60 protein-coding genes and 4 pseudogenes (2 of these 64 cut by a window edge) are annotated in these 56732 nt (G+C 47.0%); 16 read left to right on the plus strand and 48 right to left on the minus strand.

The features are described 5' to 3' along the window. Positions 1-682, minus strand: partial view of an HD domain-containing phosphohydrolase gene (locus ACO0K2_RS17300; RefSeq protein ID WP_423021126.1) — the 5' portion only. Its footprint begins 428 nt before the window's first position; the window shows 682 of its 1110 coding nt (coding positions 1-682); its start codon is at positions 680-682; its stop codon lies off the left edge, out of view. A gap of 474 nt (positions 683-1156) precedes the next feature. Here ACO0K2_RS17300 and ACO0K2_RS17305 point away from each other — a divergent pair. Next, a pseudogene (locus ACO0K2_RS17305) lies at positions 1157-1252 on the plus strand (IS6 family transposase); the annotation flags it as partial. An 863-nt stretch (positions 1253-2115) separates the two neighbouring features. Here the strand turns inward: ACO0K2_RS17305 and ACO0K2_RS17310 are convergent. The 6 genes from ACO0K2_RS17310 to ACO0K2_RS17335 form a co-directional block, all read right to left on the minus strand. After that, positions 2116-2448 (minus strand): hypothetical protein, encoded by a 333-nt coding sequence (locus tag ACO0K2_RS17310; protein ID WP_423021128.1) that lies wholly within the window; start codon positions 2446-2448, stop codon positions 2116-2118. 253 nt (positions 2449-2701) lie between these two features. Beyond that, entirely contained in the window at positions 2702-3151 is a 450-nt protein-coding gene (locus tag ACO0K2_RS17315; RefSeq protein ID WP_423021130.1) for a hypothetical protein, read from the minus strand. A 516-nt stretch (positions 3152-3667) separates the two neighbouring features. Further along, on the minus strand, positions 3668-3919 hold the full coding sequence (locus tag ACO0K2_RS17320) for a hypothetical protein (protein WP_423021132.1): 252 nt from the start codon (positions 3917-3919) through the stop codon (positions 3668-3670). Positions 3920-4196: 277 nt separating this feature from the next. After that, the gene (locus ACO0K2_RS17325; RefSeq protein WP_423021134.1) at positions 4197-4652 is read right to left on the minus strand and encodes a hypothetical protein; all 456 of its coding nucleotides are present in this window, start codon (positions 4650-4652) and stop codon (positions 4197-4199) included. Between the two features lie 281 nt (positions 4653-4933). After that, a complete protein-coding gene (locus ACO0K2_RS17330) occupies positions 4934-5263 on the minus strand; it encodes a M35 family metallo-endopeptidase (protein ID WP_423021136.1) in 330 nt (109 codons plus the stop codon). A 201-nt stretch (positions 5264-5464) separates the two neighbouring features. Next, positions 5465-6025 (minus strand): ankyrin repeat domain-containing protein, encoded by a 561-nt coding sequence (locus tag ACO0K2_RS17335; RefSeq protein ID WP_423021138.1) that lies wholly within the window; start codon positions 6023-6025, stop codon positions 5465-5467. 256 nt (positions 6026-6281) lie between these two features. On the opposite strand from ACO0K2_RS17335, the pseudogene ACO0K2_RS17340 reads away from it, so the two are divergent. After that, positions 6282-6552: pseudogene (locus ACO0K2_RS17340) on the plus strand (Tn3 family transposase); the annotation flags it as partial. Positions 6553-6596: 44 nt separating this feature from the next. On the opposite strand, the gene ACO0K2_RS17345 reads toward ACO0K2_RS17340, so the two are convergent. From ACO0K2_RS17345 to ACO0K2_RS17375, 7 genes and pseudogenes are all read right to left on the minus strand, one after another. After that, complete coding sequence (locus ACO0K2_RS17345; protein ID WP_423021140.1) at positions 6597-7097, minus strand: hypothetical protein; 501 nt, start codon at positions 7095-7097, stop codon at positions 6597-6599. Positions 7098-7478: 381 nt separating this feature from the next. Next, the gene (locus ACO0K2_RS17350; protein ID WP_423021142.1) at positions 7479-7814 is read right to left on the minus strand and encodes a hypothetical protein; all 336 of its coding nucleotides are present in this window, start codon (positions 7812-7814) and stop codon (positions 7479-7481) included. A gap of 231 nt (positions 7815-8045) precedes the next feature. Next, on the minus strand, positions 8046-8384 hold the full coding sequence (locus ACO0K2_RS17355) for a hypothetical protein (RefSeq protein ID WP_423021144.1): 339 nt from the start codon (positions 8382-8384) through the stop codon (positions 8046-8048). A 61-nt stretch (positions 8385-8445) separates the two neighbouring features. Then, on the minus strand, positions 8446-8856 hold the full coding sequence (locus ACO0K2_RS17360; RefSeq protein ID WP_423021146.1) for a M23 family metallopeptidase: 411 nt from the start codon (positions 8854-8856) through the stop codon (positions 8446-8448). A 191-nt stretch (positions 8857-9047) separates the two neighbouring features. Further along, positions 9048-9959, minus strand: a complete 912-nt coding sequence (locus ACO0K2_RS17365) for an ankyrin repeat domain-containing protein (RefSeq protein WP_423021148.1) — start codon at positions 9957-9959, stop codon at positions 9048-9050. Then, the gene (locus ACO0K2_RS17370) at positions 9956-10249 is read right to left on the minus strand and encodes a hypothetical protein (protein WP_423021150.1); all 294 of its coding nucleotides are present in this window, start codon (positions 10247-10249) and stop codon (positions 9956-9958) included. The genes ACO0K2_RS17365 and ACO0K2_RS17370 overlap by 4 nt, the downstream gene beginning before the upstream one ends. A gap of 308 nt (positions 10250-10557) precedes the next feature. Further along, a pseudogene (locus ACO0K2_RS17375) lies at positions 10558-10806 on the minus strand (transposase); the annotation flags it as partial. A 92-nt stretch (positions 10807-10898) separates the two neighbouring features. On the opposite strand from ACO0K2_RS17375, the pseudogene ACO0K2_RS17380 reads away from it, so the two are divergent. After that, positions 10899-11231, plus strand: a pseudogene (locus ACO0K2_RS17380) (transposase); the annotation flags it as partial. 128 nt (positions 11232-11359) lie between these two features. On the opposite strand, the gene ACO0K2_RS17385 reads toward ACO0K2_RS17380, so the two are convergent. Continuing rightward, on the minus strand, positions 11360-11629 hold the full coding sequence (locus ACO0K2_RS17385; RefSeq protein WP_423021152.1) for a MafI family immunity protein: 270 nt from the start codon (positions 11627-11629) through the stop codon (positions 11360-11362). Positions 11630-12183: 554 nt separating this feature from the next. Between ACO0K2_RS17385 and ACO0K2_RS17390 the strand changes: the two genes are divergently transcribed. Beyond that, positions 12184-12999: a hypothetical protein gene (locus tag ACO0K2_RS17390; RefSeq protein ID WP_423021154.1), complete on the plus strand. Its 816-nt coding sequence runs from the start codon at positions 12184-12186 to the stop codon at positions 12997-12999. A gap of 201 nt (positions 13000-13200) precedes the next feature. Here ACO0K2_RS17390 and ACO0K2_RS17395 read toward each other — a convergent pair whose 3' ends face one another. The 21 genes from ACO0K2_RS17395 to ACO0K2_RS17495 all read right to left on the minus strand — a co-directional run bounded on the left by ACO0K2_RS17395 (position 13201) and on the right by ACO0K2_RS17495 (position 28812). Next, entirely contained in the window at positions 13201-13881 is a 681-nt protein-coding gene (locus tag ACO0K2_RS17395) for a hypothetical protein (RefSeq protein ID WP_423021156.1), read from the minus strand. Between the two features lie 315 nt (positions 13882-14196). Continuing rightward, positions 14197-14592, minus strand: coding sequence for a hypothetical protein (locus ACO0K2_RS17400; protein ID WP_423021158.1), 396 nt, complete (start codon positions 14590-14592; stop codon positions 14197-14199). Next, positions 14579-17149: an RHS repeat-associated core domain-containing protein gene (locus ACO0K2_RS17405; RefSeq protein ID WP_423021160.1), complete on the minus strand. Its 2571-nt coding sequence runs from the start codon at positions 17147-17149 to the stop codon at positions 14579-14581. Before ACO0K2_RS17405 ends, ACO0K2_RS17400 begins: the two co-directional genes overlap by 14 nt. A 125-nt stretch (positions 17150-17274) precedes the next feature. Further along, on the minus strand, positions 17275-17532 hold the full coding sequence (locus ACO0K2_RS17410) for a hypothetical protein (protein WP_423021162.1): 258 nt from the start codon (positions 17530-17532) through the stop codon (positions 17275-17277). 345 nt (positions 17533-17877) lie between these two features. Beyond that, entirely contained in the window at positions 17878-18441 is a 564-nt protein-coding gene (locus ACO0K2_RS17415) for a hypothetical protein (RefSeq protein WP_423021164.1), read from the minus strand. Between the two features lie 39 nt (positions 18442-18480). Beyond that, positions 18481-18777 carry a hypothetical protein gene (locus tag ACO0K2_RS17420; protein WP_423021166.1) on the minus strand — a complete coding sequence of 99 codons (297 nt, stop codon included), beginning with the start codon at positions 18775-18777 and terminating at the stop codon, positions 18481-18483. A 19-nt stretch (positions 18778-18796) separates the two neighbouring features. Then, a complete protein-coding gene (locus ACO0K2_RS17425; RefSeq protein ID WP_423021168.1) occupies positions 18797-19192 on the minus strand; it encodes a hypothetical protein in 396 nt (131 codons plus the stop codon). A gap of 254 nt (positions 19193-19446) precedes the next feature. Then, positions 19447-19896 carry a hypothetical protein gene (locus ACO0K2_RS17430; protein WP_423021170.1) on the minus strand — a complete coding sequence of 150 codons (450 nt, stop codon included), beginning with the start codon at positions 19894-19896 and terminating at the stop codon, positions 19447-19449. Between the two features lie 6 nt (positions 19897-19902). After that, positions 19903-20331, minus strand: a complete 429-nt coding sequence (locus ACO0K2_RS17435; RefSeq protein WP_423021172.1) for a lysozyme — start codon at positions 20329-20331, stop codon at positions 19903-19905. 112 nt (positions 20332-20443) lie between these two features. Next, a complete protein-coding gene (locus ACO0K2_RS17440) occupies positions 20444-20866 on the minus strand; it encodes a hypothetical protein (RefSeq protein ID WP_423021174.1) in 423 nt (140 codons plus the stop codon). 268 nt (positions 20867-21134) lie between these two features. Further along, entirely contained in the window at positions 21135-21539 is a 405-nt protein-coding gene (locus tag ACO0K2_RS17445; RefSeq protein WP_423021176.1) for a hypothetical protein, read from the minus strand. Further along, on the minus strand, positions 21523-22077 hold the full coding sequence (locus tag ACO0K2_RS17450; RefSeq protein ID WP_423021178.1) for a hypothetical protein: 555 nt from the start codon (positions 22075-22077) through the stop codon (positions 21523-21525). Before ACO0K2_RS17450 ends, ACO0K2_RS17445 begins: the two co-directional genes overlap by 17 nt. Before the next feature lie 544 nt (positions 22078-22621). After that, the gene (locus tag ACO0K2_RS17455; RefSeq protein WP_423021180.1) at positions 22622-23062 is read right to left on the minus strand and encodes a hypothetical protein; all 441 of its coding nucleotides are present in this window, start codon (positions 23060-23062) and stop codon (positions 22622-22624) included. Between the two features lie 298 nt (positions 23063-23360). Next, on the minus strand, positions 23361-24245 hold the full coding sequence (locus tag ACO0K2_RS17460; protein ID WP_423021182.1) for a hypothetical protein: 885 nt from the start codon (positions 24243-24245) through the stop codon (positions 23361-23363). A 467-nt stretch (positions 24246-24712) separates the two neighbouring features. After that, complete coding sequence (locus ACO0K2_RS17465; RefSeq protein WP_423021184.1) at positions 24713-24958, minus strand: RHS repeat-associated core domain-containing protein; 246 nt, start codon at positions 24956-24958, stop codon at positions 24713-24715. A 118-nt stretch (positions 24959-25076) separates the two neighbouring features. Next, positions 25077-25274: a hypothetical protein gene (locus ACO0K2_RS17470; protein WP_423021186.1), complete on the minus strand. Its 198-nt coding sequence runs from the start codon at positions 25272-25274 to the stop codon at positions 25077-25079. 170 nt (positions 25275-25444) lie between these two features. Further along, entirely contained in the window at positions 25445-25816 is a 372-nt protein-coding gene (locus ACO0K2_RS17475) for a hypothetical protein (protein ID WP_423021188.1), read from the minus strand. Beyond that, positions 25813-26625, minus strand: a complete 813-nt coding sequence (locus tag ACO0K2_RS17480) for an ankyrin repeat domain-containing protein (protein ID WP_423021190.1) — start codon at positions 26623-26625, stop codon at positions 25813-25815. The genes ACO0K2_RS17475 and ACO0K2_RS17480 overlap by 4 nt, the downstream gene beginning before the upstream one ends. A 182-nt stretch (positions 26626-26807) precedes the next feature. Further along, positions 26808-27176: a hypothetical protein gene (locus ACO0K2_RS17485; RefSeq protein WP_423021192.1), complete on the minus strand. Its 369-nt coding sequence runs from the start codon at positions 27174-27176 to the stop codon at positions 26808-26810. Positions 27177-27663: 487 nt separating this feature from the next. Next, a complete protein-coding gene (locus tag ACO0K2_RS17490; protein WP_423021194.1) occupies positions 27664-28053 on the minus strand; it encodes a hypothetical protein in 390 nt (129 codons plus the stop codon). A 597-nt stretch (positions 28054-28650) separates the two neighbouring features. Further along, the gene (locus ACO0K2_RS17495; RefSeq protein ID WP_423021196.1) at positions 28651-28812 is read right to left on the minus strand and encodes a hypothetical protein; all 162 of its coding nucleotides are present in this window, start codon (positions 28810-28812) and stop codon (positions 28651-28653) included. Between the two features lie 198 nt (positions 28813-29010). Here ACO0K2_RS17495 and ACO0K2_RS17500 point away from each other — a divergent pair, with 198 nt between their 5' ends. Continuing rightward, the gene (locus ACO0K2_RS17500; protein ID WP_423021198.1) at positions 29011-29211 is read left to right on the plus strand and encodes a hypothetical protein; all 201 of its coding nucleotides are present in this window, start codon (positions 29011-29013) and stop codon (positions 29209-29211) included. A gap of 57 nt (positions 29212-29268) precedes the next feature. Here the strand turns inward: ACO0K2_RS17500 and ACO0K2_RS17505 are convergent, their stop codons facing one another. From ACO0K2_RS17505 to aceE, 4 genes are all read right to left on the minus strand, one after another. Next, on the minus strand, positions 29269-30513 hold the full coding sequence (locus ACO0K2_RS17505; RefSeq protein ID WP_423021200.1) for an SGNH/GDSL hydrolase family protein: 1245 nt from the start codon (positions 30511-30513) through the stop codon (positions 29269-29271). A 152-nt stretch (positions 30514-30665) separates the two neighbouring features. Continuing rightward, positions 30666-32801, minus strand: coding sequence for a dihydrolipoyl dehydrogenase (gene lpdA / locus ACO0K2_RS17510; protein WP_423021202.1), 2136 nt, complete (start codon positions 32799-32801; stop codon positions 30666-30668). Positions 32802-32815: 14 nt separating this feature from the next. Next, entirely contained in the window at positions 32816-34150 is a 1335-nt protein-coding gene (gene aceF / locus ACO0K2_RS17515) for a dihydrolipoyllysine-residue acetyltransferase (RefSeq protein ID WP_423021204.1), read from the minus strand. 101 nt (positions 34151-34251) lie between these two features. After that, positions 34252-36948, minus strand: coding sequence for a pyruvate dehydrogenase (acetyl-transferring), homodimeric type (aceE, locus tag ACO0K2_RS17520; RefSeq protein WP_423021206.1), 2697 nt, complete (start codon positions 36946-36948; stop codon positions 34252-34254). A gap of 415 nt (positions 36949-37363) precedes the next feature. Between aceE and folD the strand changes: the two genes are divergently transcribed. From folD to ACO0K2_RS17550, 6 genes are all read left to right on the plus strand, one after another. Further along, a complete protein-coding gene (gene folD / locus ACO0K2_RS17525; RefSeq protein ID WP_423021208.1) occupies positions 37364-38209 on the plus strand; it encodes a bifunctional methylenetetrahydrofolate dehydrogenase/methenyltetrahydrofolate cyclohydrolase FolD in 846 nt (281 codons plus the stop codon). 1 nt (position 38210) lies between these two features. After that, positions 38211-40274 carry a M3 family metallopeptidase gene (locus tag ACO0K2_RS17530; RefSeq protein ID WP_423021210.1) on the plus strand — a complete coding sequence of 688 codons (2064 nt, stop codon included), beginning with the start codon at positions 38211-38213 and terminating at the stop codon, positions 40272-40274. Positions 40275-40285: 11 nt separating this feature from the next. Further along, positions 40286-40894, plus strand: coding sequence for a glutaredoxin family protein (locus tag ACO0K2_RS17535; RefSeq protein ID WP_423021212.1), 609 nt, complete (start codon positions 40286-40288; stop codon positions 40892-40894). Then, positions 40878-41315 (plus strand): DNA polymerase III subunit chi, encoded by a 438-nt coding sequence (locus ACO0K2_RS17540; protein ID WP_423021214.1) that lies wholly within the window; start codon positions 40878-40880, stop codon positions 41313-41315. The genes ACO0K2_RS17535 and ACO0K2_RS17540 overlap by 17 nt, the downstream gene beginning before the upstream one ends. Before the next feature lies 1 nt (position 41316). Then, on the plus strand, positions 41317-41700 hold the full coding sequence (locus ACO0K2_RS17545; protein WP_423021216.1) for a hypothetical protein: 384 nt from the start codon (positions 41317-41319) through the stop codon (positions 41698-41700). A gap of 178 nt (positions 41701-41878) precedes the next feature. Further along, entirely contained in the window at positions 41879-43186 is a 1308-nt protein-coding gene (locus ACO0K2_RS17550; protein ID WP_423021218.1) for a D-amino acid dehydrogenase, read from the plus strand. A gap of 124 nt (positions 43187-43310) precedes the next feature. Here ACO0K2_RS17550 and ACO0K2_RS17555 read toward each other — a convergent pair whose 3' ends face one another. After that, on the minus strand, positions 43311-43820 hold the full coding sequence (locus ACO0K2_RS17555) for an Lrp/AsnC family transcriptional regulator (protein WP_423021220.1): 510 nt from the start codon (positions 43818-43820) through the stop codon (positions 43311-43313). A gap of 147 nt (positions 43821-43967) precedes the next feature. On the opposite strand from ACO0K2_RS17555, the gene ACO0K2_RS17560 reads away from it, so the two are divergent. Further along, a complete protein-coding gene (locus ACO0K2_RS17560; RefSeq protein WP_423021222.1) occupies positions 43968-45116 on the plus strand; it encodes a branched-chain amino acid ABC transporter substrate-binding protein in 1149 nt (382 codons plus the stop codon). Between the two features lie 137 nt (positions 45117-45253). Here the strand turns inward: ACO0K2_RS17560 and ACO0K2_RS17565 are convergent, their stop codons facing one another. Continuing rightward, positions 45254-45562: a c-type cytochrome gene (locus tag ACO0K2_RS17565; protein WP_423021225.1), complete on the minus strand. Its 309-nt coding sequence runs from the start codon at positions 45560-45562 to the stop codon at positions 45254-45256. 126 nt (positions 45563-45688) lie between these two features. On the opposite strand from ACO0K2_RS17565, the gene ACO0K2_RS17570 reads away from it, so the two are divergent. The 4 genes from ACO0K2_RS17570 (at position 45689) to ACO0K2_RS17585 (ending at position 50245) form a co-directional block, all read left to right on the plus strand. Beyond that, the gene (locus ACO0K2_RS17570; RefSeq protein WP_423021227.1) at positions 45689-45910 is read left to right on the plus strand and encodes a TIGR04438 family Trp-rich protein; all 222 of its coding nucleotides are present in this window, start codon (positions 45689-45691) and stop codon (positions 45908-45910) included. 217 nt (positions 45911-46127) lie between these two features. Then, on the plus strand, positions 46128-47039 hold the full coding sequence (locus ACO0K2_RS17575) for a LysR family transcriptional regulator (RefSeq protein ID WP_423021229.1): 912 nt from the start codon (positions 46128-46130) through the stop codon (positions 47037-47039). Beyond that, positions 47033-47842: a prolipoprotein diacylglyceryl transferase gene (gene lgt / locus ACO0K2_RS17580; RefSeq protein ID WP_423021231.1), complete on the plus strand. Its 810-nt coding sequence runs from the start codon at positions 47033-47035 to the stop codon at positions 47840-47842. Before ACO0K2_RS17575 ends, lgt begins: the two co-directional genes overlap by 7 nt. A 315-nt stretch (positions 47843-48157) precedes the next feature. Beyond that, positions 48158-50245 (plus strand): M13 family metallopeptidase, encoded by a 2088-nt coding sequence (locus ACO0K2_RS17585; RefSeq protein WP_423021233.1) that lies wholly within the window; start codon positions 48158-48160, stop codon positions 50243-50245. 109 nt (positions 50246-50354) lie between these two features. Here the strand turns inward: ACO0K2_RS17585 and lnt are convergent, their stop codons facing one another. From lnt to miaB, 6 genes are all read right to left on the minus strand, one after another. Next, positions 50355-51959, minus strand: a complete 1605-nt coding sequence (lnt, locus tag ACO0K2_RS17590; RefSeq protein WP_423021235.1) for an apolipoprotein N-acyltransferase — start codon at positions 51957-51959, stop codon at positions 50355-50357. Next, entirely contained in the window at positions 51946-52830 is an 885-nt protein-coding gene (locus ACO0K2_RS17595; protein WP_423021237.1) for an HlyC/CorC family transporter, read from the minus strand. Before ACO0K2_RS17595 ends, lnt begins: the two co-directional genes overlap by 14 nt. A gap of 269 nt (positions 52831-53099) precedes the next feature. Then, entirely contained in the window at positions 53100-53978 is an 879-nt protein-coding gene (locus ACO0K2_RS17600; RefSeq protein ID WP_423021239.1) for an ion channel, read from the minus strand. A gap of 73 nt (positions 53979-54051) precedes the next feature. Next, the gene (ybeY, locus tag ACO0K2_RS17605) at positions 54052-54516 is read right to left on the minus strand and encodes an rRNA maturation RNase YbeY (protein ID WP_423021241.1); all 465 of its coding nucleotides are present in this window, start codon (positions 54514-54516) and stop codon (positions 54052-54054) included. Beyond that, positions 54500-55657 (minus strand): PhoH family protein, encoded by a 1158-nt coding sequence (locus ACO0K2_RS17610; protein ID WP_423021243.1) that lies wholly within the window; start codon positions 55655-55657, stop codon positions 54500-54502. Before ACO0K2_RS17610 ends, ybeY begins: the two co-directional genes overlap by 17 nt. Then, positions 55657-56732: the 3' portion of a tRNA (N6-isopentenyl adenosine(37)-C2)-methylthiotransferase MiaB gene (miaB, locus tag ACO0K2_RS17615; protein ID WP_423021245.1), read on the minus strand. Its footprint extends 265 nt past the window's final position; only the last 1076 of its 1341 coding nucleotides appear in the window; its start codon lies beyond the right edge, outside the window; its stop codon occupies positions 55657-55659. Before miaB ends, ACO0K2_RS17610 begins: the two co-directional genes overlap by 1 nt.

Here is a 56732-nt window from a genome sequence, read left to right on the forward strand (position 1 = left end):
CCAATTGTTGAGGATCTGCAGGGTTTCCTAACGCCGTATTCAACGCGCGCACTAATTCTAAGGTTTGCTCACTCCGATTTTTACGGAAAATACTCAATTTATCCAAGTGCGCAGCCATCTCTCGCATAAAGGAAATATCGTCCGGAACTTCAAGGACTACTTTCATTCCTTTGTGGGCTGGTGCTTTTTCAAAAACACGTCCACCAAGACTTTCAATCGCAGCCGTAAGTGCCTGCGAAGTTAATCCATTGAGCGTGTTTTTCTGTAGCTCTTCACAAACGTCGGATAAACGTTTTCTTTTAATTTCGTCAGCCTGCCCTTGATTGATTAACTCTGAAAGGAGTACCTCAATTTCGTCCGTTGCCAACAGCAAGAATTCGCCCAGTTCTGGAAGATATTGCTCCGGGTGCGCCCGGACTTTAGAGAATACTTCTTCAATACGATGCATTAAGGCATTCAACGGGGCCAGCCCTACCATCTGGCAATTACCCTTCAGTGAATGCATGGAGCGGAACATGCGGTGAATATATTCGGGACCACCCTGAGAATTCAGCGCCCTCACACAGACTTCAACCTCAGCACAGCATTCCCGTGTGCAATCGACAAAGTCGTCAATAATGGTGCGTTCCATCGCCAGAAATTCAGGACAACTAAATTTTTCTGCGGTGCTCGGTGTGTTCATGCTGATGCTCCCGTTGAATTGCGTGGCGAAAAGGCAAAAACGAAGGACGGCGATACAGAAAAAGTGAGCGGAATCAAGACGCAGGTTGGACGGGGAAACACCGCAATCTGACGCACAACACCCTACTTGAAAAGCATAACCGATTCATTGCTACTGTACATGCCTTTTTTGTTTTTATGCATCAATTGCGTGAAAGAAATCTTGAATTATTCTTAAATTTGCCGTATGGACATGGCATTACAGGGGGTATTCTTGCGGTGCACAATATAAAAATCGCCGCCTCAGTCCGCTAAGTTTAATTTTTTGAGTATTTATTGAGTGTGGCGCAGTAATGTAGAACAAGCACGCTCAGTGACAATCCCTCGCAAAATTAAAATCTCAGGCTGTGTCGCAATAAGCGAATTTCGTAAAGTTTGGCATGGACGCCTTGGGTAAAAGCCTCATCAAAGTACCCTCCGCAAAGTTCTTCAACGACTGCATTATTCGTTGGAAGTCATGATGTTTTGTGTACGCTGGTTCGTAGCGTATCTACTGAGTTTTCGTCACATCGAAGAAATAATGGAAGAACGCGATTTGGCTGGATCGATCACGAATGTACTTCCTTATTGCGACACATCCAATTAATGCGCCCAGAGCGCCGTACTGCACAACCCCACACACGGCGATTGCGAAGGCTTGCAGCAAGACAGGCCATCCTACTGAGCCAAGCCAAAAAAATAGAAGATCAGCTGGGAGTGAAATGTACCCCAGCTACATAATTTGCTCGACTGGACGAATGACAAACCAGACCACCAGCGCAATAGCTGCGGCCAGGTAGATCAAAGATCCACCAACTACAAAAGCGAGAACCTTACTCATCTGATTTTATATGGCAAGAACAACTGCCAAAATACTCTGTTCCTCTACTCGGTTTCCTAATGATTCACAAACGGCAAATGGTACCTGCCTCCAAAGGTCAGCCTTTATCCAAAGCTGAACAGTTTTACAGTTTAGCTTTTTAATTTTCCGGACCCTCGCCGCATTTTTTGTCCGTTCTACCTTATTGCGACACAACCCACTATGGCGACATCCAGATTGGCACTGGTGGATTCACTTTTTTTGGGTTAACTTCCTGAGCCTAGCTCAATAGATATATTGCCTTCAATGCGAAATCTTACATTGGACAAAAGCTTACTCCTGAGCTCTTCCGCACGAGAACGCCAGTCGCTCCCAGGAAGGCCCGGCCTGTCAGTGTTGTCAATCAATGAAAAAACAAGCTCAACAGCCCGGCTTTTACTCAAAAGAAAGTAATAGCGAAGCTTCTCATTAGAATTACCACCAACGCCTATACTCTCTTGAATGCAAGGCACTCCATTCAGCACTGTTATCATAGGTTCCATCCGAACTTCTCTGCTTACAGAAGTATCTCCTCTTGAGAAATTATTTGCCCGGGCTTATTTTTCCCTTAACGTAACGACTAAATCGGCCAAACTATTCCAGTCTGGAGCCCCAGGCTTATTGCGAAGCAAATCGACATCAAGACCAACTTGCCCAAAAACACCCTGCCAAAAATGCCCTGTGAAATTGAAATTAATACTTAGAGGCGGCTTAAATTGATCATTAACATTCACCGCACCATCATGCGTCCAGTCTACGATTTCGTCCGGCTCAGGATAAGACAGTGTCAACACAGCTTCATGGTCACCTCCATGAAACGTTATCGAACGATTTTTAAAAATTTTATCGTCAGGCCCTTGAGGATGAACTGGGTTAGCATTGCTTAACATGGCGACTCCGCAGAGTAAAATTCAACACAATATTCGAATGTATATGTACTTAGTCGTCATTATTTGACCGGCGGATAGGTGTGTAGTCTCAGTTCAGGACCAGTGAACTCATACACATGATACGCAAAGGACTATTGAACTCGGCAGAGTGTGAGAACATGTTATTTGTAGACCAGTTTTATGCATTGGTAGGCTTAGTCCGTCCAGCGATAATATAAAAAGTCGTAACGGCTTAAACTCGCCTTTTTAAAAGTTAATGTGACAAAACCGATTTTGAAATCCTTTCATTCATTTCCGCAACCCAAACATCGAGTCGCGTCATTTGAATGTTAGTGATATTTGGATAAAATTGAATATTTTTACCAAATGGACCTTTAAATTTAAAATAAACAATTATCCAATCTAATCCGTCCTTTCCATCTCGAATTTCCACTTTCTCCATCTCTGAAAAATTAACCGTAATTTCCTCTTGATCTAGCTTAAGCCTCAAAAAATCCTTGCAATCATAAACCTCTAAACAAAAGTTCGATTTACGCCTTAACATAAAAAACGAAGCAAAAAAAGAAATACCAGAAAATGCGATTAAATCCACGAAATATTTCTGGGTAACAATAGCAGTGATTAAAAATAATCCGGAAAAAACTCTGACAATCCTAACTTGCCATAAAAATGAACCATGGGAAATATTGTCTGAAATCTTCATTTTTCTCTCATAACTCCAGCGCAATAACTGTAGATGTCTCGCATCAATGATTACTGGTTCAACGTCAGCGAGTCCTTGGCGGCAGTGCTACCGTCAACGAGTATATGATGAACGTATTCGAAAGGCTACCATTGCATCCATGCAGCCGCATCGGTGAACTACTTCCTCATAACTGGAAGCCTGTTCAATAAATCCGATCATCAATCTCAGGATAGGTCAACCTGTGTTTACTCGTTGCATACTCAGGTTTGGAGAGTGCATGAATTTTGAGATATCTTTTTCGCCCCCCATAATTAATTGAGTACGTAACAGGCGGGCTGCCATAAAAAACAAAGAGGCCAGCTATCCAGGCAAAGTCAACTAATTCGCCTGGCTGTATCGTAAAGTAAGCCTTTAGCAGATTTACGAGGGGTCTTTTTTTTGAAAAAAAACATGATTATTTCCAAAAAATCTTATTTAACCAAATAGCCCAATTATTGACCTTCGCTTCACGTTGTATGCATTCACGCGATATTTTTAGTATGTTTCTATCCACGAGCCTTGCCGCTTTGTCCGTTTCGAAACCACCTCGATAGCCTTCATTGAGCCCTCTTTAAATAAAATACCGACATCCGGACGCGACCCACTTTTTTTGAACATCATTTCTTGCGCCCACTCCATCAATCGTCTGCATCCCGAATCCAGTGTGACTCTTGCGACTTTGGGATTTAATGCATAAAAATAGGCGAGACCGTCGGAAACCAGCGCATGCCCTAAAGTCCCCGTCACTTATGAAGATCCAATGACTTTTGAGCCAGCATCAGTTAGGCCAAGTCTGCCCCCCGATACTATTTCGCCACCAGCCAACTTAAATGTGGTCTCCGTCGCGGTATCTGGGGTCCGTAGCACTGAGAATCCCAGGTCTACCCGCGTCAACGGATCCTGGATAAAACTAAAGTTATTACCCTGTTCTGCCCAGTGCATTGACGATTCGTCGCTAACCCTAATGAAAGGCAAATAACTGCCCCAGGTTCGGCTTTCTTTCTTGCCTTCTTTGTTTGTCGCTTCAATTATTGATTGCGATGATCCGCCATTGATATGTTCCGTCCTGCTTATTTACATTAAGCCATAGCTCTCCGCGTCCAACTACCACTCCTCTCGACAAATACGAAAGTTTTTCCTTTCTAGACACAAGTTTAGAAACAAATTCTCCCGTAAAAATTTTGTCTGATCTACGTCTAAATTCTGCCTCGTCTGAAATTTTCATTTTCACCCCATCCACTTCCACATAAATTGGATACAAAATCAATGCGAAAATATGATCAAAGTGACGTTGTTCGATTGATTCCATTAGCCGCAAATAAAACTCATCAAACTCATTTTTTTCATTATGTTTTGATTTTTCCAAGACAATTCTAAATTTCTCATCGCCAATTTTTGACACGGCAATGGTATCTTCACAGCAGGCGATGTCCACGAATAGAATACATAAAATAAATGTAGCAAATTTAGCGATTCTCACAGGTACCCCTCAAAAATAATTTCGATTCACCGGCCCGCTGTTCTTCGTTTTTATTTTTGAAGAACCATCTATTCATGAAATCTGAAAAATTTCTAGAATTTAAATCCAAATCAACAATTCGTTGATCAGCCAAACACTGTGCTATTGCAAAACTTCCAGTTATTTCCACTCGCTGTTCATTACTAAATTCAACGAGTGGAACTCCAGAACTCGGTGCTCCAATGTGACTGCCTTTTACTTCGTTGGAATCTTCGATATTATTTGCCGAATCAAAATTCTATTTACCGTAGGCTGCTTTTCTCAAACAACGGATCGTCAGCTGCGAATACATAACTTGCAGGAAAGATAAGCTTAAGTTTTAATCGCAAAACTCGTTTATTGTTATTCATAATACTCAAATCAGAATTGTTAAACCCACCGTTGTACTCAGGAAATCCATCTTTTGTGGCACCAACGTCCTTCCAGTGCGACATTTCGGGCATTAAAGTCCCGGCTTTCGAGTCAATTCCAGTCATTGGCGCACTCCAAAATAGTTCACCTACGTAGATCAAGTGATTAGCATCGTTCGGCTTTACATATGTTATGCGTAATGGCGCAAGGCTACCGCGCATAACTGTCCTTATGTTAAACCCAACGGGAATTACCCCCAGACTGCCCTAAATCATTCGCCCGGTCAGTAATGGGCGGGCGAATGATTCTAGACAATTAAATAATTATGCGACTGCCAATATTAATTTAAGGGGCAATTTCACCCCCTAGTCTTCCTTGCCAGTAGATCATTCAAATGCAGAAACGAACGACAAGGTCAGGACTTATCTGGAAGACAATATCTTTAAAATCAACTTATTATTCGTCACATCTCTAGCAGATCGACCATGTTTTAGAAATATCTCAGAACCTCCTGCTTGCACTTCATAAATAACCTCCCTTCGAAATTTATCTGCACCGTGCTCAACAAGAAATTTCACAATTTGCACGTTATCATTGGATGCAGCCCATATCAATGCGGAAGAATTTTTGAATTTATAGTGCATATCTCTTTGATAACTAAAACTTTGGTTAACATCTGCCCCATGGGAAATCAAATAGGAAACAGTTGAAAGATGATTGCATCGCGCAGCCCAAGCCAAAGGCGTCATAAGCTCTTCATCGCTAAAATTAACATTGCCTCCTAGTCTTAATGCAGTGCCAATTTTATCGACGTCTCCTTCCGCTGCAGCTGAGATTAGTAAAAAATCGTTGCCGCCACCACTTTTAGCAGCAAAATCAGCGGTTATTTGGCAGTCCAGATCATTAACATTTCTTGCCATTACGCTTGCTTGTGAAATGGGCAATAACAGAAATGCCAGCGAAAACAATCTAATTTGGGTCATGATGTGTGTAGTGCGCCTTTAATGTTTCAATCGTGGCCGCTGGCTGTTTGTAATGACCATCCGGGAATGAGGCCCATTCACCCGTTAAAAATGGCAATGCCTTTAGCCACCCACCATTATTAAGATAACTGGTTTTTCCAGCGGCCTCACCGATTTCCGGAAATTCAATCCCAATATTAATTCGCGCTTTTCAAAACCCTTACAAAAGCCGTAACGGCTTAAACTCGTCTTTTTAAAAGTTAATGCGATGGAACCCCTCAACCTAGTGACGGCAGCTGTCGTTTTGTGGAACACGTTCCACTTGAAGCGTTCAGCGCATGCCTTGCGTGGCAGCGGTCATGTCGTCGATGAGGCGCTGTTGCAGTACATGTCGCCTTTGGGCTGGGAACGCATCAACCTATCGGCGATTACCCCTGGCGCAGCAGGCCAAGGCAGGTGCAGGCAAGTTCAGACCGCACGTCCATCCTCAGTGTCTTAGCGTACGATTTTTCCGTATTCTGAGACGCCCCCCCCCTTACGGCCTTTAGCGCCATCGCACGCTACTGATTACACCTTGCCGAGCTGTTTCGAGTTATCCAAGTTTAGTTTCACTTATCAAGAAATGATAGATGGATGGAAAGGACACTTCAAAATCTTCAATATCTCGTTCAGAACCTTCAATTATAAAAATTTGGTCCTCTCCCATCAATTGAACAATATCCCAATCCTCACTATGTCCAATTGAAATAAATCCTTGGGCGTATTCCGAGAGGCGAATCTCTGAAATTGCTAACAGACAAGCGCCATTTATAGTTGAAACGCTAGGATACTGAGTAAAGAATTGTTGAGTTAATGGACCCAGCTTAGAAAAAAAACTAGAAGAAGTATTTTCACCATAAGCTACAATCAATCTTCCACTATCGACCATTTCAGCAATTTGAAATTTACTATCCTCAATCGCAAGTCCATCAATTTTAAATTTTGAACTCAATTTAACTGGTAACTTTTTTACCGCACAATTATGCTCCCGCATCGAATAAAAAGTATATGACGCAAGAATCGCAAGCATGCCTAGGATACTATACCAAACCATCAGACTCTCCCCTCAAAATCTGCATTCCCAAAAAATCATTGGTTAACCTAGTCTCTACCCGCACGAATATTTGTTGTCCCTGGATTTACGATTGATTGCCATGTTCGCTCCAAAGATTTCATCCAACGATGCTCGGCCGTGTGGCTCCCATTTGTAGCAAACCATTTTAGATTCCAACTTCCACTATTCAACCAAGCAGGAAGACTCCCTGTCGGAAACATAGTGCCGTTTCCACCTTGATTACTCCATGCCATTACGACCAATTTTCCATCGTTTGCAAGCTTTTGCGCATCTGCAAGGATGACCTTTGTTCAACCCGAGTTGGGATCAGATGTGTTAGCGGCTTCAGCAGTGCTGCCCGGATTTCCACTGTTTGGGGCATCAATTCCGCGTTGTCCCATGCAACACTTCAAATCTAATTTTTTCTTTCAGTTTATCTACAAGCGCTTCGGCACGAGGTCGCCAGTCGCTCCTGGGTAACCCAGGTCTGGTACTGTTGTCGATAAGAGATAAATCGATCTCAATGGCGGGATCATTACTAAAAAGAAAATAATAAATTAAACGCCCACGTGGATCGTCTCCGATCTTTACGTACTCTTCAATACATGGAGTTCCATTCAATGTCACCACGATTGGATCTAGCCATTGCTGCCTGCTCATTGATGTATCATTCTTGTTCTTATTATTAAAATCAGCCTGCCGTGTACGTAACGACATAAGCAAATCCTTCAAATTTGCCCATTCTGGCGCATCGGATTTATTGCGCAAAATGCGCACATCACAATTCTCTTTCCGCTATACGCTCTGCATCCGTCTCATTGTTCAGAATCCCGTTGACATAGGCATCTTGAGACGTAATTTTGTCGGCCGGGCTCCAGTTTGTGTAGTCGTAGTGGAATATCTTGACATCCGGGCTTTAACTTTTTGTCGCATCAATTTCTTTGAATTTTATTTATGTAAACTCTCTGAGATTAATTCTCGATCAATCGACATTACCACGAGTGACTCTTTCCGCTTTAGATTTGTGATCTTGAATAATTTGGTGGTATCGCTCAAATCGGGATTCACTTCATTGCATACCTCGATGGACTGCCCACGTCGCCATTTGGTTTGATCAATAAAGTCTTGACCTAAAAACTGATAAGCTAAACCTTTGACTGAAATGATGTACGCTCCTCCATCGAGAATTTTATCTACTTTATCTTTTACGCAAAATTTAGGCGGCTCCCGATCATCCGCATAGGATAATGTTGAGAAGAAAAAAAATATCAATAAAAATCTAATCATCGCGTCTCCAACTCAACAATATTTAAAATCGCACTTTAGGATTCTGAATGCCTTCCTTCACCTATTTATTCTGGTATACCCCATTTGCCCTTAGAACACCGAGATACATTGCTTTATCACCAAATAATTGATCAGTCATAACTTCAAAATGTAGATGAGTTCCAAGAACACCTTTTGGTATTTCAAATCCTTGTGATCCAATAGTCCCAATTACGTCGCCAACCTTTACCGGATCATTTACCTTTAAAGTTGTGGAATCAAGATGACCGTATGCAGCCCTATTTCCTTCAGGTGTCTTTACAATTACCGCATTCGGTCCAAATCCACTAGCCCCAATACGAACCACAATCCCATCTGTAACAGCCAGTGCATTCGCGTCACTTACTACTTTTCCATCTCGTTTTGGGGCAACATCCACGCCTGCATGAAACGCATCTCCACGTGCGGCATCATAGACGGAGGTAGTTTTCAAACAACTGCAATCGCTGTAAGGGCCTTTGATCTCATTGGACTGAACCAAATTTCCGTTTTTATCTCTGCTGATTTGCGATTTAGGGACTCCATCTCCTCCAATACCACCTTGCGAAGATTGACCTCCTTCTTTCCCAAGAACACTGTTTGTCGCATTTAATTTCTATTTTGTCAGAAGTCAACGCCATTCAATCATCGTCGGTGACGATTTTGGCAGCTCTGAACTTGACTAGCTATGCCCTTCATTTCCGCAATGGACAACGCAGAATATCCATTTTTGTCCTTTAAATTCAAGTCTGCCCCATGATCAATTAAAACACACGCAATTTCTGGTTTTCCCTGAGCGACCGCATTAATGAGGGCACTCCGACCATCATCAGCTGTGGCATCTATGTTCTTCACTCTGCCAGCAAGAATTTCAATCACAGCTTTGTCGCTGGATGCCAGCAATACCGTCCTCCCCAATCTTTCCTTTCCATCGACTTCTGATGTTTCTTGTGCATCTGGGTTGGCTCCGTGTTCTAAGAAATATTTAACCAAATTGGCGTTGCCGTTCTCTGCGGCCCAAATCAAGGCAGTTGATTTGTGAAATTCAGCGCCAGAAACCTCGTACGGGAACTCCAAATTAACATTCGCCCCTTTTTCCACCAAATATTGTGCGAGTCGATTCTTGCTACAAACGGCGGCCACAGATAGCGGGGAAGGATAGGAGTATAGAGGTGGCAGATAGTTTGTTGACGCCCCACGCTCCAACAAACTAGTAACTATCTTGGAATCGTCTCCTGCTATCGCAATCAAAAGTTTAAGTTGCTTGTCGTATCTGCTCGCTGCGGCCCGATCATTTTTCTCCAAATGAATTTTTGAAAAATCCGCACCATCCCAAATCGCTACTTCTAAATCAACTTTTTGACCAGAAGCAAGCTGTTTCTTAACCGTTACAGTGTATTCGTCATTAGGCGCCGTAAGTGAACGCACGATCCCCTGACAGTCAATTGATTGCACCTCATTTTGACTGTTCTGAGCAAACGAACTTATCGGAAATGTTAAAAGAAATAGGAACACGTTACAGATCAAACGTCCAAAGCATGTTGAGGTTTTTATCACTTGTGATCTCCTTGTTGCAACTCTTCCTCATAGTTCTTTTTAAACGTATCGAATGGCATATAAGGTTGAGGTGGGTGGCGATTTGGCAGGTCTGGCCCCTGAGGCAAGGCGGCCCACCGGCGTGACGCCTCAGATAAGGCACCACCAAGATCATTATTCTTAAGGAATATATCGACTTTGAGTGACATTAGAATCGCAGTTGCAATTCGGTCTTGTGTTTCTGGGGAGAAGTCCGTCAAGCCGAGTTGATTTCCAAAATCTCGCCAAGTCGCAACAGTTATCTGGTACATACCAGCCGCTGTTGTACCTTTTTGGCCAACACCTGGATGAGTGGCATAACTATTGAATCGCTTGCCACCGTAGTAGATATTATATGCACCACCCTCAGCGCGAGCAATGGTATGCAGGAACGCAGTTGTTTTGCTTAAGGCCAGAGTCGCGTCAACCCTATCAAGTTTTGCCTGTTGTACAGCAGTTCGCTGTCCGGAGACAGTGACACACTAGATACCTTCCGGACAACCGCTAGGTTGGCTACTAGGAGCGCCTGGACCGGCAACCGAATTTTCAAGGTAATTCCGCTGTCCCGGTGTCAGTCCACTGCCAGCTGCGCCTCGTTCAGGTGGGCTGTTTCCAGCACAACGCTAAACTTGTCGTTCGAGGACCATTCCTCGGCATTTTTTCCATTTCCTGGCACCGGCACTCCCTGCGATTTTAAATTTCGTCGCCAAGTATAGAGTGTTTGCTCCGTTATGCCGTTCTCACGGGCCAATACTGAAACTGATTTATTCATTGGCGGCATCATCTGCTTAAGGATGGCCTCCTTGCGTTCTGCTGGATAACGATTCACTGCATGTCTTTACTCCGCCCCAATACGGTTGATGTGAATTCATTGACGCGACATCTATCCTGACATAGGGGGGAAAGCAACTTGCACAGCGTGCATCTGAACCAGGGGTTTCGGTTTCCCTTCTAGCGCAAGAGAGTGACATTAACGTCAACATGCTATTCAAATGGCGTCGCGAGTTACGGGATAGCCGATTGGATGGCGTAATGCATCGGCAGCCCATGTTGCCAGTCACCATCGTCGACGATAATCCACATCATTTACCATCTGAGCATCCAACTGTCAGCCCTGATGCTGTTGTCGCTCAAAGAACTGCGACCACTGAGCCAAGTGTGATTGAAATCCAGATCGCTGGTGCAGTGATGCGTTTCGATGGCAAGGCCGACCTGACCGTGGTTCGTGCCGTATTGGGAATGTTACGTCCATGATGGGCCTACCGGCGGGAACACGCATCTGGTTGGCAGCCGGTGTCACCGATATGCGCTCTGGCATGAATGGTTTGGCGACCAAAGTACAAATGACACTGCTTGATTTTACGGGAGGGTTACACGCCAGACTACTCCCCATCTGCAGCTCGCAAGCGATCAGAATATTCAACAGCAGGAAGCTCCATAGCAATAGCAAGCGACTGCACTAGAACAATCACATCGTCCGATGCCACTTTTTCCTCTTCAACGAAAATATCAACCGCCGTGTCCAAGGCAAGTCCGTACTCCCCTACATCCACGAACCCTGAGACTTCCGCTATTTCGGACACGGAAAACACACCATTCAGCGCCGACAAGAGTCGGCTAAATATAGATTCAACAATAGTAAAATCAGACATTTTTATCACTTTGGATTTCTTGGTACGTTTGTTGGGAACCCAGTGACAATCCGACCGCCCTTACTACCCGGTTCGACCACCACCGTAATGTCAATGCCATCCCGCGTACCTTGAACGATGGTTCGCCCCCCCGGCCTGGCGTCCTGGTTGAATTAGGGTCAGTAGCCACATCGGAAATCTCACCCTTAATCTTATCATCAGACCAATCGGATGGAAACTCGCTCTTCCCGGGTTTGCCTGTTCCTGAGCGGTGACCACCTCCAGTAGCGTCTCCGTCAAGGACGTGCGTCTCACCCTTGTCGTCAAGCAGATTCGGTTTATCTCCGCTGTTTGTATCATACCTAACTCCTTGATTTCGTTTACTTGTTTCGTTTCGTATGCGCCTGCTTGGCACTACCGTTTCGGGCCGCAAGCCTGATGGCCTGGGACTTTGCCGCTATGCGCAGCATTGCGTCCGGTGTGTAGTTCTCGCTCTTCCGTCTTGAATAAAAACGGCTCTGCCAGCCTTGCTTTAGGTGCTTGAAACGCCATATGCTTGTGTGACTGCGAAGCACATGACGATTGTGGAGATGCGCGTTGCGCTTGACCGGACGAATTCCTGGGGATTTTTAAAAGAGGTAAAAATGGTTTGGATGGGTAACTTCACATGGGCGTTTGACCGCGTCATCAACGATTGGCTAAAGCGCAAACCCAAGCAGATTCGCAACACGCTGCCGGCCAGCTTTACGACATCCACGCTGCGCTACATCCGCACCACCGCGTGCCGCAAGGCCGCGCCGGACACCATCAAGTGTGAGAAGTGGTCGCAGACCGATCCATATCCACCTGACCCGGATATTCCGTCTTACCCGCTTGATATGGATGAGCGCAAAGGTCCATATCTGCTCACCTCTGACTATGTCTGCGACGACTGCAAGCATCCATGCGTGACAAATGACGACTTGATTAACAAGCTCGGTCTGGCTGAGAAGAAGGTGAAGTTCACCTCACGCACCCTACAGCGATACATGAACGCAGAAGACCAGATGCCAATCGATCAATTCCGGCGGGTCATCGGAAACGCGCACGCGCAGGGGTGGCTGGGCCTGTGGCAGACCCTCGGTATTGCCAGCAATGTCGATGAACTGGAAGCCACCCGCAGGAGCCTGCGGGCCGTGTTCTCGCGCCTCATGGAGCGCAAGGGCTACATCGAGCGTGGAGAGATTGATATCTCCAAGGAGGAGATAGAACAGGAATTTGAAAAGCAGATGCGTGTGCGTGGCAACGAAATTACCCGCGCCATCGCTGATCGCCTCAAGGATAAAAACCTGCCGCCCGACATCCGCCAGTTCATGGAAGAATCCATCGCGCCGGATCAAGCCAAAAAGTAAGCGCCAGCCGTCGACGTGGGCTCAGTTGCCACATCGGGAATGTGGCAGGGTATGGGGGCGCTTTAGCCCCCATGTAGACCTCTGCGGCTGCACATCGTTGACCTGCTGCGCGGCCCTGTCACCAGGGCCACGCCGGCAGAATCCGCGCCATGCAAAACCGCTTTTTGCTAGTCTATTCCAATCGAAAAATCGCTGCCGCCATCAACACCCTTGTGTCAAAACCTCGGCAATGTGCTGAAAAGCATACGAGATCCTGAAACTATCCACCACTGGCGAAATAGCACCTTCCACACTGAGAGAATCGAAAACTATCTCTAGTCCATCAAACAGCTTTTCGACGGAAGGGTTCGACGAAGATTTCCCTGAGTAACTACAGGACAGATCTTTTAAGTCATCTGCCACAAAATAACAGATATGCTTGCCGATAAAGCGACCATCACTAGCGGGCTGCGAGAAAATTTGATATTCATCTTTTGACGGGCTATCCACGCGTTCAACAATTTCACGCAATTCAAATGGCAAGGCATTGAAATCGAAAAACATTGTCTGAGCAGAGAACCCTTTCAAAACATCTTCGATGGAGCCAAAACCTCGACTCCATGAACAACGCCTGATGCAATAGTTAGGCCCATCAGCAATGCCACTCGATACGTACAATCCATAGAATGCAGCTGATTTCTCATCCATTGCTGAAATCCCTGCAAGCCGTGAAAAGACGATCACATCATCTTCGGAGAAACTAGCACTGATGTTTATGACTTCATGCATTAGTCCCTTTACGAGCGAGGCTGATGCCGATGGCGAGATAAACTTTCGATCCTTTGATTGTTTTGCAATCGCGGAGCTGCCGTTCGCGTCCTTCTCCCAACTAATCGTATTCATACCTCACCCTTACCGATAATTCTGAATATTGCCTTCGTACTGTGGATTACCTGATCCGCGACGATCAACGCTCCAAATATTACCGTTCTTATCGACACCAAGATTACGCCGCGAATCGCCCTGTCCATCCTTGATTTCATGTGGATCAATCCCTTGATCTTTCCACCATTTATCCGAAGGTACAGTTACTTTAAAGTCAGGCTTGTCTGGAACCGAATTCTGATTCCCATCCGTTTTCTGGCCGTCAGGATTGCTGGTCTTTTCGCCATCCTTAGCGCCTTCGTTGTTTGTATCGCCAGGAATTGTTACCTTTCACTAAGGCAAGTTGACATGATATATCCATACACCGCTCGTGAAGCCAAGGATTGCACCAGCAAGTACAGAAATTAGAACTAGAGGCATTGATGCGGAAAGAAGCACCGAAAATACTAATCCGGCGATAGTTCCAACTAGTCCACTAAGAGTCATTTTTTTTATTTTTGAATAATTTCTCATATCAATTAAAAAAAATAATCCTAGCGCAAGTCCCGCCACCCCACCAGAAAGACATTCCTGCCACATCGCTCTCATTTCCCAATTTGTCGCGGCAGCGGCAACGGAGATCCCCAACATGCCACTCAAGAGGCAAATCACGTATTGGTTAGCCAGTATTTTTCTGATTGATCGATTTTTCGTATTTACCACAACTTCCTTATTTTTACGAACATTCACAATCGCTCCCGATAGTCCATTTGGCACGCGCCGCCGCTTTATCTAATAAAGTTTTGTTAAACATCATCATCCCTTGCCATTTAGCCAGATCTTTGAAAGTAAACCCTACAAATGCGACCGCAACTTCCTTTCCTAACCCACTTTTTACGACTGTGAATAGGCCTGGAGACGTTGCCCCAATTGCGCCTGAAATTACAACATTTCCGATGTTGACGCATCTCCAGCTCTTATGCTGCCAAAGCATCTCTTGCGCGACTTCTAGCCCTGCACCAATGCCAAAGCCGATCAACCCCAGCTCACCACTCGGATCAATTAGCGATGTCGGATTTCCTTCAACATACGCATATGTATTTACCCCTCCGTTCAACCCGATCGGGTCGCTCGCGATAAACCGGCTCAGCTCCGGCGAATAATACCTAGCCCTGTAATAATATAGACCATTCCCATCGTTTTCTCTCCCCGTATATTGAAACGCATTCCCACTTTCTTCTCCCTGCACCTTGGTTTGACCATATGGGGTATAACTGTACTGGGTGCGGAGTTCGCCGCTGCCATCGGTTAAGCCGATGATCGTCCCTAGGGCATCGCTCAGGTAATCACGGCTGCCGTTGCTGTCGGTACGGCGAAAAATTTCATCGATACCTAAGCCGCCTAGGATGTTAGCCTGCGCCTGTGCATTGCTCAGCTCTTGCACTGGGTTGTAACCGTCGTACAGGTAGACAGTTTTCTGGCCCCCGATCGTTTTCCCAATGCGTCTTTGTAATGCGTCGTAGTCGAAGCTCGCGCTAGTGTTGCCACTGTTGTCGCTTATGTTGCTCAATCGGTTGCGCGCATCCCAGAGATAGTTACGTTGACCATCGCTCAGCAAGTTACCATTGGGGTCGTAGCTGAGGGTGTTACCGTTCCAAGCAGTCAGTCTGTTGTGGGTATCGTAGCTGCTACTGTTGACGTTACTAGGAAGGTCGAATTTAGCCAGGCTACCTTCGATTGCGATGCGGCGGCCGCCGGCGTCGTAGCTGTATCGCAGGTCACCGATCACGCTTCCGTCAGACTTGTTGTAGACGATAGCACTCAATTGGGAGGACTGATCGTAGCTATAACTGGCGACGATGCCGTTGGGTAGCGTCATGCTGGTACGGCGGTCGCCGTCGTCGTAGCTGAAGCTGACGATGGCATTGTCTTGCTGGATGCGGGTGAGCCGGCTAGCGTCGTCGTAACTGTAACTGACTGGACTTTGTCCAGTAATTTGCATGCCGGTTCGCCGACCAGCACTATCGTAGCTGTAGCTGATGCTGCCCTGAGCGGTAGTTTCGCGGATGAGGTGGTCGAATGCATCGTAACTGCGGCTGATGTTACCACTGCCGGTGTCGCTGATAAGAGAAATGCGATTGGCGCTATCGTAACTGTAGGTCGTTGCGTTGCCGTCGGCAAAACCGGTCTTGTTAAGACGATTGAGCCCATCGTAGAGTAATGTCGTGGTTTGCTGTTTTGCGTCGGTGGTTGCAGTTAGGTTGCCTTTTTTGTCGTACTGGTTGATGGTTTTGAGTTGCATCGGATTTCTACTGCTAAGCAGACGGCCAAGCGCATCGTAGCTGAAGTCGGTACGATTGTTGGTCGGGTCAATGACGGCGCTTAGGTTGTCCTTTGTATCATCATTTGTTGCAGCTTGATAGATCTCTTTGCTCGCTTCATAGACTATATCAGCAGTTAACAAACCATCGAGAACTTCACCAGCTCCAGGTATTGCCAATACAGCCTGGGTCTTCACTACCCGCTTTATCGCAACAGGAATAATTTTTTTTACGACGGGTATTGTGCGGCTTACGGCTTTTTCGACATTTTTTGCAGCTACTTTAGTGTATTCCCAAACTCCACTAGTTGCTTCCAAGGCTTTACAAATTAAGCATCGATCACCGGTAACTATGACTACGTCAAACCCAGTAGGATCAGTCAGATTCGTCGGATTATTGAGGACATAAGAGTACCTGTTATGGTTTTGGCCATTTATCAAATCAGTTATGTGTGGATCACCACTCATGAACCTCCCCACCAGCGGATCATACACCCGCCCATTCATGTGCACCAGCTCCAACGCCTCCAACATCTCGTGACCCGTAAAGCCTTTGTTGTCGGTTACTCCTACAATGCTATCGGCAATACTGCTTCCATCGAGACTTCTGCGCTTACCCCAAGCATCGTATGCTAATTTTTCTTTTAGGGAACCGTTCTGATCCGTAATTGCAACAGGACTTCCTAAACGGTCATGGTGTACCCAGTTCAGTTCGGTCGTTGCTGCTCCCGGACGGTCAATCTCCACCCCAATGCCATGTGGCCAGTAGGTTTTAACGGTCGATAAACCAGCAGCAGATACTTCAACTTCTTGTGCACCGGCGTAAATGATTTTGCTACCGTCGCTTCTGTCTTGTCTTAGGCGCTGATGTTCTGCCCCATACACAAAGCTGCTGCTGACCGTTCCGCCCGCTGCTGTGGTTCTCGATATCTGCACCGGCATATCAAAGTTGTTCCAGGTGACGTTTCTACCAGCGCCTGCAGTCATGTTGCCGTTGAGGTCATAACTGAAGTTACCAATTCCTGGAATGCTTTGTACCGCATGTGGCGCCTGAGATCCTGGGCCCTGTGCTGGATAAGCATAGTTCGCACCGTTGCTGACCTCTGTCTTACTCAGGATGTTACCTGCTGCATCGTAAGCAAAATTCTGTGCGGGCTGACCAGTGACAGTACTAACGGAGATACGGTTTTAGCTTGCTCCTTCAAGCTTGGCAATTGGCCATCATTTAGTTTATCGCCGACTTTTTCAATTCTATGACCCCAAATAATAACTTCTGGGGCAACAGCCGCAACTCCAGCTACAAGTACAGATGAAGCAACAATTTGAGCAGCGCCCACACCTGGTGAGCTAGGATTAACGGGGTCACCCATTGGATTTAGTTCATATTTTCCGCCGCGCTCATATCCTGTAGGCGTGTCATTTTTTGTTGTTCCGCCTGCACTGTTTGTCGCTATTATTCCTGCGAAACGTCAACGCGCCCCTATTTTCAATCGAATCCCAAGTGCTTACGGACTCGCGGGTAAAAGAATATCGCAAGTACACTAAAAATCGGCAACCAGATAAATAACGCTAATTTCCATCCATAAACTTCCGGATCTAGGTCAAAAAAATACCGAACGAGTGCTGCGGGAATCACCGCATAAAACGATGAAGCGCAAAGAGTTACCCCCATGACTACAAGCCATTGTCGTAATTGTTCTATAAAAATACGCATCTTATTTAGACTCATTGTTCAAATCTCGCACAACAACGCTCGCCTTATAAATATTTGTTAACTCATAACTTGTCTGCATAAAAGGAATCGATATGAGGGTATTGGTTAAGGGTACATATTTTGCTTTATTCCATACCGTTGTTGTTGCACCAAATATCGACAGCGGTCTATTCATGTTATCGGCAACTCCCATGACAACGGAAACAGTTCTTGCGAGCCCGACCACACCAGTAATGAGAGCTGTACCATCGTAGAGCGCATTTCCTAATTTTGCACCAAAGGTCCGAACAGAATATTTTCTTAGAGGGTTGTCACCGTTTGAACTATTACCACTTATAGCATCGGCCAGCATGGTACCGCCTTGCCTGACTTCGCTTAAACCAATCGCAACCATTGGCGCACCGACAACGCATCCAAAGCCTAATGTACATATGGATCCACCACCAAATGCTGATACCCTGCCTCCGACAACTTTAAGTGTTCCTAAAGCATCTTGCTTAATTAACGAAGATTCCTGATAAGTCTCATTGGCTGACCGACAAGGACCAACAGTGCATCCCGCCACTGGATTTGAAACTAGTTGAGGACCCGCACTGTTTGGGGCTTACTGCTTCGCACTAGTTTGGCTGGTACCGTCACTGGATTTAATCGCACCAGAGGCTTTTAATGCGGCTACTTTTGTACCTTGCGCACCAGTGTCAACTTGATGCTTCTCTTCACTCGTTAAAGCATCGTAGGCCTTCTGAAATTGCGTAATTAACTTTTCAAACTTAAACTCCATCAATTCTTGATATGTGAACCCCGTCGGATCAGTCAGATTCGTCGGATTGTTGAGCACATAACTATACCGATTGTAGTTGTGCCCATTCGTCGGATCCTGAACCAACGGATCACTACTCATGAACCGCCCCACCAGCGGATCATACACCCGCCCATTCATGTGAACCATTCATCCAACTATTAAAGCCTGCACTTATCGGCATATAATTAAATCCAGCATTGACTTGGAGAACTCGTTGCGGAATAAGCCAATGATGCAAACTCTGTCCGTTCTCTTTTAGCCAACGAGTTCCATTCCCTGCAGCCTTACTCCAAGTATCTCGAACAGTTCCCCACTTTCGAGGATCATTGAACAAACGACTCAAACCCAATTCGAGACCACCCGTTTTCCCCATCTGGAATAATACATTTTTACCTAAATGCACCCCACCAAATGAAAGACTATAAATAGTCGCAGTATTTTCTCCAGCATTATATGAGTCAGAATTTTTATCGACACTTCCGATATCAGTAGCATCTCGAAGTTTGGATGTCAAATTAAATGAGACAGTATCCCCAAACCCAGAGAGACCATTAACAACCTACCAGAAGTAATAAAATCATTAGCAGTCGTTAACCCATTTTCAATAGCTGTAGTGACTTGCTCAACAACGCCTCCACTGTTTGTGGCTTGACCCCGGCCATTTATGCAAGACAATTGACCAGAAAAAGTGATGCATTACCTTTGGACTTTAAAGCCACGAGTGGAGACGTCGCCGAGTACCCCCCATTTTTATGACTGGCTGTCAAATCAACACTTATCAGAAACTTTTCTATAAAAGAACAATCTCCCATCATAAATTTCAACCAACCTATTTTGAGATATAAATTCAAATCTAACATATGCTTCTTTATCTTTTTTCCTATATACACCAAGAACCCTAATTGGATTCCTATCAATTTCCACCCCATACGAGTATGGCATCGATCTATCATCCACCTCGCTATCAACCTTTAAATTAATTAGGCTAATACCATATCTTGGATTTTCAACAAAAACTGACCGAACGGAGAACTTAGCATGACTTACACACATGCCAAATATTTTCCACTTTTCTATTACGTCATCAGAAGCAATTCCCCCCCCCACATCTCGTATATCATATACACCATACTTTCCAAAATATGATGTATCGAAGGCAAAAGCCTCATTACTAAGAGGCAATGATGTAAAAAAAACCAATAGAATTAATTTTTTCATTTTAGATCACCATCCCTTATAAACATTATTAGAGTAAATATCCCACTCGGAATCCCGTCGATGAATCAGCCCCTTATTCTCCTTACCTTGTGACTTAGTGAACGCCTTCCATGCATCCTCTAGAGACGAGTAATTTGTTGTTGCATTTGGATTGTTGACTAATTTAAGCGCAGAGCTAGTCTGAAATGCAGGCGACCCAATGTTGTAGTCAAATATAACCAATGCATCAAACTCATATTGCGTAACCTTGGCCGTAACACGTGTCTGAACATCGGACTGTACTGGGTTAAGCTTGCTATTGAACATCCTATCCGCCTGCTCTTGAGTAACACCATCTTTGTAGAGTGGCCATTCTTCTTCGGAAATCAATTTCCCGTACCCAACAGTCGCCCCCCTTGACCCAATGATCAATTTTCTTACCTGTTTGATCGTCATAAGGTTCAAGCCGCAATTTCTCAACACCTTTGAGCAGATACTTGCCTTGATCACTGAAAGTAAGGTCACTGGCTGGACGCCGTTCAGTACTACTTCCGCTGTTTGGGGCTTGTTACTTAAGTTCGTAAGTGAATCGTATCCCACGAACGTCGACTGGCCCTTTCTCGAGCACCATATCCTTTTGCGCAATAACTATCACTGCGAACGGCGCTAACACTTTGACCTCAGGGGCATTTGAATTAGATCCGATATTATTCGCAACCAGCAAGACCTTTTCGACGGCACGCTCTTGCTCTCGATACCGCAAAAGGACTTTAAATGAGCCGGATACAACCAGACCACCGTCACACACTTCATCTTCAACAGATATCGTGGTCTTACCATCCCCAATTGAAATAGAATTGAGTATCTTCGTACCGCAACTTTTCTTTGGATTCTCACCAAAAATTAATGTGGAAAAATACGATATGGCAAAAAACAATGCCCCAACAAAAAACAGGCCACACGACAAAATAATTAGTAACTTACGGTTCATTTCATTGTCCCAAATTGCTGGATTCGGTAACCTTGTCAAGGTGCTCCCTAGAGGGGCCGTTCATCGGTTGTCCGGCACTATCTAAAACCTGCTTTCCGTCGGCACCAATTAACTGCACCGGCTCATTGCTTGGAATATCGAAATTGCTCTTGTAACGTACTCCGTTTACCACGCACGCTTCGCTTGCACAATCACGAATCAGCTTGGCTCCAGTCCCCGATCCCGTGTGTGTTGCATCAATTCCTTGACGCTTTGATAGCTGAAGCGATTAGCTTTTACACTTTCTACCATTTAGAAATTCTTGTAGACGTGCTGAAAATACTGAACTCTTCAAGTTTGCTGAAATCTCAAATGAACCTTTCGATTTCTCGATATTTGACAAACCAAATTTCATCTCTGTGTCGTCTTCAACTCCTTCGATGCTGTAAGATTGTCCAATCGATGCAATACCTCGATCAAACAATTCAATGGCTTGCAAATATTCCTTTTTTTCAATCAACAAATTTCCTTCATCCAGAAGTATTTTGTTTTCAGAATAACGCTTCATAATCGCACATGAATCATTGCTCTGTACCATCGCAAAACTTCCCTGACAACCAGCGCCGATAGTCAAAGAAAAGAGCAAACTTCCTAACAGCACGATTTTACGGAAATGTTCAAATAAAGACACCATTGCTCCCCTCATAATATGCCAAGCCATTTTGACGGGCAGTATTGACAGCCGCTACTCTACTTGCCTCGCTAAAATTCATCCCTCCACTTACGAAGTTCGAAATTGCCGCATTTTCAGAATTGTTCATTGCAGATCGATTAACCGATAATGGTGTTGCTTCGGTTTTTAACATTAAGAACTGCAAACTGCCGCTTTGAACTACCGAGATCTGCCGACGTGAATCATTAATCAAGTTCGCTATGTCTGCCCCACTCAATGAAACACCAGTATATCCACCTTCCGCGACACTATACGAATGAGTATGAAACATCCCATAAATTGTATACCCGCTTTCAACATTAAAATTAGGGGTAAAAGTTCCAGTTGTCCCACTACCTCCGTTCACTGCATGTAAGTTACCATCTGGGCCCCAAACTAAAACGTATCCCTGTTCTTGGCTTTTCCCTCCAGGGAAACTACGGCTCCATGCTGAATCAAAATCTTTCTGAAGAGCTAAAATTTCAAATGATTTCGGTGAATGGCCTGAATCAACTGGCATAGTCGAACCCAAAATCCTACCACCAGATAAAGCTTCGGGTACTCGCTTACTTTCACTGTTTGTCGCCTTAGCAGCCGCACCCCCCTCATTCTACGATCGCCCACTGGCCCCGGCACTCGCCCCTGCCCCAAATCTTGAAGTCGGACAATCAACGTCACAGCTTAAGTTACCTGGTACGTAGCGAGGCAGGTGTGATCCTATCAGTGTGTTGGATTTCTTTAGTTCTTTATCAATCGGCGCATCGCTAAACCCGGTCGGATCCGTTAAGTTCGTCGGGTTATTCAACACATAGCTGCAGCGATTATAGTTCTGTCCGTTATTCGGGTCTTGGATTAATGGGTCGCCACTGAGGAAGCGGGCGGTGATGGTGCCTCGCTGGATTTGTACGGGCATGTCGTAGCTGGTCCAGGTGATGCTGCGTCCTGCGCCGGTGGTGAGGTTGCCGTTGTCATCGTAGGTGAAGTTGCCTTGGATTGGCTAGACCTTTCAATTGCTGACATACTGTGCCCTACACATAAAATTTATAACAGTCTCTCTCACAACGTCACGGACTCAGCCTCATAGTAATCAATTTAATTTGATCTATATCATTCCACAACTTATGCAACCAATAAAAGAAGTCGTTACTTTCTCTATCTATTTCATCAAATGTAGGGTCAATTTTTTCCAGCCATTTTGACGTTTTATATTTATGACTAAATACGCACACCCCAGATTTGTTTAATGAAAAAACATTTTCATTTGAAAATTCATTGCTGAGATGGCAGCTATAGGATTCATCAACTCTACAACTCCACGTATTACAACGAAAAATCAAATCATCCCCATTCCTGTAAACTGCAAACCATTTTCTATTTGAATGACAAGCCCAGCCACTATTTCCAATCAAAGGCCGCCACATTAATAATTTACGTCTAAACTTACCCTCCTCTACAAACAAACTAATACTCCAGACTTGACTTGCCCAATATGCCAAAGTTTTCATGTCTAATTCGCCAATTTATTATAAAACTTACTTGTTTCCCCAACAGATTCGAGAACTTTCACCCAGCTACCTTTTTCTTTAAGTAATTGCTCCGCTGGCTTTCCGAGCTTATTGCCATAGCTAAAAAGTTTCTGATATTCGCATATTGTTCTGTTGCGAAAGAGCCGAGCGCCCTTGATTTTAATTTCAACGCATATCTACTCCGTACTGCCCACCTCGCTACCGTCTCAATTGATTCGCTGTTTGTGGTATTAGTTTTAAGCGTCGTCGTATGTCAACGTCTGATCCCACAAGGATATTAGGAGGTCCGCAATTGCTTTTCTTGGAGTTTCTTCTTTAATAGCTCTCTCGATATTGAGTAATGCGACTTGCTTGCGTACCAGATATCCTCGATAACTGGATACTCAAGCATAAAATCAAAATTACCATCGGTAATTACGGTGTCACCGGTAGCCCGTAATTTTGTGAGTTTCTTACAGTTAGAAAAAGGGCGCAATGACACTATTTTTCCGCAATCAACTAAAACTACTTCTTTCAATACGGGTAAGCAAAGACTGTCTGGAAAGGCGCAGATTTTTTTGCAGCCATTGATCTCTAGTGTTTGTAAATCGATGCATTTGCTTAACTCAGAAACATCAACCAAATTTGAACAATTTGCCAAATCAAGATTTTTCAATGAAGTCAAACTCGCCATTCCGGAAAGGGTCGACAATTTCTTTGAAGATAATTGCAGTCTTTGCAAAGCATTTAGTTCCGATAATTCCCGCAAACTCTCGAATGGGTATTCAACAATATTTAGATGTCGAAGCATGCGACAGGAAAATAAGCCATCAATCTTATTTCTCCAAAATACTTTGCAGACTTCAAGCTTTTCCAATTTCGAAAAATCGGCCGGTGACGTAAATTCACATTGCAGTCCAATGAACCGTAAATTTTTATTTTCAAAAATAGGAGAAATATCTTTTATATTCCAGCTATATATTTCGATCCCAGTTAGAAATTCGAGAGTAGATATAAAAGAAATGTCTTTACCCGACCATCCGGCAGAACTACTTAGTCGAAGGTTTGAGATTTTATTTGAAATCATTACCTGCGCAAATTCATCACGCCACAAATCAGTTAGGACTAAGCAACGACCGAACCCATTCTCGTCCTCATCGATGAAGTACTCAGTATTTTTCATTTAGCGAATAACTCCTGTTAGGTCCAATTGGATCAACCTTATTCAAAACTTTGTTCGAAAAGCGGGCTGGTACTCAGCCAGTTATTTCTTAAATTTTTTGTGCCCTGCGACTTTCCTTGCTGTCTTATCTCCAAGCACTTCAGTAACTGTTACGCTAACTATCGGATCTGCATCAGGTTTTCCAGAAGCGATATGTTTGTGCGGTCTCTGCGGCATTGGCAGTAACAACTGCCGCAAAAGTACTTTCGCCTAATGTAAATGGTTCTATCGCATCGGCTTTCACTCTTACAGAGTCTGCTGTGGCATATCTTTCATTTTGTTGGGAACAAGCTATGGTAGGCGATGAGCATGTTCCAGCCTTCAATGCCTGCTGATTTACGACGCCATCCATGACACTTGGACTGTTTGTCGTGTCAGCACTCGGTTCAGTTCCACGACTCACAGCAGTACCTGTTGTTCCGCTATTTTTAGTATCTTTTCTTGAGCTTTTGAATCTCTCCGAGGTATGGAATCCCCTGTGCAAAAGTAGATATTTCCTTTCGACCAGGTGTACATTCTGATAACCAATTAAACCCAGTCGGATCAGTCAAATTCGTCGGATTGTTGAGCACATAACTATACCGATTGTAGTTCTGCCCATTCGCCGAATCCTGAACCAACGAATCCCCACTGATGAACCGGCCCACCAGCGGATCATACGCCCGCCCATTCATGTGAATGAGCGAATATCGATTTTAAAAAGAGCGCACTCCTCCCAGCGATGTGGGCTCTTACATGTTGCCCCTGTCGTCCTACTTGAATTTATTGGTCATAGCTAAATCTCATAATCACTCATTCGACAGCAGGCTGCCCAATAACAACGAAGACTTCGTCTGCCTCTTGATCGTAAATCACACGTGCTTTTTCACAGTCATTCCCAAATTCATGTTCCAGCTTTCGATTCCAGCTTTGCTCCAGTAAATTTGCCATCAAAATGGCTTGCTCAAGATTCAGCTTTTCAAACACTCCTATGATTTCAAGCAAGTTCATCCAAAACTGCGCTGCGCCGCTACCGCCGTGGCTCACCTTCAATTCCTCAAAACGCTCCCGACTAAACAGCTCTGCCAGGAAAACGCGGTCCTTTATAACCGTGAATTCCGGACACATGAGACGCCCAAAAGCCAAGATGAAATCGGGCGGTAGATTTCCGGTCGTACTTATTACATTAACGTAATCAAGACTAGAGACGGCCTTATCACCGTTTGTTCGGGCAAAGTCCGCATAAGTGAACAAATCGTTCGCTCATCATGACTCGTTCGGATTCTTTGAAATTTAGTCTTCCGATGCAACACATTACCCAGAGAATCATACTGATTGCCTTCTTGCAAACGCACCAGATTACTTCCAGATTGAACTAACAAGCCGGTATCTAAACGACCAGTATAAGGATTGTATTTCAGCTGTTGCACTAAACTAGTGCCTAATGCAATCTGGCTAGAACAGTTAGACGCATCCTGGGCTGTGGCTTGCCACAACATCAGGCTACCGCGCTGTGTTCCTGCTAAGTCGAGCACGGTCCCTTTTATCATCATTTTCTTAGACTCGACTCCTTTTGCGAAACGTTCACTCCTTTGATCCGAAGCCATTCAATAACTTTCCCCATCCACTGCGCCGATTCGTGCTTAGGATCCATGGCACCCATTAGAGACTCCACCCGGTTCGCGAGAGTCTTCCCATTCTTATTCTTGGCCTGATAATCCACCCCGCGCTGAAGCAATTCATAAACGATTTCGAATCTTCCTGTGCCGGCAGCAACCATTGCCGATGTATTTCCGAAGCGATCTTTTGCGTTTATATCAGCACCGTCTTTGAGAAGTATATCGATGGCTTCAACTCCTACATCTAGCGCGGAAAAGAGTGGAGTGTACCCAAATTGATTATCAATGAGATTAGGGTTTCCACCATATTGAAGCACTGTTTTTAGGAACCGTTCATCTTTGGTAGTGACGGCCGAATGAACTACACTTCCCCCGTCACCATGACCAAACACAACATTCGGATCGGCTCCCAATTCCAGCAGTCTCTTGAAGCCATTATAATTGTGCATAGCCCAAAACAGCGGCGTTGCACCTTTGGTTCCCTTGGAATTAACACTCACTCCTTCTTTCACCAATTGATCGACTTTCGTGATATTCCCTTCACCAGCGGCCTTAGCCAAGGCACGAACTGAGGCATCAGGAAACATCACATCCAAGGGCATAAATGCAACCAGCTCTCCACTCGCGTCTTCGTTTCGTTTTTTTTCGGCTGAGTCTATATTTTTGAAACTCTCTTCTGCGCATGATGGCAACGTAACGAGCAAAAGCACGTTTAGTATTACTGTGTACACTGCTTTATTCATGATCATGGCCTTCCTTCCAACGCATCTAGCATACTGCCCATACCGTGAAAACCTAACGCTCCAAGTGATATGCGCTGACCAGGAACACTTGTAGAATTCAGAGTGATGAAATTTATAAAATGCAGGACATCAAAGCTACGATAGTAAGACGTCACTTTTCCATTTTCCAGTATTTCTAACTTTTATTTATTGGTTTTACCAAGACCAATAAATTTCCAAATTGACGAAGCACCATTTCGCAACACAACTATTGAGAGTGCAACGGACAGCATCACGATACCAATACATAGAACGTTAATTAGTCCACTGTGACTCAGATAGTCAGGAATGCGATATGAGAAACTGAGCATCAAGCCACCCATAGCGACGATGGAAAAAGCCTCAATTTTTCTTCGCCACTGCTGCTTCACTATCAAGATATAGCAAGCGGTAAACACCAAAACAAAACACTCTCCCGCCATTGACAATACAACTCCTGAATCGCCCACAGCAAACGCGTTAGTGCATATAAAGAATGTACAAAGAAAACAGAACAACCGAATATTCATCATTCAACTCCGAGGCCACTAAGGTCGTGTTTCTGGAAAGCAGTCCAAGCTTGCCTGGTAATACGTAAAAGATCGCTATTCGCGTTGTGTAGAAGCATTTCCTTGGCCGGATGCAGCGCTTTTTAAAATTCGTTGGACGCTTCCAGAGCTTCATCGTGCGGAGCAAGTTGAGCAATGCACTTGAACAGCCCCCACTGATCGTTGCTGCGCCGAATTTACGCTTCCCTCTCGATAGTGCAAAACAACCAAAGGATCCCTATGATTGGCCACTTGATTTTCAATAAGGCGCGCCATTCAGCACAAGGTTTCCCCTAAACAAATGCTTTTTGCTCCGGCGTTGGAGCTACATTTGTTGTCCGATTATAGAGCGTTATTACTTCGTCATGTGGAGCAAAATTTTTGCCTAAAACACCAAGTTTCTCATTTCCATTTCGCGACGCAACCAGCACTAAAAATAATTCTATACATAACGGAGAGATTCAACGATTTATCAACTCTCAAAAATGACCGCTGGATTTTCATTGCAAATAACGTCTACCCATTCATCAGTCACGATCGCCAAATGAAAAACTGGGTCATCCTTATAAATGCCAAGCGAATCATTATTCAACCAAGTCAAGAATTCCGAATTCTCGACCAAGAAAAATGAGCCGCCAACATCCTTCGGCACTAGAGGCAACGAAGCTAGCCTCATACTCTCATTTGCTACACGTATAGCGGTTGGAAGTTCTGGAAAATCCAGATAGAGACGCCGACCATCCCCACTGGCTTCCCTAAGGCTAATCCGCATACCATTGCCGTAAGTGATCCCTTCGAAAATCATCCGACTCGAAGTAGGTATGTCAGTGGCATTCCACGGTCGGAAAATTTGTTTATTCATACCGGTACCCATTAGTTGTGGCATATTTTATCGCTGACCCGTTTTTCATCCACCGCTGTATATCAATGGTGGGCCTACCATTACTACTATCTTCTCATGTACCGACACCAACAATATTCCCCTTGTCACCCACGTTCAATGGATTCACCTTATCAAAATCTTTATTAACTTCATTGAAGTCACCAGGCTTTATCCAAGTCCTTGCTCCTCCACCAATTTTCTTCCCTACCCTTGCTCTGGCACTGGCGACTCAACTTTGGTTCCGCCTTTGCCTCAGCTATTTGTGTCGTGTTTGCAGAACTTAAATTGAGGAATTTTTCCTTAACAGCATCGTCTCTGGAATATCCTTTCCTCGTGAAATCCTATGCATCAATTATCCGTCGTGCTTTACTAAAGATACGTTGATTGAGCCATCAATTTTTAAATCAATCTTCGGATAAGAAATTTCACCATCGGAAAATATTTCTTTTACAGAGATCTTATCTACTGAAACAATGTGAATCAAATACCCAGACCCCGTTCCAGTAATAATAGAAATTATTTTCTTATCAAAGTGATCGAAGCGGAAAACGCCATAAGGCTCGCCAACAAATTCCGTTAAACAAAGAACGGAATGCTCTTCAGACGCAGCAGATCATCGCCCTCAATATCGAACCAAAGGGATTCCGTCGAGACCGGATATGGGCCAATTTGGTCGTCAGTAAGACGGATCGTCCGCTTGACCGATCCGCCTTTCTCAATCTTGATTTTTGGATCCATCGCCTCCCCCCTTGTATTCAGGCACCTAGGCACCGTCCGGCTCCTTTTTACCACGCAAAAAAAAATCAACGGCGGTTGACTATTAATATATTTATTACCATAATTGATACGCTTTTGTATTTCCCAACATCATTTATTTGGGTTCGCAGACGGCGAATTCCCCTCAGGTAGCACACTTATTTACCGAGAAAGATCATCATGAATGCATTAACCGACGTGTCACCTGTCTTGATCCCGATTTTCGCGCTGCTGATACCCATCGTAGGGATCATTGCCTCTGCGGTATTAAAAATCGTTCGTCTGCAACTGTTGCATGAAACCGTGCGCCAAATGAGCGCCAATGGTCAACCGATACCGACTGAGCTGCTCAACAAAATTATTGATCCAAAATCCAACTAATTATTTCATTGCAGCGTTAGTTCACTACATCGTCTCTAGGTCGTCGATCTTCATGTTTCACTGAAAAAAATGAAGATCGACCGCATTGGCGATTGCTCGGTATCCAGCGTCGTTGGGATGGGTGTGATCTCCGCTATCAAACTGTTGTGCGAGGCGCGACGGATCCGTCGTCGATGCCAGAGCACGATCAGCGTCGATCACGCCGTCAAACACCCCAGATTGACGAATCCACGCATTAATTTCCTGGCGCATTTTTTCACCATTCGTACTGTGACCAATCACACCAACGGTGCCGCCGTTCGGTAATAAGGTTGTCCCGAATACGGATAATCCTTTGGCATGCGCGCGCGTCACAAGCGTGGTCATCCCCTCGATCAACTGGGCAACCGTCACTTTATCCTTCGCGCCACGTAATACCTGTGCACCACTGATATCGTTGATGCCGCCAAAGACAATCACCCAACGTACATTCGGTTTGCTCAACACATCGCGCTCTAGACGTTTAAGCATACTGGGGCCAACAAAAGGGTCAACGCCATCGTTCAGCAGTCGATTACCGCTGATCCCGGCATTGAGCACCGCCATGGCAGAACGTCTACGGTCACTATGTAGACGTTCTGCAAGAAAATCGGTCCACCTGGTATTCTTATCCTCAGTTGAACCCACGCCATCGGTAATCGAATCACCGAGGACAACGATGGCCTGACTGCATGAGGGTGCGAGTACTTCGATGTCAGCTAAAAAATAGCGACTATCGTCTTTATCGGGGTGAGCCAAATCCAAAGCAGCGGTCTGATCAAGCTCAGGAACTGAATACACCGTCTGTTGTGCTGTGCCGTGTAACGTCGATGCAATGATGCCTGATGGCAGATAGATACTCACTGCCAGCTCTTGCAAGGCAGCCACTGGCATCGTGACGGGATCGCTGACGACGGTCTCGCCAACAGCAATCATTCCTTTTCGTTTACCGCCGAAAGTCACTATATGGTCTGTTCCAGGCTGAATCGCTGCGTTACGCGCATGGACTGCCAAGTGCACTGCGCCGAACTCTAGTGGTTCTTTACCATATTGATTAGAAAGACGAAGACGTACCTGCTGCCCACCGATGCTGGTGCGTATCACCTGCCGGATGGTTTGTGCTTTGAGGGGTGGTCCGATCTGGTCAGGGGCGGCCATCCATGACCCTATCCAGGTCAATTTGCTATCTGCATGCGACAGTGTTGTCGTCCAGAGGCAACTCATGGCGATGCATTGGATGAAGAAACGACGGCTTTTTTCTGCTAACGAGATTGGTTGAACCATCTTAACTTGGCTCCATGTGGTTGAACTGAGATCTGTATCAGAATAACAGAAAGCACCCAACTTCTTCACGCTATTCAATCACCCAAATGACAGACGCTCAAGGCATAAAAAAACCGCGACCTTGATCGCGGTTTTTTATCTAAAGCTATTGCTTACTTTTTACGCTGCGGAGGCAAATCGGTACAGACGCCTTTAAAGACTTCTGCCGCCATACCAATGGATTCACCCAATGTAGGATGCGGATGAATTGTTTTACCAATATCCACCGCGTCAGCGCCCATTTCGATGGCCAACGCGATTTCACCGATCATATCGCCTGCATGGGTACCAACGATACCACCACCGACAATACGTTTCGTTTCCGCATCAAAAATCAGCTTCGTAAAGCCTTCATCGCGACCATTGGCAACTGCACGACCAGACGCCATCCATGGGAACAAGCCTTTTTCAACCTTCAGACCTTTTGCCTTGGCTTCGTCTTCGGTCACACCGACCCACGCTACTTCAGGATCGGTATAAGCCACGGATGGGATAACCGATGCGTCAAAGTAGGCTTTCTCACCGGCAGCTGCTTCTGCGGCCACATGCGCTTCGTGCACTGCTTTATGCGCCAGCATTGGTTGTCCAACCAAATCACCAATCGCGAAAATATGTGGCACATTGGTACGCATTTGCTTATCAACGTTGATGAAGCCACGGTCAGTCACTGCCACACCTGCTTTATCGGCAGCGATTTTTTTACCGTTCGGGCTACGTCCGACAGCGACCAATACCAGATCATACAATTGCGGTGCAGGTGCTGCTTCGCCTTCAACGGCAGATGCGAAGGTCACTTTGATGCCTTCTGGTAGAGCTTCAACGCCAACCGTTTTGGTTTTCAACATGATGTTGTCAAAACGTTTTTCGTTGAATTTTTGCCAGACCTTGACCATATCGCGATCAGCGCCTTGCATCAGACCATCCATCATCTCAACGACATCAATACGCGCACCGAGTGTGGAATAGACCGTCGCCATCTCCAAACCGATAATGCCGCCACCGATGACCAACATCCGCTTCGGTACCTGACGCAATTCCAATGCGCCTGTACTATCGACGATCCGTGGATCAGCAGGAACGAAAGGCAAATTCACAACGGAAGAGCCAGCAGCGATGATTGCCTGCTTGAACTGTACGACTTTTTTAGTGCCGTCGGCTGCAGTAACTTCGATGTGGTAAGGGCTCAGGAACTGGCCAACACCTTGAACGATATTGACCTTCCGTGCTTTTGCCATACCAGCTAAGCCTGTCGTCATTTTTTTGATGACGCTTTCTTTGTAGCCGCGCAATTTGTCGATATCAATCGTTGGCTTCGCAAAGCTCACGCCCAGCGCTTCCATGTGCGATGTCTCATCAATCACCGCAGCAACGTGCAACAGTGCTTTCGATGGAATGCAACCAACGTTCAGGCAAACGCCACCGAGTGTCGAGTATTTTTCTACTAACACGGTATTTAAGCCCAGATCGGCCGCGCGGAACGCTGCTGAATATCCACCAGGACCCGCGCCGAGCACCATCATGTCGCATTGCACATCGACCTGACCACTGTAGCCAGACGCTACTGGAGCTGGTACTGCAGGTGCACTGGCAGCAACCGGTGCTGCTGGTGCTGGTGCTGGTGCCGCTGGTGCTGATCCAGCAGCGGTGGCGGCACCTACTGCTTCGACCAACAATAACAACGAGCCTTCGGCGACTTTGTCACCGACTTTGACTTTCACTTCTTTGACCACACCTGCATGGCTGGATGGAATTTCCATGCTGGCCTTGTCAGATTCAACCGTGATCAATGACTGATCGACTTTGATGGTGTCGCCCACTTTGACCATCAATTCGATGACTTCGACTTCTTTGAAATCGCCGATATCTGGTACTTTCACTTCAACGATACCTACCACCGCCGTCGCAGCGACGAGTGGGGCGGATACGGCTGCAACTGGTGCTGGAGCGGCTACTGGTACGGCTACTGTTGCGGCTGCAGGAGCTGGAGCCGTAGATGTAACTGCAGCACCACCCTCAGCTTCCACGATCAATAACAAACTACCTTCAGCGATCTTATCGCCCAGCTTGACGCGCAATTCTTTGATCACGCCGGCATGGCTGGATGGAATTTCCATACTGGCCTTGTCTGATTCGACAGTCACCAGAGACTGGTCAACCTTAATGGTATCACCCACTTTTACCAGCAACTCAATGACTTCGACTTCTTTAAAATCACCGATATCCGGTACTTTGACTTCCACTGTACTCATCGCATGCTCTCCAATCACAGCAAGGTTTTACGCAGATCAGCCAGAACATCAGCCAGATATGCCGTAAATTTCGCAGCCATCGCACCATCGATCACACGGTGATCGTAGGACAAGGACAATGGCAACATCAAACGTGGTACGAATTGTTTGCCATCCCAAACTGGTTTCATGCTGGATTTAGACAAGCCCAGAATCGCCACTTCAGGCGCATTGATAATCGGTGTAAATGCTGTACCACCGATACCACCCAAAGAAGAAATGGTGAATGTCGCGCCCTGCATATCGGCTGGCTTGAGCTTGCCGTCACGCGCTTGTGCGGACAACTCACCCATTTCAACAGCGATCTGAGACAAGGTTTTTTGATCTGCATTTTTGATGACAGGAACCACCAAACCATTCGGTGTATCTGCCGCAAAACCGATGTTGTAGTACTGCTTCAGAATCAGGTTTTCACCGGTAGCGTCCAGAGAGGCATTGAACGCTTTAAATTTCTTCAATGCAGCGACGCTGGCTTTGATCACAAATGCCAACATCGTCAATTTCACGCCAGACTTCACTAATGCATCGTTGGATGATTTACGGAATTCTTCCAGACCAGTGATATCGGCTTCATCGAATTGCGTCACATGCGGAATCATGACCCAGTTGCGATGTAAGTTCGGTCCACTGAGTTTTTTGATACGCGACAATGGCAACAATTCGGTCGTACCAAATTTGCTGAAATCCAATGATGGCCATGGCAACAAATCCAGACCGACGCCACTACCGTTTTTCGCCACAGGTGCAGCAACGGCAGCCACAGCGGTACTACCTGCCATGATGCCTTTGACAAAATTCTGTACGTCTTCTTGTGTGATACGACCTTTTTGACCTGAGCCAGCAACGCGGGTCAGATCAACGCCCAATTCACGAGCGAATTTGCGGATCGAAGGAGAAGCATGTGCTTTACCAGCGCTCGCAGTCGCCACGGGAGCGGCCACGGGAGCGGATACGGGCGCAGCAACAGGTGCTGGTGCAGCGACCGGTGCCGGTGCAGCAGCAACTGGCGCTGGGGCGGCTGGCGTTGGGGCTGGAGCTACCGGTGCTGATGGGGCTGCTGATGCAGCGCCTGCAGTCGCTTCAACCAACACCAACAAAGAACCTTCAGCTACTTTATCGCCGACTTTCACTTTAATTTCTGTAATGACACCGGCATGGCTGGAAGGAATTTCCATGCTGGCTTTATCAGATTCAACAGTGATCAATGACTGATCAACTTTGATGGTATCGCCGACTTTCACCATCAGTTCAATGACTTCTACTTCCTTGAAATCACCGATATCCGGTACTTTGACTTCAATTGCGCTCATAAAATAGCTCCGTTTACGTTTCTTTCGTAGGGTGCGCACTGCGGCGCACCGTTCAAGGATGCAATCGTGCGAGGGCGTGTAAAGCGGCCCCCGCGCAGGGGTTACACAGTGACCGGATTTGGTTTGTCTGCGTCGATACCGTATTTCGTAATCGCTTGCGCAACGACGGAAGCGGACAACGCACCTTCGTCAGCCAACGATTTCAATGCGGCGATGACGACGAAGTAACGGTTCACTTCGAAGAATTCACGCAGTTTTTCGCGTGAATCGGAGCGACCGAAGCCATCTGTACCCAACACTTTATAGCTGCGATCTTTAGGAATAAACGCACGGACTTGCTCTGCAAATGTACGCATGTAATCGGTCGATACAACGATAGGACCTTGTGTATCTTTCAGGCATTGCGTGATGTATGGCAAACGTGCTGTCTCCGTTGGGTGCAACATGTTCCAACGTTCAGCATCCTGACCGTCACGTGCCAGCAATGTGAAGGATGGTGCAGACCACACGTCAGCCGCGATACCCCAATCACTTTCCAACAATGCTGCAGCAGCGATCACTTCACGCAGAATCGTACCGGAGCCCATCAACTGCACACGATGTTTCGTGGTTTGTGCAGATTGTTGCAACTGATACAGACCTTTGATGATGCCTTCTTCTTGACCTGGTTTGATACCTGGATGGCTGTAGTTCTCGTTCATCAATGTGATGTAGTAGAACACGTCTTCTTGCTCTGTCACCATGCGGCGCAGACCGTCATGGATAATCACTGCAACTTCATGTGCAAATGTTGGATCGTAAGGAACGCAGTTAGGAATGGTCGATGCCAATACGTGGCTATGACCATCTTCATGCTGCAAACCTTCGCCGTTCAATGTCGTACGACCCGCTGTACCACCCAGCAAGAAGCCACGTGCACGCATATCGCCCGCTGCCCATGCCAAATCACCAATACGTTGCAGACCGAACATGGAGTAGTAGGTGTAGAACGGAATCATGACGCGGTTATTGGTCGAGTAGGAGGTTGCTGCAGCAATCCATGAGCTCATACCACCCGCTTCATTAATACCTTCTTGCAGAATCTGACCCGCTTTGTCTTCACGGTAGTACATGACCTGGTCTTTATCGACTGGCTCGTACAACTGACCGACCTGACTGAAAATACCGATTTGACGGAACAGACCTTCCATACCGAAGGTACGAGACTCATCAACCATGATAGGCACAACACGTGGGCCCAAGCTGTTGTCGCGCAACAAAGCCGTCAAAATACGGACATAAGCTGCTGTCGTCGAAATTTCACGGCCTTCTGCTGTTGGTTCCAGCATGGCTTGGAAAGCTGACAGCGCAGGGACGACCAAAGCTTCATCCGCTTTCTGACGACGCTGTGGCAAATAGCCGCCCAAGGCTTTACGACGTGCATGCAGATATTGCATTTCTGGTGTGTCGTCAGCAGGTTTGTAGAACGGAATCGATGGCAGATCAGCGTCAGCGATTGGCAACTGGAAGCGGTCGCGCATGGCTTTGATTGCCTCGTCATCCAGCTTCTTGGTGTTGTGCGCTGTATTACGTGCTTCGCCAGATTTACCGAAGCCGAAACCTTTAATACTCTTCGCCAAAATAACGGTTGGCTGACCTTTGTTTTCTTGTGCCACTTTGAATGCAGCATAGATTTTGTGTGGGTCGTGACCACCGCGGGTCAGACGCCAGATGTCGTCATCCGACATTTTGCTGACCATTTCCAGCAATTTTGGATGTTTGCCGAAGAAATTTGCACGGACATACGCGCCATCTTTGGCTTTGTAGTTCTGATATTCACCGTCAACGGTTTCCATCATGACTTTTTGCAGAATGCCTTCTTTGTCTTTTGCCAGCAACTCATCCCAGCCAGAACCCCAGATAACTTTAACGACATTCCAGCCTGCGCCACGGAAATCCGATTCCAATTCTTGAATGATCTTACCGTTACCACGGACAGGACCATCCAGACGTTGCAAGTTGCAGTTAACCACGATGACTAAGTTATCCAGCTGTTCGCGACCTGCCATACCAATCGCACCCATGGATTCTGGTTCATCCATCTCACCGTCGCCGCAGAATGCCCACACTTTACGTTTTTCAGTGTCAGCAATACCGCGAGCGTGCAGGTACTTCAAGAAGCGCGCTTGATAGATCGCCATCAATGGGCCAAGACCCATGGAGACGGTTGGGAACTGCCAAAAATCAGGCATCAATTTTGGATGTGGGTAGGAAGACAAACCTTTGCCATCCACTTCGCGGCGGAAATGCAGCAATTGTTCTTCTGTCAGACGACCTTCCAGGAACGCACGAGCGTAGATACCTGGAGAAGAGTGGCCTTGGATGTACAACAAGTCACCACCGTGATCTTCTGTTGGTGCATGCCAGAAATGGTTAAAACCGATACCCAGCATGTTTGCCAACGACGCGAAACTCGACAAGTGACCACCCAGATCACCGTCCAGACGATTGGCTTTCACCACCATCGCCATCGCGTTCCAACGCATCATGGAGCGCAGTTTTTCTTCGATTTCCAGGTTACCTGGGCAATGTTGCCCTTGATCAGCGGGAATCGTATTGACGTAGGCAGTATTGCTAGAGAATGGGATGTGCGCACCACGACGACGCGCTAAATCAACCATACGTTCCATCAGGTAATGAGCACGTTCTGGCCCTTCGTTTTCAATGACTGATTCGAGGGCATCGAGCCACTCGTTGGTTTCCATAACATCAGGATCATTGACGGCTTGCGCCAAAACTTGGTCTATCTGGGGTGACATAAAGAGGTCTCCTGTTGGTGCGCTTTTGAGGTAATTGCGCGGTGGCACATCGACAAATATAGGCGTTACTTTTCTTAGTGTAGGTATTCTAACAGGGCTTTTTTAATTTTCCAAATAGCGATATGCGATTCCATAATGTGAAATTATGCTGCTCTGCAAAATAATTCCCGCAAACAAAGACGAGAGTGAAAGTGGTCGTATGTTTGATGACGATTGCGATGCAATAAAACAGGAAAAAAATCATTCAAGATTCAAAATCTGCTCTGACTTATTCGCAACAACCATCAGGAAAGCGCCACAAAGAACCAATCAGCACATAATCGGAAAAACTTCGCAGAGATCGCGCACTTGCCGTCAATGCATGGCGGTGCATCCTTTATAATCATGGTTCCTCCTGTTTTTATCCATCGCTATCATGACCGCACAACTCATCAACGGAACCCTCCTCTCCCAACAACTTCGCGCCGACGTCAGCCAACGTGCAGCAGCATTGACCGCCAAAGGCAAACAGCCGGGTTTGGCTGTGATCTTAGTAGGAGAAAATCCCGCTTCTCAGGTCTATGTGCGCAATAAAGTCAAAGCTTGTGAAGACTGCGGGTTCTATTCGGTGTTAGAAAAATACGATGCAGCATTGAGTGAAGAAGCGTTGTTAGGCCATATCGACCGCCTCAATCACGATCCAAAAATTAACGGTATTCTGGTTCAACTGCCCCTTCCAGCGCATATCAACGCAAACAAAGTCATTGAGGCGATTGCCGCGGAGAAAGACGTAGACGGCTTCCACATCAGCAATGCAGGCTTGCTGATGACGGGACAACCATTGTTCCGCCCTTGCACTCCTTACGGTGTGATGAAAATGCTGGAATCGATCGACTACCCAGTCCGTGGTGCCAATGCGGTTGTTGTTGGTGCCTCGAACATCGTCGGTAAGCCGCAAGCAATGTTGCTCTTGCAAGCAGGCGCTACCGTCACCATCTGTAATTCCAAGACCCGTGACCTTGCTGCCCACACGCGCAATGCGGACATCCTTGTCGTTGCCACTGGTAAACGTAACATCGTGACAGCCGATATGATTAAACCTGGTGCGGTGGTCATCGACGTTGGCATGAATCGCGACGATGAAGGCAAACTGTGTGGTGACGTTGACTTTGCACCGAGCAAAGAAGTTGCGGGATACATTACGCCAGTACCAGGTGGTGTGGGTCCAATGACCATTACCATGTTGCTGGTTAACACGATCGAAGCTGCTGAAAGAAATTAATATGACTATTGCCTCTCCATTGCTCGACTTTAGCGATCTGCCACGTTTTTCTGATATTCGCGCCGATCAGGTGACGCCTGCCGTCACCCAATTGCTGCAAGAAAATCGTGCCGTAATTCAACAACTTTCCGAGGATACCTCCCCTGTCAGTTGGGAAACGTTTGTCGAGCCATTGGAGAACGCTACGGAAAGACTTGGTCGCGCATGGGGCATCATCGGCCACCTCAACGGTGTCGCCGATACTCCAGAATTACGCGCTGCTTATAACGAGAATCAGCCAGCGATCACAGAATTTTGGACAGAATTGGGACAAAACTTGGCCCTCTTCGACAAATACAAAGCCTTACGTGCAAAGCCAGACTTTGAATCCTTGCCCGTGGCGCGAAAAACAATCATCGAACATGCGATCCGTGATTTTCGTTTAAGTGGTGCGGAGTTGACGGAGGATAAACAACGTCGCTATGCCGAGATTCAAGAAAAACTGGCCATGTTGACCACCCGTTTTTCTGAAAACGTACTCGATGCGACGAATGATTACCAATTGGTGATTGAGGATGTCGCTCAACTTCAAGGTTTACCCGAAGATGTGGTGCAAGCAGCCAAAGCTGCCGCAGAAAAAGACGGCGTGACCGGCTACAAGTTCACCCTGCATTTCCCATCGTATTTCCCGCTCTTACAGTATGCTGATGACCGTGATGTGCGTGCGACGATTTATCGCGCCAATGCCACGAAGGCCTCTGAGTTGGGCGCAAAACCAGAATGGGACAACACTGCGATCATCAATGAGATCCTCCAATTGCGCCAAGAAGAAGCCCAATTATTGGGTTACCAAAACTATGCCGAGATCTCCTTGGTCAGCAAAATGGCAGAGTCGCCCGCCCAAGTAGCGCGCTTCTTGGAAGATTTAGCGTCAAAAGCACGTCCGTTTGCAGAAAAAGACTTACAAGAGTTACGGCAATTTGCTGCCGACGAACTTGGTATCGAGACGCTCGAAGCATGGGATGTCGCGTATGCCTCTGAAAAATTGCGCGAACAACGCTACGCATTTTCCGAGCAAGAAGTAAAACAATATTTCCCTGAGCATCAGGTCGTCAATGGCTTATTTAGCGTCATCCAGACCCTATTTGGCGTCGAAATTACACCGGATCACGCAGGCACATGGCACCCAGATGTGAAATTTTATCGTATCGAAAAACAAGGCGAGCTCATTGGTCAGTTCTACTTGGATTTGTATGCACGCAATGGCAAACGTGGTGGCGCGTGGATGGATGACGCGCGTGGTCGTCGCCTGACCGCTCAAGGTGTACAGACCCCAGTGGCTTACCTTGTCTGCAATTTCACTGAACCTGCCACCGTTAATGGCGTCAAGAAACCAGCGTACTTCACACACGATGAAGTCATCACGTTGTTTCATGAGTTTGGCCACGGCTTACACCACATGCTGACGAAAGTGGATGATTTATCCGTCTCAGGTATTTCGGGTGTTGAATGGGATGCGGTCGAATTACCCTCTCAATTCATGGAAAATTTCTGCTGGGAATGGGATGTATTACAGAAAATGACCGCGCATGCCGAGACAGGAATGCCGTTGCCGCGCGACTTATATGACAAAATGGTCGCTGCAAAAAATTTCCAATCTGGCTTACAAACATTACGTCAGGTTGAATTCGCCCTTTTCGATATGCGCTTACATGGCGAATTTGATCCCCAAGGTCAACAGACCGTGCAAGATGTTCTCAATGGTGTTCGCGAGCAAGTATCCGTATTCAAAGCGCCCGCCTTTAACCGACTGCAACATTCCTTCAGTCATATTTTTGCTGGCGGCTACGCTGCAGGGTATTACAGTTATAAATGGGCCGAGGTATTATCTGCTGACGCTTATGCTGCATTTGAAGAACAAGGTCAACACGAAGGAAGCAACCTCTCCCGTACCGTCGGTGAACAATTCCAGCGCGAAGTCTTAGAGGTCGGCGGCTCGCGTCCTGCATTAGAATCATTCAAAGCGTTCCGAGGCAGAGAACCATCGATCGATGCCTTGTTACGCCATAGCGGCATGGCTGCTTGAAGGAGAAAGAATTGAAGCAACCATCAATGAAAGTTATGCGTTGGATGTTACCGCTGTGCCTCGTCGCAAGCGTTGCAGAGGCGCAGTTGTACAAATCCGTGGGTCCCGATGGCAAAGTGACGTATTCCGACACGCCACCGGTCAATCAGAAAATTGTGGAAACGAAGAGTCTTTCTCCATCGCAAGATGTGACAAATTTCCCTTATGAACTGAAATTGGCGGCGTCAAAAAACCCAGTGGTGTTGTACACGACAACGAATTGCAAGCCTTGTGTTGATGGCAAATCTTTTCTCAAGTCCGCTGGTGTACCCTTTGCAGAAAAATCCGTAAAATCGAACGCGGACACCGACAAGCTGAAACAAATCAGCGGGGATATTGAATTGCCGTTCCTGACGGTAGGAAACAATAAACTGCACGGTTTCAACCAAAGTGAGTGGAAAGCAGCCATTAGCAACGCCGGTTACCCAGAATCAAACCGGTTACCAGCGACGTATAGTTATCCGCAACCAGAGAGCCTCGCCCCCGTCGCCAAGCCAGATCCAGCACCACCGAAGCCTGTCGTGACACCAACGCCAGCACCTGTCAAAAAACCGGAAAATGACAATGGCTTCCGCTTCTGAAAAAACCCGTATCGACTTTCATAGCAACGTCGCCGATAAGCTCAATTATGCATGTCGGCTGATTCGTAAAGCGCGTCATGCCCAATGTAAAGTCGTGGTCTATCACCCCGATCGCGAAGAGCTGCAACGCATCGATGCTGCGTTATGGACGCTCGAAGACACGGGCTTCTTGCCCCATGTCATGGCCGATGACCCTTTAGCCAGCGTTACCCCCATCATCCTCAGCCAAGGTAACCTCGAAAACAGTCCCCATGTTGAACTCCTCGTGAATTTAAGCGCGTCAACCCCAGACAATTTTGAGGTGTTCGCGCGGATGATAGAAATCGTTTCTAGCGAAGTGGCAGACACCAATGCCGGACGCGAGCGCTATCGTTACTACCACCAGCAAGCCTTTCCCTTGAGCCATAACGTAGCGAAATAATATGAACACGTCACTCGATGCCAACATTCCGGTCCTGACCGAAATTATCCCTCCCGAAACGCTACCGATGCTCGATGGGGAAACCCCGTCACCAGTAGGCGATACCGCTAACGAGTTCAGCGAACACGTTGCTGTTGATGGCACGCTGCAAGAAGAGCAATGGCAATTGATGGAACAAGCGCTCCGAGAGAATGTTCTCAAGCAAGTCTTGAGCCGCGTCGATTTCGTTCTGGAACACCGCGTACGTGATAGTTTGGCCGATGTGCTTCAGACTGCCGTCGAGAAACTCGCAGATGAAATTCGCGCAGGCCTGAAGAATTCACTTGAAGAAGTGGTCACTCGCGCAGTGACCCAAGAAATTGCCAAGGTAAAAGCATCAAAATAAGCAAAAATCTCAAAATTATTTTTATTTATAAACATCGATATTATTTTTGTTTTTAAAAATAAAAATAAACACCCTCTTTCTGATTACCTCAAAAACAATAAGCTTTCTACAATCTCTCCTGAGATAAAAACACGCTGCACACCTTGCTGCAGCGTCAATGATTAAGGGAGATGGGTCAATGAAAGTTATCGTTCTCGGCGCCGGTATTATCGGCATTTCAACCGCATGGTTCTTGCGTCAACAGGGTCACGATGTAACGGTCATCGAGCGTCAACCCGGGGCAGCCCAAGAAACGAGTTTTGCTAACGGTGGACAGATCTCGGTATCGCACGCCGAACCTTGGGCCAACCCATCAGCCCCCTTAAAAGTACTGAAATGGCTCGGTAAGGAAGACGCGCCTTTGCTGTTTCGCCCCCGTGCTGAATGGCTTCAATGGAAATGGGGAATGGCGTTTCTGCGTGAATGCACCCAAGGCAGAACTGACCGCAATATTCGTCAAATTGTCGCCATTGCTGAATTCAGTCGCCAAACTTTACTCGAAGTTCGCGCCAGTACGGGAATTGAGTACGACAATCTCAGTCAAGGCATTCTGCATTTTTATACCGACCAGAAAGAATTTGATATTTCCTTACCCGCGGCACGTTTAATGCGCGAATTGGGATGTCCGCGCGTCTCAATCTCTGCTGACGAGGTGGTCCGCCATGAACCAGCATTGGCAGGAATACGTTCGCATATCGTTGGCGGCGATTTTACAGAAACGGATGAATCCGGCGATGTGTACAAATTCACGACGGGATTGGCACAAAAAGCAGCGGCCGCTGGCGTTGTCTTCCGCTACAACACGAGCGTGACACGCTTGCTCCATGAGGGATGTGGCAGCGACGCAACAATCACCGGTGTCGAGGTGATTGATGAACATGGTCGCCACCAAGTGTTGCGCGCAGACAATTTTGTCGTTGCCATGGGAAGTTTTTCTCAACCACTCTTACAGCCCCTCGGGATCTCGTTAATGATCTATCCTGGCAAGGGCTATTCAGCGACCTATCAAATTACCGACCCCGCCGCCGCACCGACTGTGTCTTTAACAGACGATGGCTATAAACTGGTCGTCTCAAGACTTGGTGACAGATTGCGGGTTGCGGGGACATGCGAGATCAATGGCTACTCCCGAGAGCTCAATACCGCCCGCTGCGAAGCAATCACCCGACGTACAAGAGAGCTGTTTCCACATGCTTGTGACTATACCAACCCTGTGTATTGGACGGGTTTACGGCCACTCACCCCTTCTAACGTGCCCTACATCGGTAAAACACGCTACCAGAATCTATTTTTAAACACAGGTCATGGCACCTTGGGCTGGACAATGGGGGTCGGGTCGGGTCGCGCCCTTGCAGAAATCATGTCGGGCTATGTGCCAGATGTCGACTTTGCTTTCACCGGTATTGAGCGCCAGCGGCCATCTCCAAGGCTTGCGACCGTCGGTTAAGTTGGCACCAAGGTATTTATCGAGCAGCACTAACGGCGCCTCCACGGCGCCGCGCTCTCGTCTAGGGTGCAAGTCAGTGTTTCATTTTTGCGAAAGAAGGCCTTAATCACGCTGAAAGTAAGGCCTACTTTTTCACTTTCACCTGCACTTCTTCTGTTTTCTCATCAAATGCAATTCGCGTCGTGAATTTCGTCTTCTTCATCGGAAATCGAGAATGAAAATGACGCACGTTACCCGACCCAGAAATGACGCGCCGCACAAATTGGTAGTACGCATCCATGTCAATCACGTGTACAACCAAGAAATAATCGTACTCACCTGACACAAAATAACACTGCATCACCTCCGGCTCTTTATTCATGCGTGCCTCAAAATCGTGCATGAATTCATCACTCTGGTTCACCAGTGAAACCTCAAGAAAAGCGAGCATTCCAAACGCCAGTCCAAAGGGGTCAACAACGCTAACGTCAGCACTGATAACGCCTGCATCGCGAAGTTCTCTGATGCGGCGCAAACAAGTTGGCTGAGAAATGTGTAATTTTTCAGCAAGCGTTCGGGTTGGAATTTGATTGTCTTTTTGAAGATGATTCAAAAGCTTGCGATCAAGCTTGTCTAGCGCACGGAAATGAGGCATATAAAAATCGTCTGTTTTAAAAAAAAACCGCACAAAATAGCTTTGCGAAATATTTTTTCTGTTGTACCTTTTGCTTATTCAGTGATCTGAATAAGTTGGTAATGCAATAGTGTTGTCCTACTTTATTAAACCTTAGGAGTAATGTTCATGTCGTTCAAAACAAAAATGATCCCACTGGCTGGCGCAATTGCTTTCGCTTTCGCTGGTGCAGCATCGGCAGCTGACGAAGTAGTTATTAAAATTGGTCACGTTGGTCCTATCTCTGGTGCTATTGCGCATCTGGGTAAAGACAATGAAAACGGCGCGAAAATGGCGATCGAAGAGCTCAATACTAAAGGCTTGATGATCGGCGGTAAAAAAGCAAAATTCGAACTGCTCGCTGAAGATGACGCAGCAGATCCAAAACAAGCGACTACCGTAGCACAAAAACTGGTTGACGCGAAAGTCAACGGCGTTATCGGTCACTTGAACTCCGGTACAACAATTCCAGCGTCTAAAATTTACAACGATGCAGGCCTGGTACAAATCTCCCCATCCGCAACAAACCCAAAATACACACAACAAGGCTTCAAAGGCGCGTTCCGTGTGGTAGCAAATGACGGCCAATTGGGCGGTACATTGGGTCGTTACGCTGTACAAATCAACAAAGCGAAGAAAATCGCTGTGATCGATGATAAAACAGCGTACGGCGAAGGCGTTGCTGCAGAATTTATCAAAGGCGCAAAAGGTAAAGGCGCGGAAGTTGTTGTACAAGAACATACAACAGACAAATCCACTGATTTCAGCGCGATTTTAACCACAATCAAAGCGAAAAACCCAGACGTGATTTTCTTCGGCGGTATGGATGCAGTTGCTGGTCCAATGCTGCGTCAGATGAAAGCACTGGGTATCAATGCTAAATTCATGGGCGGCGACGGTATCTGTACAGCGGATCTGGTTAAACTGGCTGGCGATGCAATCGGCGAAGGCCAAGTAGTTTGCGCTGAAGCTGGTGGTGTTCTGGACGCACAAAAAGCAGCGAACGAAAAATGGAAAGCTGACTACAAGAAGAAATTCGGCGTAGAAGTTGAAATCTATGCACCGTATGTTTACGATGCAGTGATGACAATGGCACAAGCAATGAAAGAAGCGAACTCCGCTGATTCCGCAAAATACTTGCCATTCCTGAAGAAAATCAAATACCACGGTGTGACTGGCGATATCTCCTTTGACGACAAAGGCGACATCAAAGACGGTACTCTGACTTTGTACACATACAAAGGCGGCAAACGTGATCTGTTAGCAGTCACTAAGTAATTTGAAGTCATAAAATGAAGCCTGGGAAAATCGCGTTACGCTGATTTTCCCGGGCTTTTTATTATCGGTCACCGTTGTTCTATCCCCCATCTCATCCACAACACAGGACGGACGCGAGACAGCCTACGAATCCCGCTTTACTTCTGTGACAAGACCCACTTTACCAATGTGTGTGCTTCTGCTTCTGACACCTGCGTGTTAGCAGGCATTGGAATCGGGCCCCACGTACCGCTACCACCCTTCAATACTTTCTGTACGAGCTTCGCTTCTGCTGTTTTGTCGCCAGCATATTTTTTTGCAACATCTTTATAAGCAGGACCAACGATTTTTGTATCAATCGAATGACAAGTCATGCAATTCTTAGATTTGGCCAGATCCATATTAGCCATTGCAGAACCAGACGCCAAAAGAGCGACTGCTGCACCTACGAATAATGAATATTTCATTGTTTTCTCCAGGTTAAAAAATGCATTTTCATTTTAACGCGTTTTCTGCCTACGCATGATGTACTTAAATGAGTAGGTTGACCCGCGGCAAAATACGCTTTAATCTGCAAAAAAAAGGGAGCAACTATGTTATTAATCATTCCACTTGTACTGTTACTGGTTTTAAAGTTAGCGAATATCTCGGTTTTTGCAGGAATTTCTTGGTGGTGGATTGTCGGTTTAGCCGTTTTTGCCTTCTTGTGGTTTGAAATTTTTGAACGCGTTTTAGGTTTAGATAAGCGCAAAGACGATGCCCATTTTGAAAAAATGAAGCAAGAACGTATCAAAAGAACCTTGGGTAAAAAGTGAGTTCTCTCGTTTTTCTCTAACGATCGATCGTATGCTGAGGCAATCGCTTCAGCATACTTAGTCGACGTGATTCAGATCATCGTCAGCAGACATTCGGCGTGTATTCACGCTCCACGGTCGTGTCAGCCCTCATGACGTATTCAATCTGGTTTCATTGAGTGTCGCTGCCAGTTTTTGTGGCTGATTTCTTTTATCCCCCTACTTGCCATGTCCCACCATGAATGACCTTGACCAACGGCATCTGGAATTACGCCAGTTACGCTACTTCATCGCGGTGGCAGAAGAGTTGCATTTCGGCAAAGCGGCTACTCGCTTGCATATGACGCAGCCCCCACTCTCTCAGGCAATTCAAGCATTTGAAGCAGACCTTGGAACACCGCTGTTTGTGCGCAGCACGCGACAAATCGCCCTCACCGCTGCAGGAAAGGCCCTCCTTCCCGAAGCACGGAAACTATTGCTACAAGCAGCAGGTCTGCGGCAGTTAGTGCAACGCGCTGCGGCAGGCACGCAGGGGCACCTCAGTCTGGCGTTTGTTTCTATTGCCGATTACAGCATATTGCCCCCGACGCTGCGAACATTTAGGCAAAGCCATGCGAATGTGAGCATTGAATTACGCGAAGCCACGACCGATATCCAACTCGATGCGCTTGAAAAAGGCGAAATTGATGCGGGTTTTATGATTCCTCCGATTCCTGAGAAATCCTTGGCGGTGCTGGATTACCAAAAGATTTTGACCGAGCCCTTAATCCTAGCCGCACCAGAGCATTTATTCCCCCACGGAGAGGCGGTCAGCATTGAGCAATGTAAAGACCAAGCGCTGATCTTATTTCCCCGAAAAATTGCCCCTGCTTTACACGACGCGATTTTAGGTTTTTTCCATGAATCTGGTTTAACACCAGAGATTGGACAAGAGGCGATTCAGATGCAAACCATCGTTGGTCTGGTTTCAGCTGGCATGGGAATAGCACTTGTGCCACAATCCGTGTCGAACTTACAGCGGCCTGGGGTGTCTTACCATGCGTTCACCAGTAAAACACCCGCTGTTGAGATTGGCTTTGCGTGGCGCAAGGACAATACATCGGCCGTATTAACCTCTTTTTTACAGCTCTTACACCACACATTATGCTGATTCACCCCAATCCAGATCCAGTCGCTTTTTCTCTTGGTCCTCTACAAGTCCATTGGTATGGCTTAATGTATATGGTTGCTTTCGCTCAGTTTGTGGCGCTTGGCAGAGTTCGCCTTCGATTACCCCATATTGCAGCCCAAGGCTGGACGAAAGAGCACATTGACGATATGTTGTTTTACGGCGTGCTTGGGGTCGTGTTGGGTGGACGATTAGGCGAAGTGTTTTTCTATCGCCCTCAGTTTTTCTTTGCCAATCCGCTGGAGATTGTGCAGGTCTGGCATGGTGGCATGTCATTCCACGGTGGTTTCATTGGCGTGTTGATTGCGATGTTTTTATGGGCCCGTAAGGTCAAGATGCCGCTCGTTCATGTCTATGATTTTATAGCCCCGTTGGTGCCGCTGGGCTATGCAGCGGGTCGGATCGGCAATTTTATCAACCATGAATTACCTGGCAGAATTGCCTCTCCTGATCTGCCTTGGGCGATGATTTGGCCTGGCGTTGATTATCCAGTTCATCCTTCACCGATTTATCAAGCCTTAGTCGACGGCGTCTTGCTATTCATTATCTTGTGGATTTATGCACGGAAACAACGCCCACCATTGGCCGTCGGCGCAATGTTTGTCACCTTATATGGCTGTGCGCGGTTCTTCACCGAATACTTCCGCACGCCAGATTATGAAGTCAGTTTTGCAGGCGTGACGATCTCTGCCGGACAAATGTTATCGCTCCCGATGATCGCTGTGGGATTAGGTCTTTTGGGCTTTGCCTACTGGCAGCAACGACGACAGCAAACACCGCACTGAGCACCCTTGACTCATTGGTCGGGGCCATATCAACGCTATAGCGACCCGACAAAAGGAATTAGCCCCCGCCATCGCAAACAGCGGGGGCTTTTCTTTGAAATTTTTTGCACAAGGCCCTCAGGCTGGCATATATTTCGTTAAACGACGAACTATTTGTCAGCCTTTTTGTCAAATGGGGTCGTGGTTCTGTAAAAAATAAAATCAAAAATGAAGATCGCCATCTTGGTCGACCTCGTTTGATGTCATGCATGGCCGCGTCATTTCGTCCGGCACAATCAGCGCCGGTGTTAATCAATATACTCAAGGGATCATCACATGCAACGCACTTTGCTTTCTTTGGCGGTACTCACCACTCTCTCGCTGAGTGGATCAACCATGGCTTTCGCTCAATCACCGACTCCTGCTACAGCCAATGCTGCTGGTCAGGTTGCTGCGGCAACGCCAGCATTGCGTTCTGGGATCGATCTGCAGTGGCAAGATACGAGCGTGCGTCCGCAAGATGATTTTTTCAAATTTATGTCTGGTAAATGGCTGGCGACCGCAGAAATTCCTGCGGACCGCGCTCGTTATGGCTCTTTCGATCAATTACGCGAACTCTCTGAAAAGCGTTCCCGCGACATTATCGATGCGCTGGTCGCAGATAAGCATCTGAAAGCTGGCAGTAACCAACAAAAAATTGCGGCACTCTACAACAGCTTTATGGATGAAGCACGCGCTGAAAAGCTCGACATTCAACCATTAAAATCAACGTTTGCTCGCATCGATAAAATCAGCAAGCCAACGGATTTCCCAGCGTTAATCGCGCATTTGTCTCAAATTGGCGTTTCTCTGCCGATCAATTCCGGTGTCGGACAAGATGCGCGTGACTCGCGCACCTACGCTGTCTATGTCAGCCAAGGCGGCCTGAGTTTACCAGACCGTGACTACTATCTCAAAGACGATGCAAAGTTCAAAGGTTTCCGCGACGCCTATGTGAAGCACGTAGAAAAAATGTTGTCGATGAGTGGTGAAAAACATGCGGATAAAGCAGCCGCCGATATCCTTGCACTCGAAACCCAAATCGCGACGATCCAATGGACGAAAGTCGAAAACCGTAATCCCATCAATACCTATAACAAAGTCGACATGGCGAAGTTGGGCGACGTAACACCAGGCTTTGACTGGAATGCTTATTTCGAAGGAACAGGCGTTGGTCATAAAGTGAATTACGTAATCGTTCGTCAACCAAGCTTTATGACTGGCATGGCGAAACTGTTCAAAGACACACCAGTCGATATCTGGAAAACCTATTACAAATGGAAAGTGCTCGATGCGTATGCACCGTTCTTGTCCAAGCGTTTTGTGGATGAAGACTTCTCGTTCTCTAGCGTGACCTTGCGCGGTATCCCAGAAAACCAACCGCGCTGGAAGCGTGGGGTGGGTCGTGTTGAAGAGAGCCTGTCAGAAGCCTTGGGCGAAATCTATGTCGCTAAGTACTTCCCACCGGAAGACAAAGCCCGTATGCAAAAACTGGTGTCTAACCTGATTGAAGCATACAAACAAAGCATCGAAACGCTGACGTGGATGAGCCCAGAGACGAAAAAAGAAGCCTTAGTGAAGCTCTCTAAATTCACACCAAAAATCGCCTACCCTGACCAATGGCGCGATTACAGCGCATTGCAGATCAAAGCCGACGATTTGGTGGGTAATGTGATCCGTAGCCATACATTCGAACATCAACGCGATATCGCTCGCCTCGGCAAGCCTGTTGATCGTAAAGAATGGGGCATGAGTCCACAAACCGTCAACGCGTATTACAACTCACGTCAGAACGAGATCGTGTTCCCTGCCGCCATTTTGCAGCCACCATTCTTTAACCCTGCAGCTGATGATGCGGTCAACTACGGCGGCATCGGTGCGGTGATTGGTCATGAAATTAGCCATGGTTTCGATGATTCGGGTAGCCAATCCGATGGCGACGGCAATCTGCGTAACTGGTGGACCAAAGAAGACAAAGAAAACTTTGGCAAACTCACTGGCGCCTTGGTCGCACAATACAATGGCTACAGCCCGCTGCCTGGCTATCACGTCAATGGCGCACTGACACTGGGTGAAAATATTGCGGATAACTCTGGTTTGTCGATTGCCTATAAGGCCTATCAAATTTCACTCGGTGGCAAACCTGCACCAGTGATTGATGGTTATACAGGCGATCAGCGTCTGTTTATGGGCTGGGCGCAAGTTTGGCGTGGTAAGGCGCGTGATGCGGAGGCTATCCGCTTGTTGAGCGTTGACCCACATTCCCCAGCAGAAGTTCGCGGCAATGCGCCACTGACGAATTTACCTGCCTTCTATGAAGCGTTTGGCGTCAAAGAAGGCGATAAGATGTACGTTGCGCCTGAGAAACGAACAACCATCTGGTAATCGTTGAAGAAAAAATAAAAACGCAGGACATTCAATATGTCCTGCGTTTTTTTTCGTTCAATCCACTTGGATCGCACGGGTAATGTCATGCCATTATGGCTTTACAACATTACGATTGAGATGCCCTCTGCCGATATCGCGACCATCCACACACCGCCGTACCACTTAGCAACGCCAGAATGAGGATGCCTAGGTTGCCCCATCGGATATACGGTGTCATACCGCCATAGCCCTGAACGGCGGCTTGCAAGACACCACGCTGTAAATGTGGCAACTGTGCCTGTACGTGCGCATGTGCATCCAACACAACCGTTGCACCAGTATTGGTTGCGCCAATCCACGGACGTCCCGTCTCTAACACGCGCATTTGTGCAAATTGCAAATGCTGCGGCATCGCGACGGAATCACCGTACCACGCAAGATTAGAGGCATTGAGCAAGATACTCGCCATCGGCTGACCTGACGATTGTTGGTGCGCTAACTGCGCGGCAATTTCTTCACCAAATAAGCTTTCGTAGCAAATATCGGGCATCACAAACTGATCTCCGACCGCCATCGGCGCCTGTAGCATACCTGCCGTCGATAAATCCCCCATGGGAATCTGCATCATGCGTACAAACCACCGGAAGCCAAAGGGAATGAATTCGCCAAACGGCACCAAGTGATGTTTGTCATAGCGATAAGCTTGATTTGCATACTGAGGTGAAAATCCCAAGAGGCTGTTGGTATAGCGGTCTTCACTGTCCTGAATGACTAATCCCAACAGCATGGCACTACGTGTCTGTTGTGCGTAAGCATTCAGGCGAGGTAAAAAATCTCGCGGCAATGCGGAGGTCACAATAGGAAACGCGGTCTCTGGCGTCACAATGAGATCGGCAGGTGCGGCAGTGAGCATGTCGCGGTACAACGCCAACGATTCACTGAGATGCTCCGGATCAAACTTCATGTCCTGCGCAACGTTGCCTTGTAAAAGGCGGACATTCAGGGGCTTGCCTATCGGTTGTGTCCACTCCACTTGATGCAACAACGCCCCTCCGCCCACGATCACCACCGTCAGTACACCTGAGACAACGAGCGGTGTTCGGCGTAATCCGGTCATTCCCAACCACGCTATCATCCCCGACAACACCGCAGAAAAGAGACTCAAACCATACACACCAACGACAGGCGCAAATCCAGCCAGAGGGGTATTGGTATAGGCATAACCAGCAATCGACCACGGAAATCCAGTCAACACCCAACCGCGCAACCACTCATTGAACATCCAAAGAATAGGTAATACGACGAGCAATAGCTCGGCATCTGAGAGCGCCCAACGACGTTGCACCCATAATCCGATCGTCGTCGACAGCGCGGCATAGATTGCCAACGCGCCACAAAGCAGCGCCAGCGCCGCGACTGCTAACGATGAAGGCATACCGCCATAACGTACCATGGCGATCAAGAGCCAACTGGTACAAGAAAACAACCACGCAAAACTATAGGCCCAGGCAAGCCAAGCCACGCGACGCGGTGTCGCTTTGATATGTGGTTGAAGTAACAGAGAAAATAACAGCGCCATGCCGATCAACTGGCATGGCCATGCGCCAACAGGCGCGAATGAGATCACATTCAGTCCACCCGCAACAAGCACCAACACCCATGCTTGGCGGTAAGAAATACGTGCTAACAAGCGCGACCACAGGCCCGGTGAACCAACGCTAAGACTGCTCATCCGCGCTAGTCCAAGGTCGCTGTTCTACTTGCAGAATATGTACCTGTCGCGCGTCTGCACGAAGGACTTCAAAATGTAATGGGCCAATCTGAAATTCATCGCCCTTGTGTGGGACTTCGCCGAGGTGACGAGAAACAAAGGTACCAATTGACTCCGTATCGTTGCCTGGCAAACTTACCCCAAGCACATCATTAAATTGCTCCAGATCAGTCAAGCCTTTCACCCGCCAACGCTTACCGTTGCCTTTGTTCTCTAGGGCGAAAATATTGTCTTCTTCTTCGTCAAAGTCGTATTCATCATCGATATCACCGACGATTTGCTCTAAGACATCTTCGATCGTGATTAATCCGGCAATCCCGCCGTACTCATCCACCACCATGGCAATATGATTGCGGTTCGCACGGAAATCTCGCAAGAGCACATTTAAGCGCTTTGACTCAGGAATGTACACCACAGGACGCAGCATATCCCGCACTTCGAATGCCTCTTCGGCGTAATAGCGCAACAAATCCTTGGCGAGCAAGATACCCACAACCCGGTCAGGATCGCCATCAATGGCCGGAAACCGTGAATGCGCCGTAGACAAGACTTGCGGCATCCATTCGTCAATCGGTGTGGAAATATCGACAACGTCCATTTGAGAACGTGGAATCATGATGTCACGGGCGGCGAGATCAGATACCTGGAAAACGCCTTCGATCATCGCGAGTGCATCAGCGTCGATGAGATTGCGTTCTTGAGCGTCTGTTAACACTTCTAACAGCTCTGCGCGGTTTTCTGGTTCAGGAGAAATGAAGGCGGTCAGTCGTTCAAATAAAGACCTGTGGGGTTTAAGGTCAGTCGGTCTGACCTTACTAGAGTGCTCTTGCATAGGAGGCGTGGCGCCGTTGTTTCAATCCTACAGAATACAACAAAACGGGGACTTTCCCAAATTTTGGGCCGCACCCTCTGTTGCGTCGGCATCAACAAGTGCATGGACGTCATACGGACGTCACATTATTGCGATTTCTCTTCGTTGCTTTCCTGCGGGAAATCTTCCGTTCTCATACGCATTCACACACGCGTTCACACACGCGTTCACACACGCGTTCACCATGCACGGCGCAACAAGAAAGCGATGATAAAAAGAAAAGATATCGCTCAGATCAACTCTTCCGATTCGTGAAACTTCGAGTAATGTAAATGGGGAATTGACCCCTGCTGCGTCATGATGTCGACATAGCGATGATTCCAGCGAACCAGTTCGATCGGATAGTGTTTGATACCGCGCTGATTTTGATTAGTGGTTTCGTCCACCCCCTCAATCGTTAAAATCAACGAACTGTTTCCTTCCAACTCTTCAGGCTTTAAGCCATATAGAGGGCTAGTCTCATCAATCACATGGATCAGCGTCCATCCCAAAATAAACAGGGGGTGATGTTCGCGCTCCAACTTGAGATCGTAGATTTTGCGAAAACGCCCCATCGTTGAGGTCGACTCTTGCCGCATCAGGTGTAATTTGGCGGAGGCCTCACTGATGAGGTTGAGGCGCTCATTGGCCATGCGTATCATCAATAATCGCCGTCCATCAGCAATGTGGCTAACGGGATGTTCCGCAAAAACAATACTTGAACGGGGACGAGAAAAACGCGCAAAAATCATTCCCGTTGTAATAGCCACGCTCCCCATACCGACAAAAATTTCGATGCTGGCGACGGTGTGAGAAAAAATCGTCGTGGGGTGCATATCACCATAACCAACGGTCGCTAAGGTCTCGACACTAAAGAAATATGCACCCAAAAAATTATTGGGTTGCATATTGGCGATTGAACCGGGTTCGAGCATGTACAGACTAGCAAACGCCAGATTGAAGATGGTGAACGTCACCGCTAGCGCCGCGAAAAATAAAGGCCAACTAAACGTCATCGCATAGAAATAAATATCCTGCCAGAAATGGCTATGCATGCCAAAGGCAACGACTTGCCGATCGCCCATTGCGATCCTGCGGCCGTGCTGGTGATGTTTAGAGAATAATTTCATTGCTTATTGACGTTCCGATTGACGTTCCGATTGACGTTCCGATTGACGCTCCGATTAACGTTCTCAGTCGCATTTATTGATAAGGATTGCTCAAGCCAAGTCCAGCCAGAATCTCAATCTCTAACGCTTCCATTTCGTCCGCCTCTTCATCGGTCTCATGGTCATACCCCTGTGCGTGCAATACACCATGAACAATCAGATGCTGTGCGTGTTCGAGCACGGATTTTTTTTGCTCATCGGCTTCACGCTGAAGGACATCCGTACACAAGATGATGTCAGCCTGCGTCACTTCGGCATCTTCATCTTCTGTGTAGGCGAAGGTCAATACATTGGTCGCATAATCTTTACCACGATAATCACGATTAAGAATTTGCCCCTCTTCGGCATCGACAAACCGCAAGGTCAATTCAGCAGGAAAGTAAAGCGCCGCTTGTACTGTTTTGCGTAACAAAGGACGCGGCAGGATCTCTTGCAACCGGGTATCAGCGTATTGAACAGACAGGGTTAATTTGTGCTTGGGATTATTTTTTACGGCCATGATGTACTGAGCTTAAAGGGGTGGCGTTTTTTAACATACCAATCGCAGCACTGTTTGCATGCGCATTGGCATTGGCGGTTTCATAGGCGTCAACAATACGGCCGACGAGCGGATGGCGAACGACGTCCACGCTCGTGAACTGGGTAAACGCGATACCACGGACATCGCGCAAGACCTGACATGCATCGATCAACCCGCTCTTCTGTCCACGCTGCAAATCAATTTGCGTCACATCGCCGGTAATGACCGCTTTACTCCCGAATCCAATCCGAGTCAGGAACATTTTCATTTGTTCCGGAGTGGTATTTTGCGCCTCATCCAAAATGACGAAAGCATGATTGAGTGTTCTACCCCGCATGTAGGCCAGCGGCGCAATCTCAATAATCTGCTTTTCAAACATTTTTTGCGTACGGTCAAAGCCAAGCAAATCGTATAGAGCGTCGTACAAAGGACGAAGGTAAGGATCCACTTTTTGCGCCAAATCCCCCGGCAAGAAACCCAACCGTTCTCCAGCTTCCACCGCAGGACGCGTCAAAATAATCCGCTTAACAGCATCTCGCTCTAAGGCATCAACGGCACAAGCGACCGCCAGATAGGTTTTCCCCGTTCCCGCAGGACCAATACCAAACGAAATATCATGTTCAACGATGGCATTGAGGTAGTGATTCTGGTGCGGTGTCCGCCCCCGTAAATCGCTTCGACGAGTCTTGAGTACCGGGCTTTCCAATGAGGAGACGACCGATGCTACAGACTCTTCGTCAGCAGCCGCGTTGTCATCGTCAGTCGTCTTATTTTTCGCACGTCGCTTAGGGGCCACAACCGTGTTATCAACACCCTGCGTTTCATCAATCGTTGGGTTCTTAAAACTCTGTTTGGCTTTTTGTTCTACCAGCGCCAATTGCACTTCATCGATCGAGATCGCTTTTTTGGCGAGCGGATAGAAGTGCGTCAACATCTCTAGTGCCTGCTCCGCATTGTGCCCACTGATGATAAATTTTTCGCCGCGACGGAAAATCGTGACATCAAGTGCCGCCGAAATTTGCCGCAAATTTTCATCGAGCGGCCCGCACAAATTGGCCAGGCGCGTATTGTCTGGAGGTTCAGGGATAAAGTAAGAAACAGGCACAGGAGTTTTAGCCATTATGCAGTCACATTCTCTTCGACTAATTCACCGCGCAAGGAATAATTATAGGATTCCGTAATCACTGTATTCACCAAGGTTCCGATCAATTCTTTACCGCCCGCAAAATTGACGACACGGTTATTCTCTGTACGACCTTGCAATTCATTCGGATCTTTCACCGATGGACCATCAACCAAAATACGTTGTACGGTACCAATCATTGCATTGCTGTATTTTTTAGTATTGGCATCAATCACTGCTTGCAGTGTTTGTAGACGACGCAGCTTTAATTCTGCTGGGGTGTCATCTTCCAAATTAGCAGCGGGTGTGCCGGGGCGCGGGCTAAAAATAAAGCTAAAGCTGTTATCAAAGCCGACGTCCTCAATCAACTTCATCAAGGCATCAAAATCTTCATCGGTTTCACCAGGGAAGCCAACAATAAAATCCGACGACACAGCGATATCCGGACGTACTTTTTTGAGACGGCGAATCACCGACTTGTATTCGATAGCGGTATAACCACGTTTCATCGCCGATAAAATACGATCCGAGCCGTGTTGTGCTGGCAGATACAAGTGATTGACGAGCTTCGGTACCTTCGCGTAGCAATCGATCAGTCGCTGCGTAAATTCTTTTGGATGGCTGGTCACGAAACGAATCCGTTCGATTTCTGGAAACTCAGCCACGTATTCAATCAACAACGCAAAGTCAGCAATCTCACCATCTTCCATCACGCCACGATACGCATTGACGTTTTGACCTAACAAGCTGATTTCTTTGACGCCTTGCGCCGCTAAGCCGGCGATCTCTGCTAACACGTCTTCAAATCGACGCGATACCTCTTCACCGCGAGTGTAAGGGACGACGCAGTAACTACAATACTTGCTGCATCCTTCCATGATCGAAACATAAGCAGTGGCGCCATCCACCTTGGCAGGCGGCATATGATCAAACTTTTCGATTTCAGGGAAACTGATGTCCACCTGCGATCGACCTGACGTGCGCCGGGCATCAATCAATTGCGGCAAGCGATGCAATGTCTGCGGACCGAATACCACGTCGACGTAGGGTGCGCGCTTGATGATCGCCTCAC

Source organism: Undibacterium sp. MH2W, from assembly GCF_049340215.1.
Lineage (GTDB): Bacteria > Pseudomonadota > Gammaproteobacteria > Burkholderiales > Burkholderiaceae_D > Undibacterium.

Excerpts from the sequence above, each read along its gene's own strand:
- ACO0K2_RS17335 (WP_423021138.1), bottom strand. The coding sequence starts at position 6,025 with ATGACCCAAATTAGATTGTTTTCGCTGGCATTTCTGTTATTGCCCATT.
- ACO0K2_RS17480 (WP_423021190.1), bottom strand. The coding sequence starts at position 26,625 with ATGAATAAAGCAGTGTACACAGTAATACTAAACGTGCTTTTGCTCGTT.
- aceF (WP_423021204.1), bottom strand. The coding sequence starts at position 34,150 with ATGAGCGCAATTGAAGTCAAAGTACCGGATATCGGTGATTTCAAGGAA.
- ACO0K2_RS17495 (WP_423021196.1), bottom strand. The coding sequence starts at position 28,812 with ATGGATCCAAAAATCAAGATTGAGAAAGGCGGATCGGTCAAGCGGACG.
- ACO0K2_RS17355 (WP_423021144.1), bottom strand. The coding sequence starts at position 8,384 with ATGATTAGATTTTTATTGATATTTTTTTTCTTCTCAACATTATCCTAT.
- ACO0K2_RS17430 (WP_423021170.1), bottom strand. The coding sequence starts at position 19,896 with ATGAAAAAATTAATTCTATTGGTTTTTTTTACATCATTGCCTCTTAGT.
- ACO0K2_RS17505 (WP_423021200.1), bottom strand. The coding sequence starts at position 30,513 with ATGGTTCAACCAATCTCGTTAGCAGAAAAAAGCCGTCGTTTCTTCATC.
- ACO0K2_RS17585 (WP_423021233.1), top strand. The coding sequence starts at position 48,158 with ATGCAACGCACTTTGCTTTCTTTGGCGGTACTCACCACTCTCTCGCTG.
- ACO0K2_RS17455 (WP_423021180.1), bottom strand. The coding sequence starts at position 23,062 with ATGAAAACTTTGGCATATTGGGCAAGTCAAGTCTGGAGTATTAGTTTG.
- ACO0K2_RS17470 (WP_423021186.1), bottom strand. The coding sequence starts at position 25,274 with ATGAACTTGCTTGAAATCATAGGAGTGTTTGAAAAGCTGAATCTTGAG.
- ACO0K2_RS17475 (WP_423021188.1), bottom strand. The coding sequence starts at position 25,816 with ATGATGATAAAAGGGACCGTGCTCGACTTAGCAGGAACACAGCGCGGT.
- ACO0K2_RS17435 (WP_423021172.1), bottom strand. The coding sequence starts at position 20,331 with ATGACGATCAAACAGGTAAGAAAATTGATCATTGGGTCAAGGGGGGCG.
- ACO0K2_RS17610 (WP_423021243.1), bottom strand. The coding sequence starts at position 55,657 with ATGGCTAAAACTCCTGTGCCTGTTTCTTACTTTATCCCTGAACCTCCA.
- folD (WP_423021208.1), top strand. The coding sequence starts at position 37,364 with ATGACCGCACAACTCATCAACGGAACCCTCCTCTCCCAACAACTTCGC.
- ACO0K2_RS17575 (WP_423021229.1), top strand. The coding sequence starts at position 46,128 with ATGAATGACCTTGACCAACGGCATCTGGAATTACGCCAGTTACGCTAC.
- ACO0K2_RS17490 (WP_423021194.1), bottom strand. The coding sequence starts at position 28,053 with ATGAATAAACAAATTTTCCGACCGTGGAATGCCACTGACATACCTACT.
- ACO0K2_RS17385 (WP_423021152.1), bottom strand. The coding sequence starts at position 11,629 with ATGTCTGATTTTACTATTGTTGAATCTATATTTAGCCGACTCTTGTCG.
- ACO0K2_RS17460 (WP_423021182.1), bottom strand. The coding sequence starts at position 24,245 with ATGAAAAATACTGAGTACTTCATCGATGAGGACGAGAATGGGTTCGGT.
- ybeY (WP_423021241.1), bottom strand. The coding sequence starts at position 54,516 with ATGGCCGTAAAAAATAATCCCAAGCACAAATTAACCCTGTCTGTTCAA.
- lnt (WP_423021235.1), bottom strand. The coding sequence starts at position 51,959 with ATGAGCAGTCTTAGCGTTGGTTCACCGGGCCTGTGGTCGCGCTTGTTA.
- ACO0K2_RS17390 (WP_423021154.1), top strand. The coding sequence starts at position 12,184 with ATGACGATTGTGGAGATGCGCGTTGCGCTTGACCGGACGAATTCCTGG.
- ACO0K2_RS17405 (WP_423021160.1), bottom strand. The coding sequence starts at position 17,149 with ATGACTGCAGGCGCTGGTAGAAACGTCACCTGGAACAACTTTGATATG.
- ACO0K2_RS17600 (WP_423021239.1), bottom strand. The coding sequence starts at position 53,978 with ATGAAATTATTCTCTAAACATCACCAGCACGGCCGCAGGATCGCAATG.
- ACO0K2_RS17345 (WP_423021140.1), bottom strand. The coding sequence starts at position 7,097 with ATGGTTTGGTATAGTATCCTAGGCATGCTTGCGATTCTTGCGTCATAT.
- ACO0K2_RS17410 (WP_423021162.1), bottom strand. The coding sequence starts at position 17,532 with ATGGGTGACCCCGTTAATCCTAGCTCACCAGGTGTGGGCGCTGCTCAA.
- ACO0K2_RS17550 (WP_423021218.1), top strand. The coding sequence starts at position 41,879 with ATGAAAGTTATCGTTCTCGGCGCCGGTATTATCGGCATTTCAACCGCA.
- ACO0K2_RS17440 (WP_423021174.1), bottom strand. The coding sequence starts at position 20,866 with ATGAACCGTAAGTTACTAATTATTTTGTCGTGTGGCCTGTTTTTTGTT.
- ACO0K2_RS17465 (WP_423021184.1), bottom strand. The coding sequence starts at position 24,958 with ATGAATGGGCGGGCGTATGATCCGCTGGTGGGCCGGTTCATCAGTGGG.
- ACO0K2_RS17370 (WP_423021150.1), bottom strand. The coding sequence starts at position 10,249 with ATGTACCAGATAACTGTTGCGACTTGGCGAGATTTTGGAAATCAACTC.
- ACO0K2_RS17420 (WP_423021166.1), bottom strand. The coding sequence starts at position 18,777 with ATGAGTAGTGATCCGTTGGTTCAGGATCCGACGAATGGGCACAACTAC.
- aceE (WP_423021206.1), bottom strand. The coding sequence starts at position 36,948 with ATGTCACCCCAGATAGACCAAGTTTTGGCGCAAGCCGTCAATGATCCT.
- ACO0K2_RS17595 (WP_423021237.1), bottom strand. The coding sequence starts at position 52,830 with ATGCAAGAGCACTCTAGTAAGGTCAGACCGACTGACCTTAAACCCCAC.
- lgt (WP_423021231.1), top strand. The coding sequence starts at position 47,033 with ATGCTGATTCACCCCAATCCAGATCCAGTCGCTTTTTCTCTTGGTCCT.
- ACO0K2_RS17555 (WP_423021220.1), bottom strand. The coding sequence starts at position 43,820 with ATGCCTCATTTCCGTGCGCTAGACAAGCTTGATCGCAAGCTTTTGAAT.
- ACO0K2_RS17310 (WP_423021128.1), bottom strand. The coding sequence starts at position 2,448 with ATGTTAAGCAATGCTAACCCAGTTCATCCTCAAGGGCCTGACGATAAA.
- ACO0K2_RS17395 (WP_423021156.1), bottom strand. The coding sequence starts at position 13,881 with ATGAATACGATTAGTTGGGAGAAGGACGCGAACGGCAGCTCCGCGATT.
- ACO0K2_RS17330 (WP_423021136.1), bottom strand. The coding sequence starts at position 5,263 with ATGCGCGGTAGCCTTGCGCCATTACGCATAACATATGTAAAGCCGAAC.
- ACO0K2_RS17530 (WP_423021210.1), top strand. The coding sequence starts at position 38,211 with ATGACTATTGCCTCTCCATTGCTCGACTTTAGCGATCTGCCACGTTTT.
- ACO0K2_RS17570 (WP_423021227.1), top strand. The coding sequence starts at position 45,689 with ATGTTATTAATCATTCCACTTGTACTGTTACTGGTTTTAAAGTTAGCG.
- ACO0K2_RS17315 (WP_423021130.1), bottom strand. The coding sequence starts at position 3,151 with ATGAAGATTTCAGACAATATTTCCCATGGTTCATTTTTATGGCAAGTT.
- ACO0K2_RS17350 (WP_423021142.1), bottom strand. The coding sequence starts at position 7,814 with ATGTCGTTACGTACACGGCAGGCTGATTTTAATAATAAGAACAAGAAT.
- ACO0K2_RS17450 (WP_423021178.1), bottom strand. The coding sequence starts at position 22,077 with ATGCCAGTTGATTCAGGCCATTCACCGAAATCATTTGAAATTTTAGCT.
- ACO0K2_RS17565 (WP_423021225.1), bottom strand. The coding sequence starts at position 45,562 with ATGAAATATTCATTATTCGTAGGTGCAGCAGTCGCTCTTTTGGCGTCT.
- ACO0K2_RS17445 (WP_423021176.1), bottom strand. The coding sequence starts at position 21,539 with ATGGTGTCTTTATTTGAACATTTCCGTAAAATCGTGCTGTTAGGAAGT.
- ACO0K2_RS17540 (WP_423021214.1), top strand. The coding sequence starts at position 40,878 with ATGGCTTCCGCTTCTGAAAAAACCCGTATCGACTTTCATAGCAACGTC.
- lpdA (WP_423021202.1), bottom strand. The coding sequence starts at position 32,801 with ATGAGTACAGTGGAAGTCAAAGTACCGGATATCGGTGATTTTAAAGAA.
- ACO0K2_RS17560 (WP_423021222.1), top strand. The coding sequence starts at position 43,968 with ATGTCGTTCAAAACAAAAATGATCCCACTGGCTGGCGCAATTGCTTTC.
- ACO0K2_RS17485 (WP_423021192.1), bottom strand. The coding sequence starts at position 27,176 with ATGATGAATATTCGGTTGTTCTGTTTTCTTTGTACATTCTTTATATGC.
- ACO0K2_RS17500 (WP_423021198.1), top strand. The coding sequence starts at position 29,011 with ATGAATGCATTAACCGACGTGTCACCTGTCTTGATCCCGATTTTCGCG.
- ACO0K2_RS17545 (WP_423021216.1), top strand. The coding sequence starts at position 41,317 with ATGAACACGTCACTCGATGCCAACATTCCGGTCCTGACCGAAATTATC.